This window comes from Streptomyces malaysiensis subsp. samsunensis (assembly GCF_024519315.1).
GTDB classification, from domain to species: Bacteria; Actinomycetota; Actinomycetes; order Streptomycetales; family Streptomycetaceae; genus Streptomyces; species Streptomyces malaysiensis.
This window is the reverse complement of sequence record NZ_JANIIC010000016.1, coordinates 113,307-157,441: the sequence shown is the minus strand read 5'-3', so window position 1 is coordinate 157,441 and position 44,135 is coordinate 113,307. Positions and strand designations below refer to the sequence as shown.

42 protein-coding genes and 4 pseudogenes (1 of these 46 only partly in view) are annotated in these 44,135 nt (G+C 70.3%); 30 read left to right on the top strand and 16 right to left on the bottom strand.

Translation table 11 applies throughout. The features are described 5' to 3' along the window. Positions 1 to 535 precede the first annotated feature (535 nt). From NQU54_RS16470 to NQU54_RS16460, 3 genes are all read left to right on the top strand, one after another. Complete coding sequence (locus NQU54_RS16470; protein ID WP_257631716.1) at positions 536 to 2,167, top strand: ABC transporter ATP-binding protein; 1,632 nt, start codon at positions 536 to 538, stop codon at positions 2,165 to 2,167. 182 nt (positions 2,168 to 2,349) lie between these two features. After that, entirely contained in the window at positions 2,350 to 3,150 is an 801-nt protein-coding gene (locus NQU54_RS16465; protein ID WP_257631724.1) for an ECF transporter S component, read from the top strand. A gap of 323 nt (positions 3,151 to 3,473) precedes the next feature. Continuing rightward, on the top strand, positions 3,474 to 4,715 hold the full coding sequence (locus tag NQU54_RS16460) for a UDP-N-acetylglucosamine--N-acetylmuramyl-(pentapeptide) pyrophosphoryl-undecaprenol N-acetylglucosamine transferase (RefSeq protein WP_372505897.1): 1,242 nt from the start codon (positions 3,474 to 3,476) through the stop codon (positions 4,713 to 4,715). A 16-nt stretch (positions 4,716 to 4,731) separates the two neighbouring features. On the opposite strand, the gene NQU54_RS16455 is transcribed toward NQU54_RS16460, so the two are convergent. The 4 genes from NQU54_RS16455 to rfbB are packed head-to-tail and all read right to left on the bottom strand — an operon-like array spanning position 4,732 to position 8,314. Next, positions 4,732 to 5,184 (bottom strand): arsenate reductase/protein-tyrosine-phosphatase family protein, encoded by a 453-nt coding sequence (locus NQU54_RS16455; protein WP_257631715.1) that lies wholly within the window; start codon positions 5,182 to 5,184, stop codon positions 4,732 to 4,734. Continuing rightward, on the bottom strand, positions 5,181 to 6,320 hold the full coding sequence (locus tag NQU54_RS16450; RefSeq protein ID WP_257631714.1) for a DegT/DnrJ/EryC1/StrS family aminotransferase: 1,140 nt from the start codon (positions 6,318 to 6,320) through the stop codon (positions 5,181 to 5,183). Before NQU54_RS16450 ends, NQU54_RS16455 begins: the two co-directional genes overlap by 4 nt. Continuing rightward, entirely contained in the window at positions 6,317 to 7,285 is a 969-nt protein-coding gene (locus tag NQU54_RS16445) for an ATP-grasp domain-containing protein (protein WP_257631713.1), read from the bottom strand. Before NQU54_RS16445 ends, NQU54_RS16450 begins: the two co-directional genes overlap by 4 nt. 6 nt (positions 7,286 to 7,291) lie before the next feature. Continuing rightward, the gene (rfbB, locus tag NQU54_RS16440) at positions 7,292 to 8,314 is read right to left on the bottom strand and encodes a dTDP-glucose 4,6-dehydratase (RefSeq protein ID WP_257631712.1); all 1,023 of its coding nucleotides are present in this window, start codon (positions 8,312 to 8,314) and stop codon (positions 7,292 to 7,294) included. A 235-nt stretch (positions 8,315 to 8,549) separates the two neighbouring features. On the opposite strand from rfbB, the gene NQU54_RS16435 reads away from it, so the two are divergent. Continuing rightward, a complete protein-coding gene (locus NQU54_RS16435; RefSeq protein WP_257631711.1) occupies positions 8,550 to 9,845 on the top strand; it encodes a helix-turn-helix domain-containing protein in 1,296 nt (431 codons plus the stop codon). Positions 9,846 to 9,961: 116 nt separating this feature from the next. On the opposite strand, the pseudogene NQU54_RS16430 reads toward NQU54_RS16435, so the two are convergent. Beyond that, positions 9,962 to 10,267: pseudogene (locus NQU54_RS16430) on the bottom strand (steroid 3-ketoacyl-CoA thiolase); the annotation flags it as partial. Between NQU54_RS16430 and NQU54_RS16425 the strand changes: the two are divergent. Together NQU54_RS16425 and NQU54_RS16420 are read left to right on the top strand one after the other, a co-directional pair. Next, a pseudogene (locus tag NQU54_RS16425) lies at positions 10,264 to 10,947 on the top strand (ECF transporter S component); the annotation flags it as partial. The pseudogenes NQU54_RS16430 and NQU54_RS16425 overlap by 4 nt on opposite strands. A gap of 277 nt (positions 10,948 to 11,224) precedes the next feature. Then, positions 11,225 to 12,508, top strand: a complete 1,284-nt coding sequence (locus tag NQU54_RS16420; protein WP_257631710.1) for a phosphatase PAP2 family protein — start codon at positions 11,225 to 11,227, stop codon at positions 12,506 to 12,508. 11 nt (positions 12,509 to 12,519) lie between these two features. Here NQU54_RS16420 and NQU54_RS16415 read toward each other — a convergent pair whose 3' ends face one another. Further along, positions 12,520 to 13,689 (bottom strand): steroid 3-ketoacyl-CoA thiolase, encoded by a 1,170-nt coding sequence (locus tag NQU54_RS16415; protein ID WP_079257417.1) that lies wholly within the window; start codon positions 13,687 to 13,689, stop codon positions 12,520 to 12,522. Positions 13,690 to 13,939: 250 nt separating this feature from the next. Here NQU54_RS16415 and NQU54_RS16410 point away from each other — a divergent pair, with 250 nt between their 5' ends. The 3 genes from NQU54_RS16410 to NQU54_RS16400 all read left to right on the top strand — a co-directional run bounded on the left by NQU54_RS16410 (position 13,940) and on the right by NQU54_RS16400 (position 15,845). Beyond that, positions 13,940 to 15,172 carry a cytochrome P450 gene (locus NQU54_RS16410; RefSeq protein WP_257631709.1) on the top strand — a complete coding sequence of 411 codons (1,233 nt, stop codon included), beginning with the start codon at positions 13,940 to 13,942 and terminating at the stop codon, positions 15,170 to 15,172. 59 nt (positions 15,173 to 15,231) lie between these two features. Then, positions 15,232 to 15,537 (top strand): HD domain-containing protein, encoded by a 306-nt coding sequence (locus NQU54_RS16405; protein ID WP_257631708.1) that lies wholly within the window; start codon positions 15,232 to 15,234, stop codon positions 15,535 to 15,537. Positions 15,538 to 15,635: 98 nt separating this feature from the next. Beyond that, the gene (locus NQU54_RS16400; RefSeq protein ID WP_257631707.1) at positions 15,636 to 15,845 is read left to right on the top strand and encodes a hypothetical protein; all 210 of its coding nucleotides are present in this window, start codon (positions 15,636 to 15,638) and stop codon (positions 15,843 to 15,845) included. Between the two features lie 83 nt (positions 15,846 to 15,928). Here the strand turns inward: NQU54_RS16400 and NQU54_RS16395 are convergent, their stop codons facing one another. The 3 genes from NQU54_RS16395 to NQU54_RS16385 all read right to left on the bottom strand — a co-directional run bounded on the left by NQU54_RS16395 (position 15,929) and on the right by NQU54_RS16385 (position 19,440). Next, positions 15,929 to 16,558 carry a superoxide dismutase family protein gene (locus NQU54_RS16395; protein ID WP_257631706.1) on the bottom strand — a complete coding sequence of 210 codons (630 nt, stop codon included), beginning with the start codon at positions 16,556 to 16,558 and terminating at the stop codon, positions 15,929 to 15,931. A 100-nt stretch (positions 16,559 to 16,658) separates the two neighbouring features. Further along, complete coding sequence (locus NQU54_RS16390; protein ID WP_257631705.1) at positions 16,659 to 18,758, bottom strand: bifunctional glycosyltransferase 87/phosphatase PAP2 family protein; 2,100 nt, start codon at positions 18,756 to 18,758, stop codon at positions 16,659 to 16,661. Between the two features lie 274 nt (positions 18,759 to 19,032). After that, complete coding sequence (locus tag NQU54_RS16385) at positions 19,033 to 19,440, bottom strand: helix-turn-helix domain-containing protein (protein WP_372505895.1); 408 nt, start codon at positions 19,438 to 19,440, stop codon at positions 19,033 to 19,035. On the opposite strand from NQU54_RS16385, the gene NQU54_RS16380 reads away from it, so the two are divergent. Then, on the top strand, positions 19,421 to 19,684 hold the full coding sequence (locus NQU54_RS16380) for a DUF2000 family protein (protein WP_257631704.1): 264 nt from the start codon (positions 19,421 to 19,423) through the stop codon (positions 19,682 to 19,684). The two genes, NQU54_RS16385 and NQU54_RS16380, sit on opposite strands and share 20 nt — an antisense overlap. 6 nt (positions 19,685 to 19,690) lie before the next feature. On the opposite strand, the gene NQU54_RS16375 is transcribed toward NQU54_RS16380, so the two are convergent. Then, on the bottom strand, positions 19,691 to 20,617 hold the full coding sequence (locus tag NQU54_RS16375) for an AraC family transcriptional regulator (protein WP_257631703.1): 927 nt from the start codon (positions 20,615 to 20,617) through the stop codon (positions 19,691 to 19,693). A 104-nt stretch (positions 20,618 to 20,721) separates the two neighbouring features. On the opposite strand from NQU54_RS16375, the gene NQU54_RS16370 reads away from it, so the two are divergent. The 3 genes and pseudogenes from NQU54_RS16370 (at position 20,722) to NQU54_RS16360 (ending at position 22,336) form a co-directional block, all read left to right on the top strand. Beyond that, a complete protein-coding gene (locus NQU54_RS16370; RefSeq protein ID WP_257631702.1) occupies positions 20,722 to 21,705 on the top strand; it encodes a zinc-dependent alcohol dehydrogenase family protein in 984 nt (327 codons plus the stop codon). A 101-nt stretch (positions 21,706 to 21,806) separates the two neighbouring features. After that, positions 21,807 to 21,941: pseudogene (locus NQU54_RS16365) on the top strand (antibiotic biosynthesis monooxygenase family protein); the annotation flags it as partial. 68 nt (positions 21,942 to 22,009) lie between these two features. Then, complete coding sequence (locus NQU54_RS16360; protein WP_055550692.1) at positions 22,010 to 22,336, top strand: antibiotic biosynthesis monooxygenase family protein; 327 nt, start codon at positions 22,010 to 22,012, stop codon at positions 22,334 to 22,336. Between the two features lie 819 nt (positions 22,337 to 23,155). On the opposite strand, the gene NQU54_RS16355 is transcribed toward NQU54_RS16360, so the two are convergent. Further along, entirely contained in the window at positions 23,156 to 23,719 is a 564-nt protein-coding gene (locus NQU54_RS16355; RefSeq protein WP_257631701.1) for a flavoprotein, read from the bottom strand. Positions 23,720 to 23,854: 135 nt separating this feature from the next. Between NQU54_RS16355 and NQU54_RS16350 the strand changes: the two genes are divergently transcribed. The 4 genes from NQU54_RS16350 (at position 23,855) to NQU54_RS16335 (ending at position 26,553) form a co-directional block, all read left to right on the top strand. Further along, on the top strand, positions 23,855 to 25,039 hold the full coding sequence (locus tag NQU54_RS16350; RefSeq protein WP_257631700.1) for a helix-turn-helix domain-containing protein: 1,185 nt from the start codon (positions 23,855 to 23,857) through the stop codon (positions 25,037 to 25,039). A 492-nt stretch (positions 25,040 to 25,531) separates the two neighbouring features. Further along, complete coding sequence (locus NQU54_RS16345; protein WP_257631699.1) at positions 25,532 to 25,804, top strand: hypothetical protein; 273 nt, start codon at positions 25,532 to 25,534, stop codon at positions 25,802 to 25,804. Continuing rightward, on the top strand, positions 25,801 to 26,061 hold the full coding sequence (locus tag NQU54_RS16340) for a hypothetical protein (RefSeq protein WP_257631698.1): 261 nt from the start codon (positions 25,801 to 25,803) through the stop codon (positions 26,059 to 26,061). Before NQU54_RS16345 ends, NQU54_RS16340 begins: the two co-directional genes overlap by 4 nt. A 201-nt stretch (positions 26,062 to 26,262) precedes the next feature. Then, positions 26,263 to 26,553: a hypothetical protein gene (locus tag NQU54_RS16335; protein ID WP_257631697.1), complete on the top strand. Its 291-nt coding sequence runs from the start codon at positions 26,263 to 26,265 to the stop codon at positions 26,551 to 26,553. Between the two features lie 763 nt (positions 26,554 to 27,316). Here NQU54_RS16335 and NQU54_RS16330 read toward each other — a convergent pair. Both NQU54_RS16330 and NQU54_RS16325 read right to left on the bottom strand, forming a co-directional pair. Next, positions 27,317 to 27,820 carry a DinB family protein gene (locus NQU54_RS16330; protein WP_257631696.1) on the bottom strand — a complete coding sequence of 168 codons (504 nt, stop codon included), beginning with the start codon at positions 27,818 to 27,820 and terminating at the stop codon, positions 27,317 to 27,319. Between the two features lie 227 nt (positions 27,821 to 28,047). Further along, the gene (locus NQU54_RS16325; RefSeq protein ID WP_257631695.1) at positions 28,048 to 28,824 is read right to left on the bottom strand and encodes a GntR family transcriptional regulator; all 777 of its coding nucleotides are present in this window, start codon (positions 28,822 to 28,824) and stop codon (positions 28,048 to 28,050) included. 169 nt (positions 28,825 to 28,993) lie between these two features. On the opposite strand from NQU54_RS16325, the gene NQU54_RS16320 reads away from it, so the two are divergent. The 4 genes from NQU54_RS16320 to NQU54_RS16305 all read left to right on the top strand — a co-directional run bounded on the left by NQU54_RS16320 (position 28,994) and on the right by NQU54_RS16305 (position 32,539). Then, positions 28,994 to 29,344 carry an SCO3933 family regulatory protein gene (locus NQU54_RS16320; RefSeq protein WP_257631694.1) on the top strand — a complete coding sequence of 117 codons (351 nt, stop codon included), beginning with the start codon at positions 28,994 to 28,996 and terminating at the stop codon, positions 29,342 to 29,344. Further along, the gene (locus NQU54_RS16315; RefSeq protein ID WP_257631693.1) at positions 29,344 to 30,654 is read left to right on the top strand and encodes an FtsK/SpoIIIE domain-containing protein; all 1,311 of its coding nucleotides are present in this window, start codon (positions 29,344 to 29,346) and stop codon (positions 30,652 to 30,654) included. The genes NQU54_RS16320 and NQU54_RS16315 overlap by 1 nt, the downstream gene beginning before the upstream one ends. After that, the gene (locus NQU54_RS16310; protein WP_218053711.1) at positions 30,651 to 30,848 is read left to right on the top strand and encodes a hypothetical protein; all 198 of its coding nucleotides are present in this window, start codon (positions 30,651 to 30,653) and stop codon (positions 30,846 to 30,848) included. The genes NQU54_RS16315 and NQU54_RS16310 overlap by 4 nt, the downstream gene beginning before the upstream one ends. Positions 30,849 to 31,147: 299 nt before the next feature. Beyond that, positions 31,148 to 32,539 carry a replication initiator gene (locus NQU54_RS16305; protein ID WP_257631722.1) on the top strand — a complete coding sequence of 464 codons (1,392 nt, stop codon included), beginning with the start codon at positions 31,148 to 31,150 and terminating at the stop codon, positions 32,537 to 32,539. Between the two features lie 126 nt (positions 32,540 to 32,665). Here the strand turns inward: NQU54_RS16305 and NQU54_RS16300 are convergent, their stop codons facing one another. Next, the gene (locus NQU54_RS16300) at positions 32,666 to 34,312 is read right to left on the bottom strand and encodes a recombinase family protein (RefSeq protein WP_257631692.1); all 1,647 of its coding nucleotides are present in this window, start codon (positions 34,310 to 34,312) and stop codon (positions 32,666 to 32,668) included. Positions 34,313 to 34,343: 31 nt separating this feature from the next. On the opposite strand from NQU54_RS16300, the pseudogene NQU54_RS16295 reads away from it, so the two are divergent. The 8 genes and pseudogenes from NQU54_RS16295 to thrS form a co-directional block, all read left to right on the top strand. Further along, a pseudogene (locus tag NQU54_RS16295) lies at positions 34,344 to 34,541 on the top strand (antibiotic biosynthesis monooxygenase family protein); the annotation flags it as partial. Positions 34,542 to 35,122: 581 nt separating this feature from the next. Further along, complete coding sequence (locus NQU54_RS16290; protein ID WP_257631691.1) at positions 35,123 to 36,319, top strand: NsdA family TPR-like regulatory protein; 1,197 nt, start codon at positions 35,123 to 35,125, stop codon at positions 36,317 to 36,319. A 125-nt stretch (positions 36,320 to 36,444) separates the two neighbouring features. Further along, positions 36,445 to 37,179 (top strand): response regulator transcription factor, encoded by a 735-nt coding sequence (locus tag NQU54_RS16285; RefSeq protein ID WP_069869166.1) that lies wholly within the window; start codon positions 36,445 to 36,447, stop codon positions 37,177 to 37,179. Between the two features lie 11 nt (positions 37,180 to 37,190). Next, positions 37,191 to 37,937 carry a sensor histidine kinase gene (locus NQU54_RS16280; RefSeq protein WP_257631690.1) on the top strand — a complete coding sequence of 249 codons (747 nt, stop codon included), beginning with the start codon at positions 37,191 to 37,193 and terminating at the stop codon, positions 37,935 to 37,937. Between the two features lie 123 nt (positions 37,938 to 38,060). Continuing rightward, positions 38,061 to 39,305 carry a cytochrome P450 gene (locus tag NQU54_RS16275; protein ID WP_257631689.1) on the top strand — a complete coding sequence of 415 codons (1,245 nt, stop codon included), beginning with the start codon at positions 38,061 to 38,063 and terminating at the stop codon, positions 39,303 to 39,305. Between the two features lie 47 nt (positions 39,306 to 39,352). Next, positions 39,353 to 39,550 (top strand): ferredoxin, encoded by a 198-nt coding sequence (locus NQU54_RS16270; RefSeq protein WP_093702301.1) that lies wholly within the window; start codon positions 39,353 to 39,355, stop codon positions 39,548 to 39,550. Further along, entirely contained in the window at positions 39,547 to 40,737 is a 1,191-nt protein-coding gene (locus NQU54_RS16265) for an NAD(P)/FAD-dependent oxidoreductase (protein WP_257631688.1), read from the top strand. Before NQU54_RS16270 ends, NQU54_RS16265 begins: the two co-directional genes overlap by 4 nt. Before the next feature lie 476 nt (positions 40,738 to 41,213). After that, positions 41,214 to 42,542: a threonine--tRNA ligase gene (thrS, locus tag NQU54_RS16260; RefSeq protein ID WP_308408489.1), complete on the top strand. Its 1,329-nt coding sequence runs from the start codon at positions 41,214 to 41,216 to the stop codon at positions 42,540 to 42,542. A gap of 260 nt (positions 42,543 to 42,802) precedes the next feature. On the opposite strand, the gene NQU54_RS16255 is transcribed toward thrS, so the two are convergent. Together NQU54_RS16255 and NQU54_RS16250 are read right to left on the bottom strand one after the other, a co-directional pair. After that, the gene (locus NQU54_RS16255) at positions 42,803 to 43,183 is read right to left on the bottom strand and encodes a hypothetical protein (RefSeq protein WP_257631686.1); all 381 of its coding nucleotides are present in this window, start codon (positions 43,181 to 43,183) and stop codon (positions 42,803 to 42,805) included. Next, positions 43,180 to 43,869: a hypothetical protein gene (locus tag NQU54_RS16250; protein ID WP_257631685.1), complete on the bottom strand. Its 690-nt coding sequence runs from the start codon at positions 43,867 to 43,869 to the stop codon at positions 43,180 to 43,182. Before NQU54_RS16250 ends, NQU54_RS16255 begins: the two co-directional genes overlap by 4 nt. Positions 43,870 to 43,993: 124 nt before the next feature. Between NQU54_RS16250 and NQU54_RS16245 the strand changes: the two genes are divergently transcribed. Next, positions 43,994 to 44,135, top strand: the beginning of a protein-coding gene (locus NQU54_RS16245) for a GNAT family N-acetyltransferase (RefSeq protein ID WP_257631684.1). The gene runs 434 nt beyond the window's last position; the window shows 142 of its 576 coding nt (coding positions 1-142); its start codon is at positions 43,994 to 43,996; the stop codon falls past the right edge of the window.

The following is a 44,135-nucleotide window of genomic DNA, read 5'->3' as shown; positions in this document are numbered from 1 at the left end:
GGGGGGCGGGCCCGGGGGGGGCGCCCCCGGCCCCGGGGTGCGGGGCGGCGACCGCCGCCCCGCAGGCCCTCCAGCCGTCCGTCGTCCCCCTCACGGCCCCGACCCTGCCGTTGTGGCCGGCGGCGGGAGTCCTGCTGGGCCTCCTCCCGTCCCTCGCGGCCCCGGCCCCGCTTTCGCCTTCGGCACCGACCCGCGAACCACCTCCGCCGAACGAGCTCCCCGCCGCTCCGGCCCGGGTAGTGCGCAACCAGCGCCGCCCGACCCAACCGGCCCCCGACCCACACCCACGGCCCGGCAACACGACGACGAAACCGCACCCCGACCCGCAGCCGACCACGTCCCGCGAACCGCTTCCGGCGGACGAAGCCCCTGCCGGACCGGCCCGAGGGCGGGGTCGGCGGTGCGGCCCGCGCTCCGATGCGCCGCCCGACTCGCGCCCGGCGGATGACCCCGACAACCACCCCACCGCACACACCTCGCCCGGTGGCGAGCGCGGGAGCGCGCGAGCCGAGGCGGGGCCCGAGGAGGCCACGCAGTGATCCGGTTCGAGCAGGTGTCGGTCCACTACGAAGGGGCGGCGCGGCCCGCCCTGGCGGGGGTGGACCTGACCGTTCCCGAGGGGGAGCTGTGTCTGCTGGTCGGGCCGTCCGGGGTCGGCAAGTCGACACTCCTGGGCGCCGTCTCCGGTCTCGTACCGCATTTCACCGGCGGCACCCTGCGCGGCCGCGTCACCGTCGCGGGCCGGGACACCCGTACCCACAAGCCGCGTGAACTGGCCGACGTCGTCGGCACCGTGGGCCAGGATCCGCTCGCGCACTTCGTCACCGACACCGTCGAGGACGAGCTGGCCTACGGCATGGAGTCCCTCGGCATCGCCCCGGACACCATGCGCCGCCGGGTCGAGGAGACGCTTGACCTGCTGGGCCTCGCCGAGCTGCGGGACCGTCCCATCGCCACGCTCTCGGGTGGGCAGCGGCAGCGCGTGGCGATCGGTTCGGTGCTCACCACCCACCCCCGCGTCCTGGTCCTGGACGAGCCGACCTCCGCGCTCGACCCGGCCGCGGCCGAGGAGGTGCTGGCGGTCCTCCAGCGGCTGGTGCACGACCTGGGCACCACCGTGCTGATGGCCGAGCACCGCCTGGAGCGGGTGGCGCAGTACGCGGACCAGATGATCCTGCTGCCCTCCCCCGACGCCGCCCCGCTGACCGGCGCACCGGCCGAGCTGCTGCCGGTGTCGCCCGTCCAGCCGCCCGTGGTGGCGCTGGGCGGGCTGGCGGGGTGGCCGTCGCCGGTGCCGTTGTCCATACGGGACGCACGCCGTAAGGCGGGCGCGCTGCGGGAACGGCTCGCACAGCTCGCCCCGCGGCCGGTGGCCGATCCGCCGCCGGGCGAGCCGGTGGCCGAGGTGGCGCGGCTTTCGGTCCGCCACGGCCGGGTGGAGGCGTTGCGCGGGGTGCAGCTGTCGGTGCGGCCGGGCGAGACGGTGGCGCTGATGGGACGCAACGGGGCGGGCAAGTCCACGCTGCTGGCGAGCCTGGTCGGACTGCACGAACCGGCCTCGGGGTCGGTACGGGTCGGCCCGAGCCGGGTCGTACCGCACCGCACCCGCCCCGCCGAACTGCTGCGCCAGGTGGGCCTCGTACCGCAGGAGCCGCGCGATCTGCTCTACGCGGACACGGTCGCCGCCGAATGCGCGGCGGCCGACCAGGACGCGGCCGCGGCGCCCGGCACCTGCCGTGAGCTGGTCGGCCGACTGCTGCCGGAGGTGGCGGAGGTGGCGGACACCGCGCATCCGCGCGATCTGTCGGAGGGACAGCGGCTGGCGCTGGCCCTGTCCGTCATCCTCACCGCGCGCCCGCCGCTGCTGCTGCTCGACGAGCCGACGCGCGGGCTCGACTACGCGGCGAAGGCGCGCCTGGTGGAGGTGGTGCGTGGGCTGGCGGCGGACGGCCATGCGATCGTGCTGGCCACCCACGATGTGGAGCTGGCGGCCGAGATCGCCCATCGTGTCGTCATCCTGGCCGAGGGCGAGGTGGTCGCGGACGGGCCCACGGCCGAGGTGGTGGTGTCCTCCCCCGCCTTCGCCCCACAGGTGGCCAAGGTCCTGGCGCCACTGCCATGGCTGACCGTGCCGCAAGTACGCGAGGCGCTGGAGGAGGCGCCGTGACCGGGCGCCCCCTGAGCGACAAGCCACGCCGGACGGAGAACGAGCCACGCCGGGCCGGGGGCGAACCACGCCGGGCCGAGAGCGAGCCGCCCCAGACACAGGCCGAACCACCCCAGGCACAAGGCGCAACACCCCGGACACAACGCAAACCGACCTCAACGGCGCCCGGCGGCCGTGGCCGCATCCGTGCCGTGCGTCTCGGCCCGCGCTCGGTGGCGGCGCTCGTGCTCGTCTCCGCCATCGGTGCCGTCGCCTTCGGCTGGCCGCTCTTCGCACCGGGCGACTCCGGGATCACCACCCACGCCGCCGACGCCCCCTGGCTGTTCGCCGCGCTGCTTCCGCTGCTGCTGGCCGTGGTCGTGGCGACCATCGCGGACACCGGTCTGGACGCCAAGGCCGTCGCGATGCTCGGGGTACTGGCGGCGGCGGGGGCGGCCCTGCGGCCGCTGGGCGCGGGGACGGCCGGGATCGAGCCGATGTTCTTTCTGATGGTGCTGTCGGGGCGGGTGCTGGGCCCCGGTTTCGGCTTCGTCCTCGGCGCCGTGTCGATGTTCGCGTCCGCGCTGCTCACCGGCGGGGTGGGGCCGTGGATGCCGTTCCAGATGCTGGCCATGGGCTGGGTGGCGATGGGCGCGGGGCTGCTGCCGGGCGCCGCCCGGCTGCGCGGCCGGGCGGAGACGCTGCTGCTCGCCGGGTACGGGGCGGTGGCGTCCGTGGCCTACGGAACGGTCATGAACCTCCAGGGCTGGACCCTGATGCAGGGCATGGCCTCGGGGATCTCCTACGTCCCGGGCGATCCGCTCGACGAGAACCTCGCCCGCTTCGTGGCGTACTGCCTGGCCACCTCGCTGGGCTGGGACCTGCCACGCGCCGTGGTCACGATGGTGCTCACGCTCACTCTCGGCGGCGCCATCCTCAAGGCCCTGCGCCGCGCCACCCGCCGCGCGGCCTTCGAGGCCCCGGTCGCCTTCGAGGACAGGTAACCGGACGGGCCCGGCGCGTTGTCCGGACGCTGTTGGTTTATTCGGGCCCGTGTGTGACGTCGGCTCCCAAGACCCGGTTGTGGTCTTGGGAGCCGACGTTGTCGTATGGGGTGGGTGTCGATGTCTATGCAGCCGAAGGGGCCGGGGGATGTCCCGGCGGAGACGGTGCGGGTGGCGCGGGCCGCGTTCCCGAAGTGGATTGACGATTCCAGGCATACGAAAACGGCGGCGCCCCAAGGGGCACCGCCGAGGAATCGTTACCGCCGAAATCCAACCCCAGGATTCCGGTCGATCAGCGCTCGACCATAGCCACACTCTCGCCGATGGCGGGGCGCGGCTGGAATCGTCCTCCGGGCTGCGGTCGAGCCAGTAGGGTGCGCGGGGTGAACGAACCTGCTTCCCGTCTGTCGAGTACCTTCCGCCTCATCGTCACGGGCGGAGGTACCGGCGGCCACACCTACCCTGCCTTGACTGCGGTTCGGGCGTTGCAGGCCCGGCTGGCAGCCGAGGGCCGCGCGCTCGATGTCCTCTGGATCGGCACGCCTGACGGGCTGGAGGCACGCGTCGCCCCGGCCGAGGGCATCGCCTTCAAAACGGTCGCGACGGGCAAGATCCGCCGGTCCGCGAACCCGCTCAAGATGATCAGCCCGGCGAATGTCAAGGACATGGCGCGGGTACCGCTCGGTGTCGCTCAGGCCCGCAAGATCGTGTCGGACTTCCGGCCGGACGTCGTCCTCGCGACCGGCGGGTACGTCGCCGTCCCGGCCGGGCTGGCGGCGCGGATGTGCAAGCGTCCGCTGGTGCTGCATGAGCAGACCGTGCGGCTCGGTCTGGCGAACAGGAAGCTGGCCGGTTCGGCGGCGCGGATCGCCGTGTCGTCGGAGTCGACGCTCCCCCTCCTCCCAGAGGCCGTACGGTCCGCGGCCGTCGTCACCGGGAACCCGGTCCGCCCGGAAATGTTGGCCGGCCACGCGGAGAAGGCGATCGCCGGGCTCGGGTTGGTCGGCTTCGACCGGCGGCTCCCAACGCTCTACGTCACCGGCGGCGCCCAGGGCGCGCAACAGATCAACACCGTCGTGCGGGACGCCCTCCCGTGGCTCCTGGAACGGGCCAACATCATTCACCAGTGCGGGCCGACGAACGTCGAGGCCCTGCGCACGACCGCGGCCGGTCTCCCGCCGCACCTCACCGGCCGGTACTACCTCACCGGGTTCGTTGGCCCGGAACTCCCTGACGTCCTGGCGCTCGCCGACGTCGTGGTCTCCCGCAGCGGCGCCGGCACCCTCGCCGAGCTCACCGCCCTCGGCAAGCCCGCGATCTTTGTGCCGCTCGCCTCCTCGGCGGGGAATGAGCAGGCGCACAACGCCCGGCACCTCGAGGACACCGGCGCCGCCGTCGCGCTCACCGGCGACGTCACCGCGGACCGGCTGCAGAACGCCCTCGGACCGCTCCTGACCGACCCGGCGCGGCGCGTCGGGATGGCGGAGGCGGCCCGGGCACACGGACGGCCGGATGCGGCGGACAGGCTCGTGGACGTGATCCTGTCCGCCGCGTCCGGCGGGTGACTGGCCGGGGCCGGGTCTACGGGAGGTGCCGAGGGGCGCCGCCCTCGATGAGTCGGACGACGTTGGCGAAGACCTCCGGCTCCTTGTCCCAGGGGTCGGGGACGTCCCGGTCTCCGAGGTAGAGGCCGAGCTTCGGCGCGGTCGCCTCGTCGGCCAGGGTGCGGAGGGCGGTGAGGTTGGCACCGTCCATGGCGAGGACGGTGTCCGCCCAGTCCAGTAGGCCGGGGGTGAGGTGCACGCCGCGGTGGGCGGTGAGGTCGTAGCCAGCCGCCGCCGCGGCGGTCACCATCTGCCCGTGCGCGGGCTTCCCGACCCACTTGTCCCGGGTGCCGGCCGACCGCACGTCAACGGCGGGACCACCGAGCTCGGCGAGGATGAGCGCGGCGAGCGGTGAGCGGCAGTGGTTCCCGAGGCACACCGTGAGCAGCCGCCGCGGCCGGGCGGCGCTCATCGGCCGGGCGGCGCTCATCGGCCGGCCCCCGCCGCGAGGACCTGCCGGAGCTCGTCGGCGGCGTGCCGAGCGTCCGCCTCCGTGAGGTGCTGGTGGAACGGCAACGTCATGACCTCCCGGCCAAGGCGCTCGGTGAGCGGCAGCGGCCGGTGCCACTGGGCGAAGGCCGGCTGCGTGTGGTTCGGCGGGTAGTGCACGCCAACACCGATGCCGCGCTTCCGTAGCGCGCGGAACACCTCATCGCGTCGGCCGTCGAGGACGCGGACGGCGCACATCGGCGGCACGGTGTGTTCAACGTCGGCGTCGACCAGGACGACGCCGCCGACCCCATCGAGGGCAGCGGCGTAGGCGCGCCACAGCGCGCGGCGCCGGGTCTCCGCCTCCGCGAAGTGGTCGAGTTGCACGAGGCCCACCGCGGCGTTGAGCGGCGACATCTGCACGCGCATCCCGAAGCCGTCAACCGTGTACGTCGTCGTCTCCGCCCGGCGGGCCGCAGACTCGATGATGCCGAGACCGCGGAGCTGTCGGTAGGTGTCGGCCTCCATCGGCGTGCGGGGCACGATCGCGCCGCCGAGCCCGCACGTGAGGTTCTTGACCGGGCCAAAGGAGAAGCACGTCACTTCGCCGGTCGCGCCGACCCGGCGCTCCTGCTGCCAGGAGCCGAACGCCTGCGCCGCGTCCTCGACCACGGTCACGCCCTGCTCGTCCAGGGCGGGCCGGGCCGGGGCGAGGTCGACGGCCCGGCCCCCGTAGAGGACCGGCATCACAGCGCGGGTGTCCGGCGTGAGGGCGCCCAGGACCTCGGCGGCCTCGACGCAGCACGTGCCGGGGTCGACCTCGATGAACCGCGGCCGGGCCCCCGTCGCGACGATTGCCTGAACGGTCGCGCAGAACGTGAATGACGGAACGAGCACTTCGTGCCCGGGGCCGACGCCAGCGGCGAGCAGGGCGACGTGGAGGGCGGCCGTGCCCGAGGCAACCGCGACGACGTCCGGAACGCCGAGGAAGGCTGCGATGCGCTGCTCGAACTCTTCCGTGAGCGCGCCGTGGTTGTACTGCCCTGCGCTCAACGCCGAGGCGATGGCGGCCTCCTCGCCGCCGTAGAGGTACGGGCGCGCGATGTGCGCGATGTCCGGGGATTCGGTGCGGGTCATCGGGCCGTTCCCTCGCTGGTGGTCAGCGTCTCGACGTAGCGCGTGAGAGTGACGTCCGGCTTGTACGTGAGCCGGTCATGGTGGATGTCCTGGCGGAAGAGGCCGCGGAGGTATTGTCCGACATAGTCCGCGCCGGCCGCGACGGAGGCAGGGAAGCCTCCGGCCACCCGGGCGTTCGCCTCCGTGATGACGATCCGGCCCAGGCCCTCCTCGTCGCGGATGAAGCCCTGGACGCAGCAGGCCCCGGTAATCCCGGTCGCGGTGAGCGTGGTACGGACGCGCTCGGCCGCCTCGGCGTCGGTGAACGTGCGGCTCACGACGGCGAGCCCGCCCTTGACCAGGAGCCGGTAACGAAGGATCACCGAGGCCCGGCCAGCGCGGTCCACGAGGCAGTCCGCGGTGAACTCCCGCCCGCTGACGTGCTCCTGCACGATCGCCGCCGGGACGAGCTCGCACAGCACACGGGCCTGCTCCCGCGTCCGGCACACGTGCACGTCCTTCGCGCCCTGCCCATGCCGCGGCTTGATGACGAGGAGGCCGTCCGGCGCGCGGTCGAGATCGTCCGGGAGGACGGTGCGCGGTGTCGGCACCCCGTGCTCGGCGAGCACCGCGGCAAACCGGGCCTTGTCGCCGCACGCCGTGACCGCTTCCCGGGTCGGGAGCCAGGTGATGACGCCCAGGTCCGTCAGGGGTCGGCGGAGGCCGATGAGCTGCGGGAGCTCCCGCTCGACGGTCGAGAGGATGGCGTCCGGGCGGGCCTGCGCGCACAGCCGGAGCACGGCTGCGCGGTAGGCGGCGTCCGCCGCTGGCGGGAGGACGTGCGCGGTGACCTCCGGGAGGAGGAGCCCGGCCGCGTATGGGTCCGCGTCGGCCGCGAGGACTTTGCAGCCGAGCCGCTGGAGGGACCGGGCGAGGTCGAAGCCGGGGGCGCCACCGGCACCGGTCACGAGGATGCGCTTCGCCACCACCGGTCACCGCCCGGCCGGAGCGGCGGGCACGGCGCGGCGCTCGGGCGGAGGCGCGGCCTGCGGGTTCCGCATCAGCGGCGCCCACCGGCCGGGGTTGCGGCGGTACCAGTCGACGGCCTCGGTCAGACCGTCCTCAAGATCCCGCCCAGGCCGGTACCCGAGCTGGGCGGATGCCTTTGACCAGTCGATCGAGTACCGCAGGTCATTCGCGGGCCGGTCGGGGACGTGGGTCACCGCCTCCCAGGTGGCGCCGCAGATGCGCAGCAGGTACTCGGTGAGCTCCCGGCCAGTCAGGTCCGTACCGCCGCCGAGGTTGTAGACCTCGCCCGGCGTGCCGCCGCGGAGGACGGCCTCGATCCCGGCGCAGTTGTCTTCGACGTGGAGCCAGTTTCGGACGTGCTCACCCCGGCCGTGGAGGGTGACCGGCTCCCCGCGCAGGAGCCGGGTGACGAACAGGGGGATGATCTTCTCAGGGTGCTGGTAGGGGCCGTAGTTGTTCGAGGACCGTGTCACGCACACCGGCACCCCGTAGGTCTGCCAGTACGAGAGGGCGATGAGGTCGCTCGCGGCTTTCGACGCGGCGTAGGGGACGGACGGGCGGATCGGGAAGTCCTCGGTGGCCGTGCCTTCCAGGAGCGGGCCGTAGACCTCGTCCGTCGAGACGTGCACGAACTTGTGCACCTCGTGCCGCATCGCGGCGTCGAGGAGGGTCTGCGTGCCGAGGACGTTCGTCTCCAGGAACGCGGCGGCGGCGAAGAACGAGCGGTCGACGTGGGACTCCGCGGCGAAGTGCACGACCGCAGCGTGCTTGGCCATCAGGCCGTCCACGAGTTCGGCGTCGAGGATGTTGCCGTGAACGAATGTCAGCTTCGGGCTGAGGAATGCTGTCCCCAGGTTCTCGATGTGGCCGGCGTACGTGAGAGCGTCGAGGACGGTCACCGACGCGACGTCCTCCGCTGCGAGGATGCGCTTGACGAAGTGGGAGCCGATAAAGCCCGCCCCACCGGTCACGAGCACGTGTTCCATGGATGCCTCCCTGGGGGAAGGTGACGGCACAGCCCCAGCCGCGCCGTCGGGAGCTCCCCGGCCGATCGGCCGGGCGTGGACTCACCATGCGGGCCCGCTACCAGGGGGCGGGAGGTCACCGACACCCGCCCGCACACGGTGTGCGAAGTCCGCATACGGCGTGCATCCGTACGCCCTCCCCACGCCCGGACGTTGGCGCTACCGTCGACCCCCAGCCGTTCCGTAGGAGGCGCCTATGGACGTCACCAGACCCGCGCGAGAGATCGGGGCGGAGCTCCGTGGCGCGCGGTGCCGTGCACGGCTCACGCAGGCCCAGGTCGGGGAGGCAGTCGGCTACTCCGCCTCCGCCGTCTCCCGGATCGAGGCCGGCCGCATGCGGCTGGAGTACAACCGGCTCCGTGCGTTCGCCGCGTTCCTCGGTATCCCGCCCGACAGGCTGACCGGGACTCCTGTTCCCGGCCCGGCCACGGTCGATACGGTGAGGAGTCCAGCGGACGAGGAGGATGCGGTGCGTCGTAGGAACCTGCTCACCGGGGCGTTGGCGGCCGGCGCAACGGCTGCTCTCGGCGCCCCTGCGGCCAGTGCCGCATCCGCCGGGGGCGACCCGGCCGCGCCTCTTGAGGACTTTCTCTTCCGGCTCCCCTCCGCCTCGCCGGTGCCGCTGGCGCGGCTGGTGCAGAAGACGGCAAGCGCGCGGGCGGACTTCCGCGCCGCCCGGTACAACGCCCTCGGCCGCGCCCTTCCCGGCCTGCTCGCCGCCGCCTCCGCGACGCGGGAAGAGGCGACCGGACACGAGCGGGAGAAGGCGAGCCTTGTCCTCGCCCGCTCCTACGTCCTCGCCGCGGAGCTCGCACTCAAGCAGCACTCCGACGCGGCATGGGCCGCCGCCGACCGCGCTCTCACCGCAGCCCGCGCGTCCGGTCACCCGGTTCCGGTAGGGGAGGCATCCCGCGTGCTGGCGATCACCATGCGCCGCTCGGGGAACTGCCCCTCCGCCGTGCGGCTCCTCACTCGAGAGGCCGGAGACCTCGACGCCGGGCAGGAGCAGACGGGGGCGGTCCGTACGACGCTCATGCTCACCGCGGCGTACAGCGCGGCGACAGGCGGGGACCGCACGACCGCGCTGGACCTCCTCGACGCAGCCGAGGAGGAGACCGCCCGCCGCGAGGCGACACCGTCTGGGCTGTTCACCGTCGATGCGACGCGCACGCAGGTCGACGTCTACCGCATTGGCGTCCTCAACGCGCTCGGCACCCCAGATGAGGGGGTGAGCGTGGCGCGGCGGATCAACATCGACGGCATGCCGACGCCGGAGCGGCGGGCTCGCGCCTGGACCGACACCGCCCGCATGTGGCACGCCCTCCGAGATGGTCGGCAGACCTTCGCAGCACTGCGGCATGTCGAGCAGGAGGCGCCGCAGGAGGTGCGGCGGCCGGCGCTACAGGCGCTGACCACTGACCTGCTGTACGCGTCGGCCCGCGTGCCCGGGGTGCGGGAGTTCGCGGCCCGTACAGGTGCGATCTCCGCATAGGGTTCTCACCTTTCGCGTGCCCGGCGACACCGGGCACGCTCCCGAAGACCCGCGCCCGCCGGGCGGACGTCGGGGACGGTCAAGGCCCCGGCCGCGACGGCAGCCTGACCGCCCCCCTACAGCCGCTGAATGATCGTCCCCGTGGCCAGCGCCCCGCCCGCGCACATCGTGATGAGCGCGAACTCCTTGTCCACGCGCTCCAGTTCATGCAGCGCCGAGGTGATCAGGCGTGCCCCCGTGGCTCCCACGGGGTGCCCCAGCGCGATCGCGCCGCCGTTGACGTTCACCTTCGCCAGGTCCTGCTCGAAGACCCGCGCCCAGGACAGCACCACCGAGGCGAACGCCTCGTTGATCTCGATCAAGTCGATGTCCTTCAGCGTCATCCCGGCCTTGCCCAGCACGGCCTTCGTGGCGTCGATCGGCGGGGGCGGCCCTGCGGCCGCTGGGCGCGGGGACGGCCGGGATCGAGCCGATGTTCTTTCTGATGGTGCTGTCGGGGCGGGTGCTGGGCCCCGGTTTCGGCTTCGTCCTCGGCGCCGTGTCGATGTTCGCGTCCGCGCTGCTCACCGGCGGGGTGGGGCCGTGGATGCCGTTCCAGATGCTGGCCATGGGCTGGGTGGCGATGGGCGCGGGGCTGCTGCCGGGCGCCGCCCGGCTGCGCGGCCGGGCGGAGACGCTGCTGCTCGCCGGGTACGGGGCGGTGGCGTCCGTGGCCTACGGAACGGTCATGAACCTCCAGGGCTGGACCCTGATGCAGGGCATGGCCTCGGGGATCTCCTACGTCCCGGGCGATCCGCTCGACGAGAACCTCGCCCGCTTCGTGGCGTACTGCCTGGCCACCTCGCTGGGCTGGGACCTGCCACGCGCCGTGGTCACGATGGTGCTCACGCTCACTCTCGGCGGCGCCATCCTCAAGGCCCTGCGCCGCGCCACCCGCCGCGCGGCCTTCGAGGCCCCGGTCGCCTTCGAGGCCCCGGCCTTCGAAGCCCCAGTCGCCTTCGAGGACCCCATCACTTTCGAGACCCCGGTCACATTCAAAGCTCCGGCCGCCGCCCAGGACCCGGCTCCCGCCCGCCGGGCCGACGGCGGTAGTTCGGCCTGAGCCCCTGAACGCCCACCGGACACCATAAGAGTCTCCTGGCCACCGCCCCCCAACAGTGAAACCACCCCACCCGCACCGCTCAGATAACATGATCGGCCTCACGACGAGCGCCCCCATCGCCCGCCTTTCACCGGAAAGCCTCGCTATCCGGTGCAAAAAGTGACCCACATATCCAACACCAAGCAAATCGGCCAAACAATTGATACCCATATCATCGCGGGTGATTTCGCGAATAAAGCACAGAACAAGGTTCACCGCATGGCGTCAACCACGGGCGATGCTGTGGGCCACGGCAGGTGTGGCGACCCTCGGATTCCTCATCGCGCTGGAGATCGCGTCCCGCCGCTATGGCCTGCCGGGGCCGATCACCAACCAGGCACGCGAGGTGATATTTCCCCCCAAATCAGGCTTCCTCCTCTACGCCGGTATGGCGTTGATGATGGTGGTGCTCACTTGGCGGGAACGTTTCATCGCGTTCGGTATCGCGGTCGGCATCGACTTCGCGTTCGTACTGACACGGTGGGCGGCCGACGTAAAGGTGACCGACGGCCACCCCTTCGGCAACGGTGCGCTGTGGGTGCTTCTGGGCTACGCGGTCATCGCCGTCACCCGCCGCACCGGCCGGGAGCGCGCCCTGCTGCTGAAGGGCGTCGGGCTGGCCCTGTTGCTGGTGGCCGGCCGCAAGACGGGTGATACCTGGCTGCTCATCACGTCCAAGACCCGCCCGGCGGTGCTCGACCAGTACGTGGCGACCGCCGATCACGCACTGGGCAATCCATCGTGGGTGGTGGGCCGCCTCGTCAGGGCCACCGGCCCGATCGGCGCCCATGTTCTCGACTACGTCTACATACAGCTCGCGGTGGCCGCGGTCGTCGTCGCGCTCTACCAGCTGCGCAACGTGGCGGCCGAGCGCCGCTTCCCGGCCCACCATCTGGTGCGCACCTTCCTGGCGATCGGCCTCCTCGGCCCGGCCATCTACATGGTCTTCCCCGTGGTCGGACCGGTCTTCGCCTACGGCGCCGACGGCGGGCACTGGGCGGTGGCCAACGTATGGCCGGAGACGGCGCCGGCGCTCATTGCCCCGCATCCGATGCCGTTCGACCAGATCACCCCGCGCAACTGCATGCCCAGTCTGCACACGGCATGGGCCACCACGATCTTCATTCACTCCCGCAGGGGCCCCCGAATTCTGCGCTTCGCGGGCACGTTCTGGCTGATCGCCACGCTCGGCGCGACGCTGGGATTCGGTTACCACTACGGCGTGGATCTCATCGCCGGCGTGGTGTTCGCGCTCACGGTCGAGGCGGCGCTGCGCTCGCTCGCGCACGGCTGGGACCGGGCGGGAATCCAATTGGTCGCACATGGCGCGACGGTCTTCGCCGCGCTTCTGGTGGCTTATCGCTATCTGCCGATGGAGATGGCCACATACCCGTGGCTGTTCGGACCGCTTCTCCTTCTGGCGATGGCCTCGGTGATCCACGGCTATGTACGGACCACCAGACTGTGGGAACCGAAGGCCGCACCGGCGCCGCGGCCGGAACCTCAGCCCGAACTGGTCTGAGTCATCCGTCCCTAGAGCCGCTGAATGATCGTGCCCGTGGCCAGCGCACCGCCCGCGCACATGGTGATCAGCGCGAATTCCTTGTCCGCGCGCTCCAGTTCATGCAGTGCGGTGGTGATCAGGCGTGCCCCCGTGGCCCCCACGGGGTGCCCCAGCGCGATCGCGCCGCCGTTGACGTTCACCTTCGCCAGGTCCTGCTCGAAGACCCGCGCCCAGGACAGCACCACCGAGGCGAACGCCTCGTTGATCTCGATCAGATCGATGTCCTTCAGCGTCATCCCGGCCTTGCCCAGCACCGCCTTCGTGGCGTCGATCGGTCCGTCCAGATGGAAGTGCGGATCGGTGCCGACGAGGGCCTGGGCCACGATCCGGGCGCGGGGGCGGAGCTTGAGGGCGCGGGCCATCCGCTTGGAGGCCCAGAGCACCGCACACGCGCCGTCGGAGATCTGGGAGGAGTTGCCCGCGGTGTGCACGGCGGTCGGCATGATGGGCTTGAGCCCGGCCAGCCCCTCCATGGTGGTGTCGCGCGGCCCCTCGTCCCGGTCGACGGCCCGCCACATGCCCTCTCCGGCGGTCTGCTCCTCCTCCGTCGTGGGCACCTGCACCGCGAAGGTCTCGCGCTTGAACCGCTCCTCCGCCCAGGCCCGCGCCGCCCGCTCCTGGGAGATCAGCCCGAGGGCGTCCACGTTCTCCCGGGTCAGGCCGCGGTTGCGGGCGATCCGCTCGGCCGCCTGGAACTGATTGGGCAGATCCACGTTCCACTCCTCGGGGAACGGTTTGCCCGGTCCGTGTTTGGAGCCGCTGCCCAGCGGCACCCGCGACATGGCCTCGACCCCGCAGCCGATGCCGATGTCGATGACACCGGTGGCGACCATGTTGGCCACCATGTGGTTGGCCTGCTGCGAGGAGCCGCACTGACAGTCCACCGTCGTCGCCGCCGTCTCGTAGGGCAGCCCCATGGTCAGCCAGGCGGTGCGCGCGGGGTTCATCGACTGCTCCCCGGCGTGGGTGACCGTGCCGCCGACGATCTGCTCGACGCAGTCCGGCTGGATGCCCGTACGGGCGAGGAGTTCGCGGTAGGTCTCGCCGAGCAGATAGGCGGGGTGGAGGTTGGCGAGCGCGCCTCCGCGCTTGCCGATGGGGGTGCGTACGGCTTCGACGATGACGGGTTCCGCGGCCATGGGTGTCTCGTCCTCTCATCGCATCCGCGGGGCTCCCGGCAGCGCCCGCGCCAGAACTAGTACGCGTTCTAGTTCTTCGACTCAGTCTGCTGAGGCCCGACCCAAGGGCGCAAGGGTTGTGCAGGGGTTGAGCGGACCTGGGGCTCCACCATTCCCCCGAAACAATGGCCGCGTTTTCTCTTGCTACTTGTAGAACCCGTTACTACCTTGCGGACACTTCTGATAGGCCGTCAGATATCTGGAGTGGCCGATGACCTGTCCAGCGCTCCCCGAAGGCTTTGACCTCACCGACCCCGACCTCCACAAGCATCGGGTGCCACTCCCGGAGCTCGCCCGGCTGCGGCAGACCGCTCCCGTGTGCTGGATCCCCCAGCCACACGGCATCGCCGGGTTCGACGACGACGGCTACTGGGCCATTACCCGCCATGCCGACGTCAAGGAGGTCTCCACCCGGCCGGAGATCTTCTCCTCCCACGCCAACACCGCGATCATCCGCTTCAACGAACACATCCAGCGCGATCAGATCGACGTCCAGAAGCTGATCATGCTCAATATGGATCCGCCCGAGCACACCCGGGTCCGCCAGATCGTCCAGCGCGGTTTCACCCCGCGCGCCATCCGCGCCCTCGAGGACGCCCTGCGCGACCGCGCCACCCGTATCGTGGCCGGGGCCAGGGAGAGCGGCAGCGGGGACTTCGTCACCGATGTCGCCTGCGAACTGCCGCTGCAAGCGATCGCCGAGCTGATCGGCATTCCCCAGCAGGACCGGACCAAGATCTTCGACTGGTCCAACAAGATGGTCGCCTACGACGATCCGGAGCTGGCCATCACCGAGGAGATCGGCGCCGAGTCGGCCATGGAGCTGATCTCGTACTCCATGAACCTCGCCGCCGACCGCAAGGCGTGCCCCGCCAAGGACATCGTCAGCCGGCTGGTGGCCGCCGAGGACGAGGGCAATCTGGGCTCCGACGAGTTCGGCTTCTTCGTGCTGCTGCTCGCCGTCGCCGGCAACGAGACCACGCGCAACGCCATCAGCCACGGGATGCACGCCTTCCTCACCCACCCCGACCAGTGGGAGCTGTTCAAGGCCGAGCGCCCCGCCACCGCCGCCGACGAGATCGTGCGCTGGGCCACCCCCGTGATGTCGTTCCAGCGCACCGCCACCCAGGACACCGAGCTGGGCGGTCAGCGCATCGAGGCGGGCGGGCGGGTCGGCGTCTTCTACTCCTCCGCCAACAACGACCCCGAGGTCTTCGACCGCCCCGAGGTCTTCGACATCGCCCGCGACCCCAACCCCCATCTCGGCTTCGGCGGTGGCGGACCGCACTTCTGCCTCGGCAAGAGCCTGGCGGAGCTGGAGATCCGGCTGATCTTCGAGGCCATCGCGGACACCCTCCCGGACATCCGGCTCGCGGGTGAGCCCCGGCGGCTGCGCTCGGCCTGGCTGAACGGGATCAAGGAGCTGAGGGTGACCTACACGTAGCCTGTTCGTGCCGCGCCAGGAGTCCCACAACCCCCCCGGGCGCGGGCACACTGACCGCCATGAGCGAGATGAACGGCCCGCATGGCGCGGCGGGCGATCGGCGAAGACTCTTCGACTTCATAGCCCCCACCGCCCGCCTCCGTGAGATCGAGCGCGCCAACAACGCCACCGCGGAACGCAAGGAGAGCGTCGCGGAGCACTCCTGGCACCTGGCGATGGTGAGCTGGATACTGCACGCCGAGTTCGAACGCGAGGCCGGGCAGCGCCTGGACCTCACCAAGATGCTCAAGCTGTGCCTGATGCACGACCTCGCCGAGCGGCGCGGGGAGCGAGGACGCGGTGGAGCGGGGCGCCGCGGGCGGTGAACCCCCGCGCTTCGCCTCGCTCCCCGCGCCGCTGGGCGCCGAACTGCTCGCGCTGTGGCGGGAGTACGAGGAGGGGCCGTACGCCCGAGGCGTGTCCGGTGCGCGGGGTGGACCGGCTCAATCCCACCCTGATGCGCTGTCTGACCGGTCAGGGCTGGGGCGACATGGCCACCGACAGCCACGCTCCCGTGGACGCCGAGGCGCTCGACGGGCTGCATCTGCCACGGGTCGCCGTGAGCGAGACGCTGCGCGCGCTGTACGAGGAGATCAGGAACGCCTCGGTGGAGGGCGGGCTGCTGCCGCCCTGAGCCGCGCCGCCCCCGGAACCCCGCGGTCCCGAACCGTCCGGACCCTATGAGCCGTCCGGACCGAGGGGGCTGTCCGAACGCCGCTACTTGAACGGTACGTTCACACACGCCACCCGGGCGCCGGCCTGCCCGGCCTTACCCGATGTGGTGCCCGTGGCATTCTTGTGGATCACCACGGAATGGGCCTCCCCTGACCTGAACTGCCACTTCACCCACGACTTGGCCCAGCCTTTGCCGGCCTTGTTGGTGGTGACGTCGAGCCACACCTCATTGTGCGGGTTGGCGTACTTCGGGTTGGTCGAGGGCTGCTTGGGGTCCGGCTTGTTCTGGTAGTGGGGCCCCGACGAGTCGGGCTTGGTGCCACACGGCTTCGTATGGACATGGATCCCGAAGTGGTGGTTGCGCGCGAGGCCACGCAGGCTGATGAACACGAACGTGCCCTTGTGCATCTTGTACTGGCCGTGGCCCTGTGCGCCCTCGCGGTTCTTCATGCCCTTGCCACCCACCCGCGCCTCCGCGATGAACACGCTCGCGGACGTCGGCACCAGCGACTTGTCGTACGTCACCGCTCCGGCGCTCTTCGCCTGCGCGGCCGGCTGGAACCTGTCGTGGACGAAGACGAAGGGGTGCGGCGGCGCGGCGACCGCGGGTGTCGCAATGGCCATCGAGGCACCCATCGCCACCGCCGCGGTTACTGCCTTCACCAGGGACATCGTTGATCCCTCCTCAGTCGGGGTCCCCGCTCCCCGTCTCGATTCCCAGATCCCCCCGTTTTAACGCGCTTGTCCGACTTTCCGCCCCCTTCTCACCACGCTAGACCCGCTGGTCATGCCGCTCAACGCGAGCGTCACCCCCCTTTGGGGGCTCATCCGCGGCGGACGGGGCCTGCTCCGCGGACCGGGCCTGCTCGGCCGGCTCGGCGCCGTCGTGCCCTCCACCGCGCTGCCGCACCAGCCCCGGTACCAGCCCCCGGGCGCGGGCGACCGCGGTGCCCATCGCCGCCGACAGCGGTGGCGCCTCCTCATGCGGGCGCCTGCCCACGCCGAGCAGCAGATACTGGAGCCCGAACCCGGCCGAGACGATGGCCGCGCCGCCGATCGCGTCCAGCACATAGTGGTTCGCGGTGCCCACGATGACCGCCGTCGTCAGCAGCGGATACAGGATGCCGAGCACCTTCGCCCAGACGTACGGCGCCACGATCGCGATGACCACCCCGCACCACAGCGACCACCCCACGTGCAGCGACGGCATGGCCGCGTACTGGTTGGACAGCTTGGTGAGCGCGCCGAAGTCCGGGTTGTTCAGGTCCTGCGGGCCGTGCGCGGTGTCCACGTACCCGAGCCCCATCAGCCGCGGCGGGGCCAGCGGGTAGAGCCAGAAGCCGACCAGGGCGAGCAGTGTGGCGAAGGCCAGCGGGGTGCGGGCCCAGCGGTAGGTCGCCGGGCGGCGCAGATACAGCCAGCCCAGCAGGGACAGCGGAATCAGGAAGTGGAAGGTGCTGTAGTACCAGTTCATGAAGAGCTTGAGCCACTCGGTGTCCGCCACGATGGCGTTGAACCAGTGCTCGATGTCGATATGCAGCCAGCCCTCGAGGGTGAGCACCTGGTCTCCATGCCCCTCGGCCACACTGCGCTCGTCCGGGGCGTGGCCGCGGATCCAGGAGTAGGCGAAGTAGCCGACGCGGATCAGCATCAGCTCGAGCATCAGGTTCGGGCGGGACAGCGGCCGCTTGAGCAGGCGCAGCAACGGCACCCAGGCGAAGCGACTCCTGGCCGGCTCGGCGATCGGCGTCGGCTCGGGTTCGTCCCAGCGCGGCGAGGTGCGGGAGAGGAACGGCACCACACAGGCGGCGGCGAGCGCGGCGAGCAGCGGCGCATTGTAGCCGATATGGCCGAGGATCTCGATGTCGGGCAGCAGCGCGGTGCGGTTGAGCGACATCGCCAGCACCACCAGCACCGGCCACACCAGCCGGTCGGAGCCGCGCCGCCCCACCCGGCCGACCACGGCCAGCAGGATCCACAGCTGCTGGTGCTGCCAGGAGGTGGGCGAGACCGCGAGCGCCACGCTGCCGGTGATGGCGGCGGCGAGCAGCAGCTGCCCGTCCTGGGCGTAGTGCACCGCGCGCCGCAGGCCGATCACCGCGACCGCGACCGCGAGCACGGCCAGCAGCGTCAGCTCCATCGGGCCCTCGAGACCGATGCGCAGCAGCAGCCCGTGCAGCGACTGGTTGGCCAGGCTGTCGGCGGGAGCGCCGAGCCCGGCGCCGCCGATGTGGTGCACCCAGTACGTCCATGAGTCGTGCGGCATGGCCGCGCAGGCGAGCGCGGTGCACGTGGCGAACGTGGCGCCCGCGAGCGCCGCGGCCCGGCGCCGTCCGATCAGCCACAGCACGACGGCGAACAGCAGCAGCGCGGGCTGGAGCGCCGCGGCCACCCCGATGAGCACCCCGGCCTGCCGACCGGAGGTTCTGGGCAGCACGGTGAGGACGACCAGCAGCACCGGGATGATGCTGGTCTGGCCCAGGGTGAAGGTGTTGCGCACCGGAAGCGACAGCACCAGCAGGCTGATGGCCAGCGGGGCGGCGATCAGCGAGGTGCGGCGGGAGACCGGACCGGGCAGCGCGCGGGCCACCACCAGTCCGAGGATCACGACGAGCAGCAGGGTGCCGAAGGTCCAGGCGACCCCGAGGTTCTGCTCGGCGGCCCGGGTCAGCGGCTTGAGGACGAGCCCGGAGAACGGGGTGCCGGTGAAGGAGTCCCCGTCATACAGCGACCCGCTGACGTGCAGCACACCGTGCTCACCGATCCAGGTCTCCAGATCGGTCAGCCGCTCCTCGGGCGGCAGCCGCAGCACCGCCGCCGCCTGACGGACCGCCAGCAGGCCCGCCAGGAGCCACAGGGCCGCGAGTCCCATTCTGGTCCGTGACGTCCGCACCCCGACGGCGCCGGGGCCCGACCCCGTATCCGGGGTTCTCCCCAGTCCGCTCCGCTCCACGTTCGCCACGCCCTGCCGCTCCCCCACTCGCCCTCTTCATCTGTCCCGGATTCTGGAGACCCTACTGAGCCCACTACTCAGACGCGGAACACCCCCTCTTCACCTGACCGTCGTCCCGGGTTGTCCGAAAGATGTCAGGCTTTGGCAGGGTGCTTGCGCTCCGCACGAGTCCGTATGGTCCGGCCCAATTTCATCAGGGCTGGGGGGTGCGCCGCGAATCGGGACTCGCCGCGCGCTGAAATGTTCCCGGCGTCACTCCGAAGCACCGCACGAACCACCGGTGGAAGTGGCTCTGATCGGCGAACCCCGCCTGGGCCGCGGCCTCGGCCGCGCCATGGCCCGCCACCAGCAGCCCGCGCGCCCGGCGCAGCCGAAGCTGCCGCTGGAAGTCGCTCGGCGCCATCCCGTACGCGGCGTGGAACGCCCGGTAGAGCGCGAAGCGGCTGCATCCGGCGGCTTCCGCGAGCCGCGCCGCCGGGATCTCCTGTGCGTACGCCTCCTCCAGCAGCGCCCTGGCGCGCCGCGCCGCCCGCGCCTGCCCACCACCCCCGCCCGGAAGCTCCCGGGTCCGCAGCGCCCCGGTGGCCCCGCGCCGCACCATCGCCCCGATCGCCGTCATCGTCCGTACCGACCTCGCCGACTGGCAGAAGCTGAATGTGACCGCCTTCCTCTCCAGCGGCGTGGCGCACGCCACGGACGAGATCGTCGGCAAGCCGTACGAGGACGACAACCGCGCGGCGATCCGGGCCGTCGAGGCCGACGCGCTGGACCTGGTCGGCCTCGCGGTCTACGGGCCGCGCAACCAGGTGGACAAGGTGACCAGGGGCTTGAGGCTGCACGGCTGAGCCACGCTACGCGGGTCCTGGACGCGCCGACCGCACGCGCCAGGCGCCGGGCGTGACGCCTTCCCGGTTCGAAAAGGCGCGGCTCAACGCGCTGCCGGTGTCGTAGCCGACCCTGACCGCGATCTCCTGGACACTCAGCGGTGTCTCCCTGAGCAGGAGCTTCACCCGATACATGCGCCATGACGTGAGGTAGCCGAGCGGGGTGTCCCCGGTCTTCTCCTTGAACAGGGCGGCGAACGCCGAGCGTGACATCCCCGCCTTGCGGGCGAGTTCGTCCACCGTCCACGGATGGGCCAGATCCGCGTGCAACTCCCGCATGGCCACCGCCAGCCGTGGATCCCGCAGCGCGGCGATCCAGCCGACGGTACCGCTGCCGACATCCGTACAGCAGGTTCGTAGCGCCTGGACGAAGAGCACATCGGACAGGCGGCTCATGATGAACCCGCCGCCGAGCGCGCCCGCCGCGCTCTCCCGTGCGATGAGGTCGAACGTGCCGCGCAGGAGTTGACCGGACGTGTTGTCCAGATTCAGCCGGAACACCGGGGGCAGCAGCGCGAACAGCGGTTCCGCCGCCACGGAATCGAAGGCGAACCGGCTGGAGACGATCCGGGTCAGCTCCCCGTCGCCCCCGACCCGCGCCGCGTTGCCGGGGGCTTGGGAGATCAGGCCATCGCAGTCGACCACCTCGCTGCCCGTCTCGTCCTGAAGCGTGAATCCCACCCCCGCACGGACCAGGAAGCAGTCGTTCGCCTCCAGCCGCTGCGACCCGGGGAGCGTGTCCGCGACGAGCCGGCACGAACCGCTGGAGATCAGGACCAGCCGGGCGAGGTGCCGGGGAGGGAACGAGATTCCCCATGGTGCACGGGCGTCCACCCGCACATACCGGGCGTCCTCGATCCTCATCGTGGCGAGGAGGTCATCGATCGGATCCATCTCCACTCCCCTGGACGATCTGCGCCAAACAGTGGACGCCAAGATACATATCGTCCAGCCCGGCGCGCCTATCGTGGAGGCGAGATACGAACGAAGGGCAGCAAATGCGAACTTTCCAGGTGAGAGCGGGCGGCGGCCTGATCACCTCGGCGGAGCGCCCGGTGCCGAGCCCGTCGGCGGGCGAAGTACTCGTACGAGTGAAAGCCAGCTCCCTCAACGCACGCGATCTGCTGATCGTCACCGGCAGGTACTCCGTCGACGTACCGCCGGGGCGTATCCCGCTCTCCGACGGCGCGGGCGTCGTGGAGGCCGTCGGGGACGGGGTCTCGCGGTTCCGAGTGGGAGATCGTGTCGCGGGCACCTTCCATCCCACATGGCTGTACGGCCCGTTCCCCGAGTGGGGACAGCTGCGCGGCACCCATCGCGACGGCTGGCTCACCGAATACATCGTCCTCGACGAACAGAGCGCGGTCGCCGTACCGGACCATCTGACCTTCGAGGAAGCCGCCACGCTTCCCTGCGCCGCGCTCACCGCGTGGTCGGCCGTGAGCGGAGTCGGCCCGGGGGACGCGCTACTGGTCCAGGGCTCGGGCGGGGTATCGGTCTTCGCCCTACAGCTCGCCCGCCTGGCCGGCGCCCGCGTCCTGGCCACGACATCCAGCGACGCCAAGGCCCGGCGCCTCAGCGCCCTCGGCGCATCCGACGTTGTCGACTACACCAGCACACCCGAGTGGGGCGTACGGGTACGCGCACTCACCGGCGGCGGTGCCGAACGCGTCGTGGAGATCGGCGGCGCCGGAACGCTCTCCCAGTCCATCGACGCCGTCGCCCACGGCGGCCAGATCGCCCTCGTCGGCAATCTCGCGGCAGGCGACGGCATGGATGTGAACCGGTTCTTCCGCCGCGCCGCGACCCTCAGATCGATCAGCGTCGGCAGCCGCGGCGACTTCGAACGCATGAACAAGGCCATCGCCCAGAACCGGCTCCGGCCCGTCATCGACCGCGTCTTCCCCTTCGACCAGGCGCCGGAGGCGTTCTCCCACTTCGCAAAGGGACCCCGCTTCGGCAAGGTCGTCATCAGCCACTGACCGACGTCTTCACGCGTCTTTGACCATCGGATGTAGCAGACTGCGCCCAAAGAGTCGAGCTCAGGGCGCCGACCAGGCGCCCGCCGCGTGAGAGGTGTCCTGTGCCCAGCGTCGTAAAGATCAATGTCCTGACCGTGCCGGAAGAACAGCGCGAGGTGCTGGAAAAGCGCTTCGCGTCCCGCGCCGGGGCCGTGGAGAACTCCGACGGCTTCGAGTGGTTCGAGCTGCTGCGCCCGCAACAGGTACGCAGATGTACCACTAGACCCAGATCACCGTAGCCTCGGGAGTGGGGCAAGATGAGGGCATGAGTGTTGTCAAGATCAATGTGCTGACGGTCCCGGAGGAACAGCGCGAGGTGCTGGAAAAGCGCTTCGCCGCACGCGCCGGGACGGTCGAGAACTCCGACGGCTTCGAGTGGTTCGAACTGCTGCGTCCCGTCGAAGGGACTGACACCTACCTCGTCTACACGCGCTGGCGCAGCGAGGAGGACTTCCAAGCCTGGATGGAGGGCCCCATGAAGGCCGCCCACCAGCGCGGCGGCGAGGACGCCCCGAAGCAGAAGCCCGCCGCCTCGGGCTCCACACTGTGGTCCTTCGAGGTCGTACAGCAGACCGGACCCAAGCAAGGCTGACACGAGCCCCTTGGAACCAACGCTAGCCCCCTGACCCAGGCCAGGGGGCTTAAGGGGATTCGACGAAGTCCACTGCTGATCTCGTGCCGCTCCTGCTGGCCACGAAGCCTTCAGGGGATTGAGATTAGCGATGGACTTCGTGTCATCTGCTCAGCGACGGTTCCTATGGCTGCCGTTCCAGGGCGCCGTCTGGATCGTCCAGGGCAGCTCGTGCCAGTTGGCGGAAGTGGCTCAAGCTCGGCCAATGGGTAGGTGTGAGTGATGGTGGGTCGCCTCGCCTGGCTTGCTCCAGCCCCCACCTCACGAAGGTGCTACGCAGGATGAACCCGTAACCCCGTGTTACTGATTTGGCTTCCGCAGCAACGCTGTCAGGTCCCGCCAGCGCCACGGCGTTGTCGGCCTTCGCGAGCGCCGACATGAGCCGACGCGCCTCGGCGGCTCGCTCCGGCAGGTCTGCCGGTGCCGAGTCCTCCATCCGGGCAAGCGCGGACATCACTGGCGCAAGTTCCTCCGTTGCGTTCACGAACTGAGCATAGGCATCAGCGCGAGTTTGCCGCCGCCAGTGCTCGTGCTGCGAGCGGCGCTGGGAGTTCCCCGTGTTCTTAGCCGCACGTACGGCCCCAAAGGCGCCAAGTCCGGCCCCAACTACAGCCGCGGCGGCGGCGATTGATGCTGTACCCCCTAGATCCATTGGCGCATTATTCCAAGCACTAGCGGGATCAGCAGTGGACTTCGCCGGATTCGCTTAGTGGTTTTGTGCTGTGCCCGTCAGGCGGCTGTGAGCTCGCCTGCCCGTTGGCTGCACCGTCCGGGGGCGGCTCATGCACCGCGGGGATCGCGCCCGCTGACGGCTGAAGCGGCGGCTTCGAGGGCCAGGTGCCACGGATAGTTCTCCGGTCGGCCCTGGCCCGGCTTGTTGGGTACGAAACCGCCTTCCCCGTACAGCACGCGCACTCCCATCGCGCGGAGCGTGGCAACGCTGGTGTCGAACTGGGTGTGCTGGACGTAGGCGGCGTTGACGCACGGCATGGCCACAGTCGGGATGCCCTTGCCGATGGCCTCGGCCACGAATCCGACGATGAACTTCTCGGTGATCCCGAGAGCCCACTGGTTGATCGTGTTGAAGGTGGCGGGTGCCAGGACGGCGGCATCCGCCAGGGGCCAGACGTCCGGCTCTCGGGGCAGCTTGTACTGGCTGCGCACCGGGTGTCCGGTCAGTTCCTCCAACGCTGGCAGCTCGTCGTCAAGCCAGCGTGCGGCTGTGGGGGTGAGCCCGAGGCAGACATCCCACTCGGCCGCCTGCGCTCGTTCGATGACGCCAGCGATGTTCAGCACGGGCGGGGCGGCGCTTCCGAACAGGTAGAGGACACGGTTCGCGGTCATGCGGGCAGTCCACCGTGTGGCGCCCCGTATGCGCAAACCCTGCCAGCCAGGGAATGAGATCGCCGTTCACCGTCTTCTGCCGTGACCGGGCGGGTAGCGTTTCCGCTGAGAGTGAGTCACGAAAGGGAGGGATGCATGCCGCTCCCCGACGACGAGCACACGGGCGCTCGGATCGCACATCACCGGAAACGGGCTGGGCTGACTCAGCGTGGGCTGACTCAGAAGATTCCCTACTCCTACAGCCTGCTCACCCAAGTTGAGTCCGGGCACAAGCCAGCCAGCCCCGACCTGGTGGCCGCTGTCGCGAAAGCGCTATGCATCGACGTCACGGCACTGACCGGCCAACCCTACGTGACCGAGCTACAGCAGGACCGGTTGGCCGCGTTGGTCCGCCCGATCCGTGAAGCCCTCGACCTCTACGACCTGGGGGCCGATCCGGCGATCACACCGCGCCCCGCTCCTCAGCTCGTCGCCGCTGCCCAAGCCCTGTGTCAGCAGGTCCGGGCGACGAAGCTCCATGACGCTGCTCTTGATCTTCCAGGAACGATGGCGGAGATCACTACAGCCGCGTATCGGACGCCGTCGTCCGAGTTGTGGGCTGCCTTGTCGAGTACCTACCGCACCGCGCATGACCTGGCCGTGAAGCTGGGCTACTACGACTTGTCCACGGTGGCTCTGGACCGTATGGACTGGGCCGCCTCGCGGGCCTCCGATCCGTTGCTCTCCGCAGTGCGCCAGTACATGCGCGCCCTCGTCTACTTCCGAGAGGGCGAGTACACCATCGGTCAGCGGCTCGTAGCCTCCGGGCAGGGGCTATTGGAGCAGTCTCCGCAGACGCGAGAGCGGCATGCCGTTGCCGGGCAGCTTCACCTTGGAGCAAGCATCATCGCTGCCCGCGCTCATGATGAAGACGCGGTAAAGAACTACCTCACCGAGGCCCGGTCTTACGCGGACCGGACAGGCGAAGCGACGGACGTGCACTGGCTGTCCTTCGGCCCCACGAACGTCACCGTGCACGCGGTGTCGGCTCATGTCGAGATGCGGCACTACGGCGAAGCTCTGCAAGAGGCCGCGAAGGTGCGGATACCGCAGGACTGGGCTGTCTCCCGCGCCGCGCACTTCTACGTGGACCAGGCACGCGCCCAGATGGAAGCGGGGCGCTCTGAAGCGGCCTTGAAATCGATCGTGACCGCGCGGAAGCTGGCGCCGCAGCAGACCAGGTACCACGCGGGCGCTCGCGAGACCATCCGGGGCCTGATCCACTTGTCCCGTCGCACCCCGGACAGCCTGGATCACCTGGCTGCTTGGGTGGGCCTCTGACACTTTCACCGCAGTAGCCCCCGGCTTTCACTCAACTGTGAAAGTTGGGGGCTTCGCATGTCACCAGCATGAATACTCAGCCGGTTTTTCATCCGCCACAGGACCCCGGCGACGCGGGCGTGCGCCCCGGGGCGTGGCCAACCTGAGGAAGCAGGTCAACATGCGGAACTGTATCGGCAGGGTCTTCGAACCGTTGGTGAGAGTGCTACGGCCCGGCCGGGGACGTCATCGCACGGTTGGGACACGTCAGCCGATGGACTGTGCTGATGCCCCGACGTTGCGGCTGCCTCGTGTGCACCAGCTGCCACGTAAGCCTCTGCTGCGTGGTGAGGACGTGCACCTTGTCCGGCCGTATCTGGTGGCTCATGAGCGTCAGAAGCACGTGCCTCGGGTGGAGCTGTTGTGCGCGCCGCACGGGATGGTGGTGGTCAGGTGAGTGCGCAACCGCGATTGCTTCCGTGGCCCGGCCCTGCCGGGAAGCCGTGCTACCTGATGTCGGATGAGGACGGCACGGGGTATCTGTCGCGACTGGCCGACGAGATGGAAGCGGTACAGCTTCAGATGGGCGCTGAACTCATCGGCCACGCTTGCCTACTGCTCCGCGACCGGAAGGCGGACCCGCGAGAGCTCCGCTACCTCTCGAACCGCCTGATCGAAGCGCTGCAAGACGCTCTCCGGATCGCGGAGAGTCGCGGCGGGCGCCTTCCTGGGCCGGGCGAGTGCGAGAGCGACGGACCGACTCAGGCGAGCAAGGGGCCCGAATGAGTAGGGCGTCAGAAGGCTGGCAGGTCGGTCCCGCACCGGGGCGCGGTCTGCGTCCTGGCAAAGACGGTCTGCTTGAACTGCCGCTTCAAGTCCTCCGGCCCGGTCGCGCATCCCTGGCATCGCTGGTGCTGACGGTGGTCGAAGCGGAGCAACTGCACGCCGCCTTGTGCTACGCGCTCGGCGGCGAGCCCGCGCCCGAGGACGCGCCAGAGTGCCGGAAGCCGGTCCGTTACCCGGGCGGCCGACAGAAGTACTGAGGTCGCTCGGCAGAGTCGCGCGCAACAACCGAAGAAGCGATACCGGACCACCCCTTTTCGCCTGGACAGCTACCGGGGTGGTCCGGCTGGGGATCGATCACGAACCCCGGTGCCGATGGTACCGGGGTCGTCGTCGTGCTCCCGCTCGACGCGGCCCGGTCGTTGATTGTCAGTTGGCTTGCAGAGAAAGGGACTTGACCAATGTGCGGCCCAGGGGACGACGGGTGCGAGGGAGAAGCGGCAGACCTGGAGGCGGGGATATGGGTGCGCGGAGTGGACTACCTGAGCGGCTGGCGGGACGCGCGGGAAGCGACGGCCGAGCTGGGCGACGCGCTGAGCCTCGTCGGCGTGGAGGCGGCAGGGCTGCGGCTGCGTGCCGCTTCGGACACGGACGGCTCCGGGGTGGTGAGGCTGGAGTTGTCGGCGGCGTCGGCGCGTGAGGTGGCGATGCTGGCACGGGTGACGGCGGCCCGGCTGGGCAGGGCGGGGTGATCGGGGTGGCCGGTGGCGGGCGTGCGGTGCTGGATCGGCGCGCTGTGGGCACCGCCGCCGGCCGTAGCGGATTTTGGGCGGGAGCTGCCACGGGGCGAGAGAACAGGGGGCCTTACGCTGGCCCGGCGAATCGGGCGGGTCTGTGATCCTGCCCGCGTTTGCGACCGATTGGCCCCCTGTTCTTAGAGGCTCGCCCCGTGGCGGCTGCCTAAAATCCGCGTAGGCCGTCGGCCCCAGCCACAACGCCCCCGCCCTGAACGGCGGTCGGCTCCCCGGCGAACGATCGCGGGTGCGCTGAGAGGTGCGGGCGGTGGGCGCCCGACGGGACCGGCGGCCACGCCGCAGCCCGGCGGGGCGGCCAGACCGCCCGGCGCGCCGCAGGCGCGCCCTTGAGTAAGTGAAGACAGGTTTCGACAGTTCGCTGGCCCGAGGGCTCAGACGGCTCGGAGTTGGCAGGGCCGTCGGCAGTGATGCGGTAGTCGAGTTGCGCGGTCAGGTCATTGACGCGGTGACGCGGAAGTACCGGGGAGACGGTCACCCGCGACGGCGGCCCTCGATGCAGAACCGGTTGCCCTCCGGGTCGGCCAGCACGAAGTACGGTCGGCCACCGGGGGGCGGGGGACTATCCAGGACGGTTCGGACACCGTGCTCACACCAGCCATGTCCTGATCATCTCGCGGTGCTCACACCACGGGATCTGCCATCGATTCGCCTCGAGCAGGCCACCTCGGCAAGGCGCTGCCGATTCATTTCGCCCGGCGCCCTACTCGCCGACCGCTCCGTCGATCGCTTCGCGCAGCAGGTCAGCGTGGCCGTTGTGACGTGCGTACTCCTCGATCATGTGCGTAAGGGCGTAGCGCAGTGAGATGGACTCCCCCTGGAACTCCACCGTGTCATCGAGGGACTCGAAGGCGTCCGTGACAGCGCGGGAACCCTCACATGCCTCCCGCCACAACGTGAACGCCTCATCCACGTCGGCGTCATCCACATGGAACTCGCCGAAGACCCCATCGACCGCGGGCCACGGGGCCGCACCCTGCTCTCCACTCAGCACCATGCGGAACCAGCTGCGCTCGACCACGGCGGCATGGCGGACGAGGCCGAGCAGGGACAGGCCCGAGGTCGGCACTGTCTTCTGCTTCAGCTGCTCATCAGTCAGCCCCTGGCACTTCATAGCCAAAGTGGCGCGCTGATAGTCGAGGAAAGATGCCAGCGACGCACGGTCGCCAGCCACTTTGGAGGGTGCTGTGCGCTGGTCATCGCTCACCCGGCGATCATGGCAGGGGATCGGCCTACCGGGCCACCCCGCTCCGGAGGACGGACATAAAACCCCAGGCCTCAGGGGCGCCCCACACGTACTACGGCCAATTGCCGCACAGCTCTTAGGTGGCCTTTGAAGGTCAAGACACTGTCTGGCGCACAGCAAATTCCGTAACCGGATTGACGTTACCTTTCGGCGGCACCCGATGCCTGACGCAGTCAAAGGTCCCAGTTTCACGCCCGAACCGCGCGCAGTGCACGGGGGCTGTCGGCAGTGATGCGGTAGCCGAGTTGGGCGCGGTCGGCGCTGGCGCGGAACTCTTCGAGGATCAGCGGCCGGTCGTCGGTGCCGAGTGTGACGCGGGCGGTGTAGAGGATCGGGGTCGCGTCGGGGATGTCCAGGGTGCTGCGCTCGTCGGGCAGCGGCATACGGGCACTCACGGTCTCGTGCCAGGTCAGCTTGTGCCGGGCGGCGGTGAGGATGGCGTAGATCTGTTCCGGCTCGGTGTCCGGGGCCTCGGCCAGCTGCTCGATCTCGTCGGCGGTGGCGAACGGGATGAGCATGCGGTGGAGGGCGCGGCTGCCGGTGTCGGGGTCGGTGAGTAGCCGGTCGATGCCGAAGAGGGCTTCCCCCTCGCCGAGTCCGAGGAGTGGGGCCGTGGTCGTCGTAGTCGTGGTGCGGTACACGGCCGGTTCCTCCGCCTGCTCCCACGTGTGGTGGCCGGTGTGGAAGGTTGTGCCGCTGCGGGTGATAGTCCGCTCGATGGTGACGGCGGGGGCGGGCAGGGCGCGGACGTAGCTGCCTTTGCCGTGGATGACCTCGATGAGTCCTTCGGCGCGGAGTGCGGCGATGGCCTTGCGGACGGTGGGGCGGCTGACCTTGTAGCGCTCGATGAGCTGGGTCTCCGAGGGGAGTGGGGCCCCGGGTTTGTACTCGCCTGCGGCGATGCCGCTGCGGATCTCGGCTGCGACCTGCTGGTACAGCGCTCCGGGGCGCTGGATCTCTCCCATGCCGGGCTCTCCTCGTCACCTGTCGTATGCGGTTCTGACGTGAGCTGATGTCACTCGTAAGCATAAGTACTTGCCTCCCGGCGTCAAGACAGGCATAGTCGTAACTCGTAAGCATGAGTGACGTCACGTGACGTGTGGCGTCTCGACTGGCCAAGGAGGCCCACAACCCATGCAGTCCATACCTGTGGACACCACCCGGCTCGGCGTACTGCGGTGCGCGGTCGGGCCTGAACCGAAGATCGCGGATTTTGAGAGCAAGGAGGTCAAGAAGGACCGGGACGGCAACACGATCTACACCGTCGCCGTGACGGTGCGGCAGGACGGGCGGCGCGTCTCGGTGATCGAAATCGCCGTCCCCGGAGAGCCCAAGGGCGTCGTGGAGGGCTCGGAGGTGCGGGTGACGGGCCTGGAGGCGTTCGCCTGGGCCATGGGCGACCGTCACGGCATCAGCTTCCGCGCGTCGGCCATCACCCCTGTACCGGCCTCGTCGGCAACGGCGGGTAAGGGCGGTGGTGCCTGATGAGTCAGCTCCTGTTCGCCATCGTGCTGGTGGCGCTGGCTTGGACAGTGGCGCTCGCCACCCGCCTGCCGGAACGGTGGCCCCACTGGCGCTGGTACCTGACCGGCTACCCGCGCACCGCGCTGCGGGTGATGGTCACCTGGCGCAAGGTCGCTCACCTCAATGACCTCACCGTCTCCCACCAGCCCAACCGGCGTCTGCTGGGTGACCTGGCGGTCAAGGGCGACCCCTTGCGCACCCACGCGCCGCGCTGCTCCATCCCCCGTCCTACACCGAACGGGCTGTCGGTGCGGGTGCGGCTGCACGCGGGGCAGACCCCGGCCCCGTTCCTGGCGGCGGCTGAGGCGTTAGTGCACGCGTGGCGGGTGCACGCGGTGCGGATCGTCTCCCCTGAACGCGGCATCGTGCTGATCACCGCGACGGCGGCTGATCCGCTGGAACACCCCGACCGGACCACGGGGGAGGTGTCGGCGTCGCTGCTGTCGGCGGTGGTTGGCGCACTGGAGACCGGTGGCGCGTGGGTGATGAACTTCCGCCGGGTGCCGCACTGGCTGATCGTCGGCGCAACCAGGTCGGGGAAGTCCACGCTGATCGCCCGGCTGATCACCGAGCTTGCCCCGCAACCCGTCGCCCTGGTCGGCATCGACTGCAAAGGCGGCATGGAACTGGGCCTGTTCGAACAGCGGCTCTCGGCCCTGGCCACCTGCCGCAGTCAAGCGGTCGCCGTGCTCGGCGCGCTGGTGGTCGACATGCAAGACCGCATGCGCACCTGCCGTGCGGCCGGGGCCCGGTCCATATGGGAGCTGCCCGAGAAGGAACGCCCCCTGCCCGTGGTGGTGGTCGTGGACGAGATAGCCGAGCTGTACCTGACCAACGGCAGCAAGGAGCAGCGGGCGGAGGCTGAGCAATGCTCGACCTACCTCCTGCGGTTGGCTCAGCTCGGGGCGGCGCTCGGGATGCATCTGGTCGTGGCCGGACAGCGGGTTGGCTCCGATCTCGGGCCGGGGGTGACGGCGCTGCGCGCCCAATTGAGCGGGCGTGTCTGCCACCGGGTCAACGATCCGGGCACCGCTGAGATGACCCTGGGCGACTTGAACAAGGACGCCGTGGCGGTGGCGCAGTCCATCGGGGAGGCCGAACAGGGCGTCGCCGTGACCACGGGTGAGACAGGCGGCTGGATGCGCGGGCGGTCCCACCTGACCACCCCCGCCAAAGCCCAAGTCACGGCGGCTGAGTACGCGGGGCTGGCGTTCCGCCTGTCCGGGGTCGCCCGTGCGCTGGAAGAACTGGACGGAGGTGAGGGCGCATGAGTCAATCCCTGGTCCTCTCCCTGGCACTGCTCTTCGGGCTCGCAACGGTCCTGCTCCTGCGCTCCCGCGCGGTGCGGTGGTGGGAAGCGCTGTTGATCGGCCTGTTCGGCATGTACCTGGGCCAGACCCCCGTCATCGACAGCACCAACGGGCTCGTGAGCTGGCTCCTGTCCGGCTTCACCCACAACAGCTAGACCACCCCGGGAGGCCCCACCAGATGACCATGCACCGCGTCCGCTGCCCCATCTGCAAGGGGGAGCGCTACCGCAGGACCCGCACCGGACACCGGCGGCGCTGCCGCTGCTGCCGAGGCACCGGAACCATCCGCTAACCCACCCATTCGGCCCGCGAACCAGGGAGTGATCGCCATGGACGACACCCACCCAACCGCATCCACCCATGCCGCTGCGGCGGCCCACCCTGGGAGGTCCCCACCATCACCGCCGAGACCACCTCGGCTGACAGGCGCGCCCACCTCGACCGTGCGGCGCGCCTGCGTCAGCTCTCCGAAGTTGACCAAGACCTGATCCGCCTCGTCCAAGACCCCCGCTTCACCCGCTGGATAGAGCAGATCACCGCTACCGGCGGCTGCGCCCACCCGATCCACCTCACCGGCTCCACCACCACCCGCGAAACGCTCACGGGCGAAGTACTGCACCACTACGACACCCGCGACGAGCCTGGCGAACGGCTCCTGATCCGCTGCCGCAACCGCCGCCAAACCGTCTGCGCCCCCTGCTCCCGCCTCCATGCCGGCGACACCTTCCACCTTGTCAGAGCCGGACTCCTCGGCGGCAAGACCGTACCGACGGACGTGCGGGAACGGCCCCGGCTGTTCCTCACCCTCACGGCCCCCAGCTTCGGCCCCGTTCACCGTCTCACGACGGACGGGCAGCGCTGCCGACCGCGCCGCGAGGGCGGAGAGTGCGACCACGGCCGTCGCCTCGGCTGCCCGGCCGTCCACGAGGCAGACGACCCGCTCACCGGACAACCGCTGTGCCCCGACTGCTACGACTACCCGGCACACGTCCTCTGGCACGCGCACGCGGGACGGCTGTGGAAGGCGTTCACCGACAACCTGTACAACCACCTCGCTGGCCGCGTCGGACGCACCCGCACCGGCCTGCGCCGCAGCCTGCGCATCTCCTACGCCAAAGTCGCCGAGTACCAAAAGCGCGCGGCCGTGCACGTCCATGCTGTGGTGCGGCTCGACGGCGCACGCGGGCCGGACGATTCGCCCCCGGCCTGGGCAACGGCCGACGTGCTCACGGCCGTGGTCCGCACCGCCGCTGCGGCCGTACGGCTCCGTACCCCCTTCAGCGCGGCCCTGGGGGAACACGAACTGCGCTGGGGCGCCGAACTCGACGCCCGGCCGCTCCGCGCCTTCGGCGACGGTGAGGGCCTGGCCGACGACGCGGTAGCCGCATACGTCGCCAAGTACGTCACCAAAGGGGCCACCGACACCGGGGCCGGACTCGACCACCAGATCACCAACCCCGCCGACATCACAGCCGCCCCCGTGTCGGCACACGTACGTGCTCTCATGCGCACCTGCTGGCGCCTCGGCGGCCTGCCCGAATTGGAACCCCTCCGCCTACGCGCCTGGGCTCACACGCTCGGCTACCGGGGCCACATCCTCACCAAGTCACACGCCTACTCCACCACCTACACCGCGCTACGCGCCGAACGAGCCGACCACCAATCCCGCGGGACCCAACCCGCCGACGAAGCGGACGTGCTCACGGACGCTCACTGGCGCTACGTCGGCTCCGGCCACACTCCCGCCGCAGCTCTCCTCGCCGCTGGAATCGCTGAAGACCTCGCCCGAAACCGCGAGATCGCCCAAGAAGAGATCGCGTACAACGGGGTGATGTCCGGTGACTGATCTGAACGAGGAACTTCGTGAGTGGGCCCGTGCTCATGCCCGTAGCTCTCCGAAGTGGTCCGATCGGAAATGGCGGCGGATCAATGCGACCCTGCGGATCGAGACCACCCGCCGCCCACGTCCGCGTCAGTCTTCTTCGGACTCCTGAATGTCGTCCTCGGTGCGGAAGAGCGGAGTCAGGCGCGTCTGTACCGGCTTGCGTCGGCCGACCGCTGGCGCGATGAGTACCGCCGTCAGTGTCTGCTCCACATGCGAACGCTTCTCGACGATGGTGAGCCCGTCCCAGTCTTCACGGAGATTGGCGGGCTCACCCTGGCTGGCGTAGCGGCGTTTGAACCACTGGTTCCGCTCCCGCTGCAAGCGTCGCTCCTCAGCGGTGGACCTCTGAAGCAGGGAGAAATACTGCTCCTTGGAAATGATGCGCCGTTCACGGGCTTCCTTGGCTTCCTCGATGTCCTCGCGCACGCGGGCCAGCTCGCTCTCACCGCTCCACTCCTGGGGCACCGCTGCCGCCTCGCGCCGGGCAGCTTCTTCCTCCCATTTGGCGAACACCAATTCCTTGATCGCCTCATCCGTTTCCGGCCCCGGAATCTTCGTCCCGGCGCATCCACCCTGCCCCTTGTCGGCGCAGGCGTAGTAGAAGAACCCTTCGGGCTTCTTCGCGCTCTTGGGTGCCTTCACCACTCGTAGTGCTGCGCCGCACTCGTTCTTGTCGCACCGCAGAGTCCCCGTTCCCAGATACTTCCGGCTGTTGTGACCGTCACCGGGACCCATGCTCTCCCCGATCACGTCAACCAGTGCGCGCCACTCCTCAACCGTGATGATTCGGTCCCACTGACCGACCACGGGGTGTCCATCGTCGTCGTGAACGATCTCCCAGCGCTGCATTTCACCGCCAGTGACTGGGTTGGTCTGCCAGACCTTCCGTGATCGGTAGCCGCACAGCCGAGGATTCCGGAACATCTCCTTCACCTTGCTCGGCGTCCACTTGTTGCCCCTGGGTGTCATCACCCCCGCTTCGTTCCACTCAAGCGGAATCGCCCGGAACGGGGCACCGCCCAATATGCGCTCGACCGCCTTGCGGATGTGCTTCGACTCCTCCGGGTGAAGCGTGCGTTTGTCGTCATTCCAGCCGAACGGCCGGGCGCCTCCGGTGGGTATTCCCTCACGTTCCAGAGCGCGATGCTTGCGGCGCACTCGCCGTGCCGTATCGGCGGACTGCTTGTTGCTCATGGTGACGACCAGGCGGGCGACGGCGCGGCCGTTCTCCGTGAGCAGATCGAGGCTTCCCGTGATGTCGAGGATCGGGCGACGGCTTCGCTCCACGACGTCGATGGCGTCTTCGAGGTGACGCGGGTCCCGCGTGAGGCGGTCGATGTCATAGACGATGAGCCCGTCGAGCCGTTCGCCGTTGGGCGCCTGCCCGGCCTTCAAGTCGTCCAAGGCGCCTTCGAAGATCGGCCGCACGACGCGATACACGATCCGGCCGTCAGCCTCTCGTACGCGCCGTTTCCTCCACGCCGACGTGTCGGGCTCGAAGTAGGTGTGCACGACGCGCCCGCCGCGCTCCTCCACGAACTTCCGCCCATCTCGGTCCTGCTCTTCGGTGCTCTTGATGTCCCGGCCGGTGAGCGGCGCGCGTCGGCCGTGCTCCGGTACGTCCTTGGCGGTTTCGCCATCACTCTCATCGGTAGACAGCCGGGCGAGCACCGCCCAGTTCTGCCCGGTGAGGTTGCCCCATTGCGCCCGCGTCAGGAGGTCGTCATCTGCCATGCGGGCAAAGGTACATTCGTGAACCTGCTGCCCGGTCGAGGGGACCGACCAGTACCTCGTCTACACGCGCTGGCGCAGCGAGGAGGACTTCCAGGCGTGGATGGAGGGCCCCATGAAGGCCGCCCACCAGCGCGGCGGCGAAGACGCCCCCCAACAGAAGCCCGCCGCCTCCGGCTCCACCCTGTGGTCCTTCGAGGTGGTCCAGCAGGCCGCCCCCAAACAAGGCTGAGCCGAGTCCCCGCGCGCCCCTCGCCGGCCCCCTGCCCTTGGCGCAGGGGGCCGGCGGTTCCGTACCGCGCCCGTCAGAACGACTGGCGGCCGGCCACTCGCGCCGGTACACATCGGACGCACTGGCATGGCGGCCACACCGACGTCTCCAGCGGCCTCAGGGGCTCGGTGGACTTGACCACGCGTGTCGGCCCGTAGGTCTTCCCGCTGTCCCGTGACACACGCATGGTCATCATCGCGCGGCCCGTCACCGGGCCGCCCCACCGTGAAACGGGCCCTCGTGGTGCCGCTGGAGTTCGATGAGACAGATGGTCGCCCACTTTTGGTCCCCGTTACGCCTTGCTTCGGCTTGCTGCCGTAACAGCGCCCCGCACACATCGCAGTCGCCGTCGGGCGGCATGTTCGCGGGTGGGGTGGCTGGGCTAGTGTCCGACACGTTGTCGCTCCTGTTAGCGATGGCCATGCCCCCGGGCCGGTCGCACGGTCGCGGGGGTCCTCACGTACGTAAAGACAACCGTGAATGTGCGGTCGCGGGTGGTGACCGCGTGGTGACTACGAGGTGACAGCCGTACCCTGGTCACCATGGACAGCGGGGAGTTCAGCCAGAGAGTCCGCGACTTGCTTCGCGACCGGGACATGAGCGTCCGGGCGGTTGCCCGCCACCTGAACTACGACCACGCCTATCTGTCCCGCGTGCTCTCCGGGAAACAGCGGCCATCGACACAACTCGTCACGGCGTTGGACCAGTTGCTCAGGGCAAACGGGGAACTCGCCGAAATCGCGGCACGAGTGACGCCGCCAACGGTTTCGCCGGAAGTTGCTGAATCACCGGCCATCACTGATCGGATACTCAGACTCAACGAGGCACGCGGAGCCGACTTCGCACACGCCATCCGGGAGACCTCCCATCGGCTGGTCGTCCTGGACAACGAACTCAGCGGAGTATCCATCGCAGAGCCCGCAGGCCGCGCGTTCAAGGTCGTGCATCGGCGGCTCGGAGCCGGAGACTACGAGCCGCGGTATGAGCGCGACATTCAATCGGCCGCCGCGGAACTCGCCGAAGTCGCCGGCTGGGCTCTTTGGGACGCGGAAAGAGACGACGCGGCCCAGCGCTTCAACCACGAGGCGCTGTTCCTCGCGAAGCTCTCAGGGGATCGCTCCATCGAATTGCTGACGCTGCAAAACATGGCGATGCGCAGTGAGTGGCGTGGGCGGAACCAAGAGGCGCTGTCCATCGCCCGGTCGGTACTCCACCGTAGACGGCTGTCCCCGCGCGTCGAGGCGATGTTCCGCATCCGTGAAGCGAAGGGACTGGTCGGCACGGGACGTACGTCGGATGCCATCGAGTCGCTTCAACGCGCCCGCTCGCTCATCGAGGATGGTAGCGACGTCGGCGAACCGGACTGGGCATGGTGGGTGACCCAGGGGGAAATCGACCGCCAGTGGGGTCACACACTTCAGATCGCGGGTGACATAGAGAAAGCCATCGAGCTGCTGCTGCAATCCGTACAACCAGGACGTGACGTCACGACCGGCTACTCGAGCGAGCGAGTCGCACGGCTCGCACAATGCCTACTGGACGTCAATGCCTGGCACGACGCGGAAGACGTCACCAGGTCCCTGGTCACCGCCGCACCCGGAATCTCCTCAGGACGGACCCTCCGCCTCATCGGTCACGTCGCCAAGCAGCACGAAAGGCTGAACGGCGCGCCGCCAAGCCTTACGGACACTCTTGAGCACCTGGCGGAAAAGCTCGACGAGGACCCATTCACGCTGTGATGTGGGAACGGCGCGCTGTGGGCACGCCGTCGGCCGTAGACGGCGTCCCCGGCCCTGTCCGGATCTCGTCGGTCGCGGTCAAGGCCCCCGTGCCCCGGAACGGTCGGTTCACGTAGTGTCATGGCGTGTACGGGAGTGTCAGCGAGAAACCGGCGCCCGCCCGTGGCAACGGGCAGCGCATCCTGGTCGTCGACGATGAATCGAGAATCGCCGAACTGCTCTCGACCACCCTGGAGCTGGCCGGTTACCGGGTCGGCACCGCGGCCACCGGCGGGGAGGCGCTCGACCGGGTCGGGCGGGACCGGCCCGACCTGGTGATCCTCGATGTGATGCTGCCCGATCTGGACGGCTTCACGGTGTGTCGGCGCTTGGTCGCGGCCGACGAGAACCATCCGCCCGTGCTCTTCCTCACCGCCCGCGACTCGCTGGACTCGCTGGTCACCGGCCTCGGCATCGGCGGGAACGACTACGTCACCAAGCCGTTCCGGATCGCCGAGGTGCTGGCCCGGGTGCAGGCCCTGCTGCGCACCCGGAACCAGCGGCGCGAGGAGCCGTCGCCGAGCTACGCGGATCTGGTGCTGGACGATACGACCCGTCAGGCGCTGCGCGGGCGGCGGGCGCTGGAGCTGACCCCGGCCGAGTTCAGGCTGCTGCGCTATCTGCTGGTCAACGCGGGGCAGGTGCTGTCCAAGGAGCAGATCGGCGAGCATCTGTGGGTCGCGGACCACGGGCGGTACGGGGACAACGCCATCGAGAAGCTGGTCTCCCGCCTCCGTCACAAGGTCGACGAGACCGGGCCCGCCCTGATCCACACCCGCCGTGGCTTCGGCTACTGGCTCGGCCGCCTCGCCTCCGCGTGAACGAGGGCCATATGGGCGAAGGCCACGAGGACGGCCAGGCCCGCGGCGAGGACGCCTACGAGCGCCAGCAGCGGCTCGAGGTCCTGCTGCACGAGCTGCGCACCTCCCTGACCACCATCCGCGGCTGGGCCGAACTCCCGCTGCAAGGGCTCAGCGACGACCCCGAGCTGATGGTGCGCGCCCTGCGCCGTATCCAGGACGAGGCCGACCATATGCACCAGGCGGTGCAGCAGGTGTTTCCGCCGACGGATTCCTCCTGGGTACGGCCGCTGGACCCGGAGCCGGTGGATCTGCGGGACGTGGCCGACGAGGCGGTGGCGGATCTGGGGCTGCTCGATCCCGAACGTCCCATCGCGCGCGAGAACTGCGGCCGGGCGACCGTCGTCGCGGACAACCGCATGCTGCGGCACGCCGTCCGCAATCTGCTGGGCAACGCGCTGCGGCACACCCCCGCCGGGTCCCCGGTGACCGTTGCGGTGCGCGGTCCGGTGGCCGGGGCCGGTGGCCGGCCGCATGTGGAGCTGTCGGTCAGCGACCAGGGGCCGGGCATGAGCCCGCGCGATATCGCCCGGCTCACCTCCCCCCGCGCCGAGGACGGCCGGGTCGAGCTGGGCGGCGGCCTCGGCCTCACCATCGTGCGGCGGGTGGTGGAGCGGCACGGCGGCGAGGTGAGCGTGCGCAGCGCACCGGACCGCGGCACGACGGTCACTGTGGCCTTCCCCACAGTCGGCACGGTCAGCGATTCGTCAGGTAACTGACCGGGGGGTGTCAGGTCGAGCGGGTTCGCTGGTCATCACGTCCCCGTAATTGCGAAGGTTCCCGTTCCCCTGACGCGAAGGGTTCAGGCTCCGCTCCCGTCGGAACCCCACCCGAGGAGAGACATGACCGAGACGCTGGCAGAGACCACGGCCGAAGCGGAAGAGCAGCTTCCGGAGTTTCCGATGCCGCGGGCGGCCGGCTGCCCCTTCGACCCGCCCCCGACCACACGGGCGCTGCACACCGAACGGCCGGTCACACGCGTACGGCTGTGGGACGGCAGCGCCCCGTGGCTGGTGACCGGGTACGCCGACCAGCGCGCCCTGCTCAGCGACCCGCGGGTCAGCGCCGAGGCCACGCTGCCCGGCTATCCGCACGCGAGCGCCGGCGTCCGCGAGAACGCCAAGCAGCGGCGGTCCTTCCTCACCATGGACGACCCCGAGCACGCCCGGATCCGCCGGATGGTCACCGGACCGTTCGCGATCAAGCGGATCGAGGCGCTGCGGCCCGAGATCCAGAAGATCACCGACGATCTGATCGACGCCATGCTGGCCGGACCGACCCCGGTTGACCTGGTACACGCGCTCGCGCTGCCGCTCCCGTCGCTGGTGATCTGCAAGCTGCTCGGGGTGCCGTACGAGGACCACGACTTCTTCCAGCGGAACAGCTCCGTCCTGATCAACCGGCACTCCTCGGTCGAGGACATGGTCGGCGCCAACGAGGCGCTGACCGACTATCTGGAGGGGCTGGTCACCGCCAAACTCGCCGACCCCGCCGACGACATGCTCTCCGAGCTGGCCGGGCGGGTCAGGGCCGGTGAGCTGACCCAGCGCGATGCCGCCAACATGGGCGTACTGCTGCTGGTCGCCGGTCATGAGACCACCGCCAACATGATCGCCCTCGGCACCGTGGCCCTGCTGGAGAACCCCGACCAGCTCGCCGTCCTGCGGGAGACCGACGACCCGAAGGCGGTCGCCAGGGCCGTCGAGGAACTGCTGCGCTACCTCACCATCGTGCACAACGGCCGGCGCCGGGTCGCGCTGGAGGACATCGAGATCGGCGGCGAGACCATCCGCGCCGGGGACGGGATCATCGTCTACACCGGCACCGGCAACTGGGACGCCGAGGTCTTCCCCGAGCCAGAGCGGCTGGACATCGGCCGCGACGCCCGCCGCCACATAGCGTTCGGCTTCGGCGTCCACCAGTGCCTGGGCCAGCCGCTCGCCCGGCTGGAGCTCCAGGTGGTCTACGGCACGCTCTACCGCCGTATCCCCACCCTGCGGCTGGCGACCGGGATCGACCAACTACCGTTCAAAGACGACGGTTTCGTCTACGGCGTCTACGAGCTGCCGGTCACCTGGACATCATGAGCGGCGCGGGCGGCGGTGCAGGCAGCGGCGAGGACAAGGGAGTCACCATGCGTGTGGAAGTCGATGTTCCCAAGTGTGTGGCGTCGGGGCAGTGCGTGATGATCGCGCCCGATGTGTTCGACCAGCGGGAGGAGGACGGCATCGTGGTGCTGCTGGACGAGCGGCCCGCGTCCGAACTCCATGCCGATGTGAGGGAGTCCGCGGTGGTCTGCCCGGCGGCGGCGATACGGGTGGTCGAGAAGTGAAGCACGTGGTGGTGGTCGGCGCCTCCGCCGCCGGTCTGGCGGCGGTGGAGACGCTGCGCCGGGAGGGCTACGAGGGCACGCTCACGCTCATCGGCGATGAGCCGTACCACCCGTACGACCGGCCACCGCTGTCCAAGCAGATCCTCGGCGGCCAGTGGGAACCCGACCGGGTGCCGCTGCGCTCGGCCGCCGATCTGGACGCGCTCGGCCTCGATCTGCGCCTCGGCGTCACCGCGACCGGCCTCGACCTCGCGGGCCGTACGGTGGCGCTGGCCGATGGGGCGCGGGTGCCGTACGACGGCCTGGTCATCGCCACCGGCGTCCGCCCCCGCCGGCTGCCCGGCGACGGCGCGGAGCGCGCGCATGTGCTGCGCACCCTGGACGACGCCCTGGCCCTGCGGGACCGGCTGGGCCCGGGGCGGCGGCTGGTGGTGGTCGGCGCCGGGTTCCTCGGCGCCGAGGCGGCCGCCGTCGCGAGCGGACTCGGTACGGAGGTGACGCTGCTGGAGCCCGCGCCCGTGCCGCTGGCCCCGGCGGTCGGCGAACGGGTCGGCCGGATGCTCACCCGCGCCCACCACGACCACGGCGTCGATCTGCGCACCGGGGTCATGGTGGCCGAGGTGGCCGACGGCGGGGTACGGCTGTCGGACGGCACGCTGGTCGAGGCCGACGAGGTGCTGGTCGCGATCGGCTCGGTGCCCAACACCGGCTGGCTGGAGGGCAGTGGCCTGCCCCTGGGCGACGGCCTGGAGTGCGATGAGTACAGCGCCGCCGCGCCGGATGTGTACGGCGCGGGGGATGTGGCCCGCTGGCACAATCCGCTGTTCGGCACGGCGATGCGGATCGAGCACCGGACCAACGCCACCGAGCAGGGCATGGCCGTGGCCCGCAACCTCCTCAGCCCGGAGGCGCGGAAGCCGTTCGCGCCGGTGCCGTACTTCTGGTCGGACCAGTACGACTTCCGGATCCAGGCGCATGGCTGGCTGCGCGGCCATGAGGAGGTCGCGGTCGTGGAGGGCGCGCTGGAGGAGCGGAAGTTCCTGGCCGCCTACCGCTCGGGGGACCGGGTGGCCGGTGTGCTGGCCGTCGGGATGCCACCGAAGGCGGTGCGCACGTGGCGGCAGGCCGTCGCGACGCGGGCCGCGTGGCGGGACGCGGTGGGGGAGCTGGTGCCGGAGGGGGCGTAGCCGGGACGGCTGCGGTGAGTCGGGGGCCGTGAGCCGTGGGCCGTGGGCCGTGGGCTGGGCGGTACGGCCGCCGTGCGCCGTGGCTTGGGCGGTACGGCCGCCGTGGGCCGTGGGCTGGGCAGTACGGCCGCGTAAGCCGTTGGCTGGGCGGAACGGCCGCCGTATAAGCCGTGGCTTGGACGGTACGGCCGCTGCGAGCCGTGGGCTGGGCGGTACGGCCGCCATGCGCCGTTGGCCGGGCGACACGGCCGCCGTAAGCCGTGGCTTGGGCAGTACGGCCGCGTAAGCCGTTGGCTGGGCGGAACGGCCGCCGTGCGCCGTGGGCCGGTGTGGTCCGCCGCCGGAAAATTGCCGGGCGGGCCGCGCCGGGCCTTGCTACCGTGATCGGCATGAAGCGCGCTGGCACTGCCATGACGACGACGCCGGAGAGTGTCCCGGCGCGCTGACCGATGTTCTGATCCGAAGCCCCGGGGCGAGTGCCCCGGGGCTTCGCCGTGCGGTCACTCACCCGATGTCCATCGGCGTACCCCGACGTCCGCCGATGCGCACCGACGTCCAACGAGGAGACCGCGATGCCCGACCACCGCAAGCTCGGCCGTGAACTGGGCCTGTTCGACACCGATCCGCTGATCGGCGCGGGCCTGCCGTACTGGCTGCCCGACGGCGCGACCGTACGGCACACCCTGGAGGAGTACATCCGCGACGCCGAGCGGCGGGCGGGCTACCGGCATGTGTACTCGCCGGTGCTCGGCAAGCGGGAGCTGTACGAGCTGTCGGGCCACTGGTCGCACTACAGCGACGACATGTTTCCCCCGATGGAGCTGGGCACCGAGCCGGGCGCGGAGCAGGTCGTGCTGCGTCCGAGCCTGTGCCCCCACCATGCGGTCATCTACCGCTCCCGTGGCCACAGCTACCGCGAACTGCCGCTGCGGATGGCCGAGTTGGGCGGGATGTACCGCTCGGAGCTGTCGGGGGTGCTCGGCGGGCTGACCCGGGTCCGGGCCATCCAGCTGAACGACGCCCATATCTTCTGCACCCTGGACCAGGTCGCCGACGAGGCGGGCGCGGCCCTGGAGCTGATCCGCCGGGCCTATGAGGCGCTCGGCATCGCCCCGGCCCGCTATCGGCTCTCCCTCCCGGGGCCCGGCGGCAAGTACGTCGCCGCGCCCGGGATGTGGCGCCGGTCGACCGCCCTGCTGACCGACGTCCTGGACCGCTCCGGCCTGCCGTACGAGGCCGAGGAGGGCGAGGCGGCGTTCTACGGCCCCAAGATCGATGTGCAGGTGGCGGACGGCGCCGGCCGGGAGTCCACCCTGTCCACCGTCCAGGTCGACTTCCACCAGCCCGAGCGGTTCGATCTGCACTACATCGGCCCGGACGGCGCCCGGCACCGTCCGGTCATGGTCCACCGCAGCATCATCGGCAGTGTGGAGCGGGCCGTGGCCCATCTCATCGAGGAGCACGGCGGGGCCTTCCCCGCCTGGCTGGCCCCCACCCAGCTGGTGGTCCTGCCGATCTCCGAGGCGGAGCTGGAGCAAGCCGAGGAGGTGGTGCGGCGCTGCGAGGGGCTCGGGCTGCGCGCGGAGCTCGCCGGACCCGAGCGGGGCAGCCTGGGCGCCCGGATCCGCGAGTCCCGCCTCGTCCCGTACCAGGCCGTCATCGGCGCCAGGGAGGCGGGCGAGGGCCAGGTGGCCCTGCGGCTGCGGGACGGCCGCAGGCTGGACCCGCAGCCGGCCGGGGAGGCGCTGGCCCGTATCGGCGCACTGGTGGGGGCGCACGGCACCGAGCTGTGGGACGCGGCGTAGCGGCGCAGGGGGGTGCCCGATGGATCGCGCCGCCTGCGGCGGGCTGTTCCCCTCCCCGCCCCTTCCCACAACTGGGGCTCCGCCCCAGACCCCGGGTTCCGGGGGAGCCTCTGCCACGCGGCGGAGCCGCATATCGCTGCTTCGGCGTCACCCATCCCAGCCCCTCCGGCGATTGAGGAGCGGGGCCCGGGGCGGAGCCCCGGTTTCGGGGAGGGGCGGGGTGGGGAACAAGCAGCCGCCCACACACCCTCGTACGGCCGTCAGATGCTGATGAGGCGCTCCAGCACATTGCGGTAGCCCCGCATCGCCAGGCGCAGCTCTTCCGTCTCCGTGACGACCCCGTCGTTCTCGTGCCAGGCGGCTCGGAGCGTGGCGCGGCGTTCGGCCAGGAGGTCGGTGAGCCGGGTGACCGCCTCCGTGAGCAGGGTGTCGGCCTCCTCGACGGCGCCGCGTGGGGAGTCCACGAAGCCGCTGACCGAATACCGCAGCCGCTGGACCAGCTTGTCGTGCACATCTGTCGGCAGCACCGGAAAGCTGGGGCCGTTCGGGGTGCTCGACGGCTGGGCGGGTGCGGTGGGTTCGATGGGTTCGATGGGTTCGATGGGTTCGATGGGTTCCGTCGGGTCCGTCGGGGCCGTCACCACGCGCCGCCCTTCCTGGTGTGGCCGAACCCCGTCCCGGTCCCGGCGCCGCCCCCGGGCAGCCACCGCTGGAGCCGGTTCCCGCTGTGCCGTTCGCCGTGGTGGTGCTGCCGTGCGGTCTCGGGGCGGGTCGTGGCGTGGTGCGGTGGCCTGACCAGGTCCTCGAAGAACGGCCGGGCGTGCACCACGGCCTCGCGCAGCTCCTCGGTGTCGGCGCGGCCCTCGCGGGCGCGTGCGGCCGAGTCGTGGATCTGCCGGTACCCCTGGATGTGGTCGGCGTGGTGTACGGACAGCGCCGCGATCTGCTCCTCGTAGCGGTCCGATGGATAGCCTCGGTCGTGGGCGAGGCGGGCCAGCAGCCGATCGGCGCCGGTCACCGAGCGTTCCGGGGATTCGATGAACAGCTCCTGCATACCGGCCCACTCGGCCACGTACCGCTCGCGCAGCTCACCGGGCAGGGGCTGGGTCCGCAGCTCGCCGTAGAGCCGCAGCCGCTCCTCGAGTTCGCGCTGCGCCGCCTTGGTGTCGCCCGCGTGCTGGGCGACGTTCAGTTCGTACTCGGGTCCGAAGCGGCGTCGCAGAGCGCGTTCCCTGCGGCCTGCGCCCGCACGGACGACGCGGACGGTGAGTGCGGCCGCGAGGACGACCGCGACGACAACCACGATGCTGATCGCACCAGTTGACATGTCTGCTTCTGCCTTCCCGCTGGCTTCCCCCTCCGCGTTCGGGGGCTCCTTAATCCGGGTAGCCCGGTCTTCGGCCCTCAAACTGCGGTGCGGCGCGGGGGTGGTGGGTGCCAGGATGCCGACCATGACGAGTACGCCCTATGCCCAAGCCGGTTCGCGCGGCGACGCGTACCCCGCGTATCCCGCGTATCCCGCGTATCCCGCGTATCCCGCGTGGACGGTGGCCGCGCGGCCCGTCGACGATCCCGTCTCGGCCGTGCTGCTGC

What these genes read in the sequence shown, in the direction of transcription:
- NQU54_RS16460 (WP_372505897.1), top strand. Translation starts at nt 3,474, where the DNA reads ATGGCGGGGCGCGGCTGGAATCGTCCTCCGGGCTGCGGTCGAGCCAGT.
- NQU54_RS16455 (WP_257631715.1), bottom strand. Translation starts at nt 5,184, where the DNA reads ATGAGCGCCGCCCGGCCGATGAGCGCCGCCCGGCCGCGGCGGCTGCTC.
- NQU54_RS16450 (WP_257631714.1), bottom strand. Translation starts at nt 6,320, where the DNA reads ATGACCCGCACCGAATCCCCGGACATCGCGCACATCGCGCGCCCGTAC.
- rfbB (WP_257631712.1), bottom strand. Translation starts at nt 8,314, where the DNA reads ATGGAACACGTGCTCGTGACCGGTGGGGCGGGCTTTATCGGCTCCCAC.
- NQU54_RS16435 (WP_257631711.1), top strand. Translation starts at nt 8,550, where the DNA reads ATGGACGTCACCAGACCCGCGCGAGAGATCGGGGCGGAGCTCCGTGGC.
- NQU54_RS16420 (WP_257631710.1), top strand. Translation starts at nt 11,225, where the DNA reads ATGCTGTGGGCCACGGCAGGTGTGGCGACCCTCGGATTCCTCATCGCG.
- NQU54_RS16415 (WP_079257417.1), bottom strand. Translation starts at nt 13,689, where the DNA reads ATGGCCGCGGAACCCGTCATCGTCGAAGCCGTACGCACCCCCATCGGC.
- NQU54_RS16410 (WP_257631709.1), top strand. Translation starts at nt 13,940, where the DNA reads ATGACCTGTCCAGCGCTCCCCGAAGGCTTTGACCTCACCGACCCCGAC.
- NQU54_RS16405 (WP_257631708.1), top strand. Translation starts at nt 15,232, where the DNA reads ATGAGCGAGATGAACGGCCCGCATGGCGCGGCGGGCGATCGGCGAAGA.
- NQU54_RS16395 (WP_257631706.1), bottom strand. Translation starts at nt 16,558, where the DNA reads ATGTCCCTGGTGAAGGCAGTAACCGCGGCGGTGGCGATGGGTGCCTCG.
- NQU54_RS16390 (WP_257631705.1), bottom strand. Translation starts at nt 18,758, where the DNA reads ATGGGACTCGCGGCCCTGTGGCTCCTGGCGGGCCTGCTGGCGGTCCGT.
- NQU54_RS16385 (WP_372505895.1), bottom strand. Translation starts at nt 19,440, where the DNA reads ATGGTGCGGCGCGGGGCCACCGGGGCGCTGCGGACCCGGGAGCTTCCG.
- NQU54_RS16375 (WP_257631703.1), bottom strand. Translation starts at nt 20,617, where the DNA reads ATGGATCCGATCGATGACCTCCTCGCCACGATGAGGATCGAGGACGCC.
- NQU54_RS16370 (WP_257631702.1), top strand. Translation starts at nt 20,722, where the DNA reads ATGCGAACTTTCCAGGTGAGAGCGGGCGGCGGCCTGATCACCTCGGCG.
- NQU54_RS16360 (WP_055550692.1), top strand. Translation starts at nt 22,010, where the DNA reads ATGAGTGTTGTCAAGATCAATGTGCTGACGGTCCCGGAGGAACAGCGC.
- NQU54_RS16355 (WP_257631701.1), bottom strand. Translation starts at nt 23,719, where the DNA reads ATGACCGCGAACCGTGTCCTCTACCTGTTCGGAAGCGCCGCCCCGCCC.
- NQU54_RS16350 (WP_257631700.1), top strand. Translation starts at nt 23,855, where the DNA reads ATGCCGCTCCCCGACGACGAGCACACGGGCGCTCGGATCGCACATCAC.
- NQU54_RS16345 (WP_257631699.1), top strand. Translation starts at nt 25,532, where the DNA reads ATGTCGGATGAGGACGGCACGGGGTATCTGTCGCGACTGGCCGACGAG.
- NQU54_RS16340 (WP_257631698.1), top strand. Translation starts at nt 25,801, where the DNA reads ATGAGTAGGGCGTCAGAAGGCTGGCAGGTCGGTCCCGCACCGGGGCGC.
- NQU54_RS16335 (WP_257631697.1), top strand. Translation starts at nt 26,263, where the DNA reads ATGTGCGGCCCAGGGGACGACGGGTGCGAGGGAGAAGCGGCAGACCTG.
- NQU54_RS16325 (WP_257631695.1), bottom strand. Translation starts at nt 28,824, where the DNA reads ATGGGAGAGATCCAGCGCCCCGGAGCGCTGTACCAGCAGGTCGCAGCC.
- NQU54_RS16320 (WP_257631694.1), top strand. Translation starts at nt 28,994, where the DNA reads ATGCAGTCCATACCTGTGGACACCACCCGGCTCGGCGTACTGCGGTGC.
- NQU54_RS16315 (WP_257631693.1), top strand. Translation starts at nt 29,344, where the DNA reads ATGAGTCAGCTCCTGTTCGCCATCGTGCTGGTGGCGCTGGCTTGGACA.
- NQU54_RS16310 (WP_218053711.1), top strand. Translation starts at nt 30,651, where the DNA reads ATGAGTCAATCCCTGGTCCTCTCCCTGGCACTGCTCTTCGGGCTCGCA.
- NQU54_RS16300 (WP_257631692.1), bottom strand. Translation starts at nt 34,312, where the DNA reads ATGGCAGATGACGACCTCCTGACGCGGGCGCAATGGGGCAACCTCACC.
- NQU54_RS16290 (WP_257631691.1), top strand. Translation starts at nt 35,123, where the DNA reads ATGGACAGCGGGGAGTTCAGCCAGAGAGTCCGCGACTTGCTTCGCGAC.
- NQU54_RS16280 (WP_257631690.1), top strand. Translation starts at nt 37,191, where the DNA reads ATGGGCGAAGGCCACGAGGACGGCCAGGCCCGCGGCGAGGACGCCTAC.
- NQU54_RS16275 (WP_257631689.1), top strand. Translation starts at nt 38,061, where the DNA reads ATGACCGAGACGCTGGCAGAGACCACGGCCGAAGCGGAAGAGCAGCTT.
- NQU54_RS16270 (WP_093702301.1), top strand. Translation starts at nt 39,353, where the DNA reads ATGCGTGTGGAAGTCGATGTTCCCAAGTGTGTGGCGTCGGGGCAGTGC.
- NQU54_RS16250 (WP_257631685.1), bottom strand. Translation starts at nt 43,869, where the DNA reads ATGTCAACTGGTGCGATCAGCATCGTGGTTGTCGTCGCGGTCGTCCTC.